A 57,529-nucleotide genomic window follows, 5' to 3' on the forward strand; every position below is an offset into this window, starting at 1 on the left:
CATCTTCGCCGGCACCAGCGGCCGCCAGCCGCTCGGCCGGGCCGAGGTCAGCCTCACCATCGACAACTCCGACGGCGCGCTGCCGATCGACTACGCCGAGGTGACCATCACCCGGACGATGTTCCGCAACGGTGGCAGCGAGTACGCGCTGAACGGCGACACCTGCCGGCTGCTCGACATCCAGGAGCTGCTCTCCGACTCCGGCATCGGCCGGGAGATGCACGTGATCGTCGGGCAGGGCCAGCTCGACTCCGTGCTGCACGCCGACCCGATGGGCCGCCGGGCCTTCATCGAGGAGGCGGCCGGGGTGCTCAAGCACCGCAAGCGCAAGGAGAAGGCGCTCCGGAAGCTGGACTCGATGGCCGCCAATCTCAACCGGGTGCAGGACCTGGTGGCCGAACTGCGCCGCCAGCTGGGCCCGTTGGGCCGGCAGGCGAAGATCGCCCGGCGGGCCGCCCGGATCCAGGCCGAGCTGCGGGACGCCCGGCTGCGGCTGCTCGCCGACGACCTGCTCACCCTGCGCAAGGCGGTCGAGGCGGAGATCGCGGACGAGCTGGCGCTCCGGCTCCGCCGCTCCACCGTCGAGCAGGAGCTGAGCCGGGCGCAGCAGCGCGAGGCGGTCCTGGAGGCCCAGGTCCAGCAGCTGGGGCCGCAGTTGGAGGAGGCCAGGCAGACCTGGTACCGGCTCTCCGCGCTGGCCGAGCGGACCAGGGGGACGGTCGGGCTGGCCGAGGCCCGGGTACGGCACGCGGCCGGCGGCGCGCAGGGCGAGGAGCGGCGCGGGCGGGACCCGGAGGAGCTGGAGCGGGAGGCCGAGCGGGTCCGGGAGGAGGAGGCCGCGCTGACCGAGGCGCTGGAGGAGGCGCGGTACGCGCTGGCCGAGGCGGTCGAGCGGCGGGGTGAGCTGGAGCGTGAACTGGCCGCCGAGGAAGGCCGGTTGAAGGTCGCGGCGCGGGCCATCGCGGACCGCAGGGAGGGCCTGGCCAGGATGCAGGGCCAGGTCGCCGCCGCCCGCTCCAAGGTGGCCGGGGCGCAGGCCGAGATCGGTCGGCTGGCCGAGGCCGGTGCGGAGGCGGTGCTGCGGGCCGAGGCGGCGCAGGCGGAGTTCGACGAGTTGCAGGCACAGGTGGACGAACAGGCCACCGGGGACGAGGAGTTGGACGCGGCGTACGAGCGGGCCCGGGCCGGGCTGGCCGGGGCGGAGTCCGGCGTCGGCGCGGTCCGGGACGCGCTCGGGTTGGCCGAGCGCGAGCGGGCCGGCCTGCTGGCCAGGCACGAGGCGCTCTCGCTCGGGCTGCGCCGCAAGGACGGCAGCGGGGCGCTGCTGGCGGCGGGGGAGCGGCTGCCCGGCCTGCTCGGCCCGGCCGCCGAACTGCTCGCGGTCGAGCCCGGGTACGAGACGGCGGTGGCGGCGGCGCTCGGTGCGGTGGCGGAGGCCGTCGCGGTGGACGGGCCGGCCGCGGCGGTGGCCGCGCTGCGGCTGCTGCGCGGTGAGGACGCCGGTCGGGCGGCGCTGTTGATCGGCGGGGCGCCCGCCGGGGCGGTCGGCGCTGAGCGGGACGGGGCGGCCGGGCTGGTGAGCGGGCCGGCCGAGCTGATGCCCGCGGTGGCCGCGCTGCTGGCCCGCACGGTGGTGGTGGACGGGCTGGACGAGGCGCGCCAACTGGTCCAGTCACGACCTGAGGTGACCGCTGTCACCCGGGACGGCGACGTGCTGGCCGCCGGGTACGCGCAGGGCGGGGCGGCCGGGGCGCCGAGCCTGCTGGAGACCCGGGCCGCGGTGGCCGAGACGGCCGGGCGGATCGAGCAGCTGGCCGAGCGGTGCGAGCGGCTGGCCGGCGAGCTGGCCTCGCTGACCGCCGGGAAGCGCGAACTGGCGACCGAGCTGGAGGAGTTGGCGGCCCGTCGGCGGGCCGCCGAGAAGGAGCGGGCCGGGGTCGCCGGGGCACTCGGCCGACTCGGCGGGCAGGCCAGGGCCGCGGCGGGGGAGGCCGAACGGCTGGCCACCTCGGTGCGGCGCGCCGAGGAGGGGCTGGCCCAGGCCCTGGCGGCGGCCGAGGAGTCGGCCGAACGCCTGGCGGCCGCCGAGGAGTCGGCCGACTCGGGTGAGGACGAGCCGGACGGCGCCCGCCGGGACGAGCTGGCCGGGGGCGCCGCCGAGGCCCGGCAGGCCGAGCTGGAGGCCAGGCTCGCGGTCCGCACCCACGAGGAGCGGGTCCGGGGCCTGACCGGTCGGGCCGACCAGCTGGACCGGGCGGCCCGGGCCGAGCGGGAGACCAGGGCCAGGGCGGCCGAGCGGCGCGAGCGGGCCCGGTACGAGGCCGCGGTGGCGGGCGCGGTGGCGGCCGGGGCACGGCAGCTGCTGGCCCGGCTGGAGGTCTCGCTGGCCCGGGCCGAGGCCGAGCGGGCCGAGGTGGAGCGGGCCAGGGCCGAGCGGGAGACCGAGCTGCGCAGCGGCCGCGAGCACGGCCGGGAACTCAAGGGGGAGTTGGACAAGCTGGTCGACGCGGGGCACCGGGACGAGGTGCTCCGGGCGGAGAAGCGGCTGCGGATCGAGCAGTTGGAGGCCAAGGCGCTGGAGGAGTTCGGCATCGAGGGCGAGGAGCTGCTGGCCGCGTACGGCCCGGCCCAGCCGGTGCCGCCGCAGCTGCCGGAGGAGGGGCAGGAGGCGGGCGAGCCGCGTCCGTACGTCCGGGCCGAGCAGGAGAAGCGGCTGCGGGCCGCCGAGCGGGCGTACCAGCAGCTGGGCAAGGTGAACCCGCTGGCGCTGGAGGAGTTCGCGGCGCTGGAGGAGCGGCACCAGTTCCTCGGCGAGCAGCTGGACGACCTGAAGCGGAGCCGGCGGGACCTGCTGGAGATCGTCAAGGACGTGGACGTCCGGGTGGAGCAGCTGTTCACCGCCGCGTACCACGACACGGCGGCGCAGTTCGAGGGCGTGTTCTCCCGGTTGTTCCCCGGTGGGGAGGGGCGCCTGGTGCTGACCGACCCTTCGAGCATGCTGACCACCGGGGTGGAGGTGGAGGCCAGGCCGCCGGGGAAGAAGGTGAAGCGGCTCTCGCTGCTCTCCGGCGGTGAGCGATCGCTGACGGCGGTGGCGCTGCTGGTGTCGATCTTCAAGGCCCGCCCCAGCCCGTTCTACGTGATGGACGAGGTGGAGGCGGCACTGGACGAGACCAACCTGCGGCGGCTGATCGCGATCATGGAGGAGCTGCGGGAGAGTTCGCAGCTGATCGTGATCACCCATCAGAAGCTCACCATGGAGTCGGCCGACGCGCTCTACGGCGTCACCATGAAGGGCGACGGGATCTCCCAGGTGATCAGCCAGCGGCTGCGCGAGGAGCACCGCGAGCGTCCGGTGCGTGCGGTGCCCCGGCAGCAGGAGGCCCCGGTCGGTGCGGAGCCCGGCCCGGAGTGAGCCCGCCGGGCGCCGTGGGCATGGGGCGAAATGGTGCAAATTCCAGCTGATACGTCATAAGGGACGAATGTCCCCGTTCTCGGGGACGGGTCTGTCGCGGATACTGGGTCCGTTATGGAATATCTGATCCTTGCCGTAGTCATCGCCGTGGTCGCCGTCGGTGCGATCGCTGGCCTCGTCGTCAGCGGCAGACGACGTAAGCAACTGCCTCCCAAGGCCGAGGCGCCCGTCATCACGCCCCCGCGCGAGCCCGGGGTCGGTGAGGAGTCGGCGGTCCCGACGCCCGAGCCGGTCAAGACCGTCGAGGAGGTGACGCTCCCGCCGGAGGCACCCGCTGCACCCGCCCTCGACGTACCGGAGCCCACCGCCGGCCGACTGGTCAGGCTGCGCGGCCGACTGTCCCGCTCGCAGAACTCGCTCGGCAAGGGGCTGCTCACGCTGCTCTCGCGCGAGCGGCTGGACGAGGACACCTGGGAGGAGATCGAGGAGATCCTGCTCACCGCCGACGTCGGCGTGGCGCCCACCCAGGAGCTGGTGGACAACCTGCGGACCCGGGTCAAGGTGCTCGGCACCCGTACGCCCGACCAGCTGCGGTCCCTGCTGCACGAGGAACTGGTCGGCCTGATCGAGACCGGGGCGGACCGTTCGCTGCGGACCGCCAAGCACGAGGACGGCCGTCCGGCCGTGGTGCTGGTGGTCGGTGTGAACGGCGTGGGCAAGACCACCACCTCGGGCAAGCTCGGCCGGGTGCTGGTCGCGGACGGACGCAAGGTGGTGCTCGGCGCGGCCGACACCTTCCGCGCGGCGGCCGCCGACCAGCTGCAGACCTGGGGCGAGCGGGTCGGCGCCCGGACCGTCCGCGGGCCCGAGGGCGGTGACCCCGCCTCGGTCGCGTTCGACGCGGTCAAGGAGGGCATCGCCGAGGGCGCGGACACCGTGCTGGTCGACACCGCGGGCCGGCTGCACACCAAGACCGGTCTGATGGACGAGCTCGGCAAGGTCAAGCGGGTGGTCGAGAAGCACGGTCCGGTGGACGAGGTGCTGCTGGTGCTGGATGCCACCACCGGTCAGAACGGGCTGGTGCAGGCGCGGGTGTTCGCCGAGGTGGTGGACATCACCGGGATCGTGCTCACCAAGCTGGACGGGACCGCGAAGGGCGGGATCGTGATCGCGGTGCAGCGGGAGCTGGGCGTGCCGGTCAAGTTGATCGGGCTCGGCGAAGGTGCGGACGACCTGGCGCCGTTCGAGGCGGCGGCGTTCGTGGACGCGCTCATCGGCGAGTAACGCCGGGCCTCGCTTTTGGCAGGCGCTCCACTGCTACGGCCCAGGGGCTCGGGGAACTGCGAGGAGGTCCGGCGTGCGGGCAGCTGCGAAAGTGCCTGACCACCTACGCACGCGTGACCTTTTCCGAGGTCGGCGTCGCCCACGCGGCGGAGCCGCACATCAGCAGAGTCCCGAGCCCCTGACCGTAGATGCCGGAGCGCCTGCCCAAAAGGATGATTCAGGCCGTCCAGGCCGGTTCGGCGGTGCGTTCGCGGGTGCGGTGGCAGGCGTAGGCGATGGTGCCGAGGAGGAGGCGGGCCTCGGGGGGGCAGGCGGCGCTGTCGCGACAGGGGCGGCGGAGCCAGCGGGTGGGGCCGAGGGGGCCGAGGGTGGTGGGCGGGGCGGCCACGTAGTCGCCCTCGCCGTGGCAGGCCAGGTCGAGGGTGGTGTCGTCCCAGCCCATCCGGTACAGGAGTTCGGGCAGCCGCTGGGCGGCGCCGGGGGCGACGAAGAAGAGCAGCCGGCCGGTCGGCAGGCCGAGCACGGGGCCGACCTGGGTGCCCATCCGTTCCAGTCGGACCAGGGCCTGCAGGCCGGGCTGGGCCGGGACGTCCAGGACGTCGAACGCGCGGCCGGTCGGCAGCAGCAGGGCGGTCTCACCGCCGCGCAGCCGGTTCAGGTCGGCGGCGCCCGCGCCGGTGGCCGGGTCGACGGTGTGGGCGGGGCCGAGCCCCTGGTGCAGGCCGGGTGCGGCGCAGTGGGCGGCCTGGCAGGTGCACCGGCCGTCGGCGCGGGTGGTGCCGGTGCCGACGGTCACCGCCCAGCCCCAGCGGCCGGTGTACTCCGCGGCCGCCTCGAACGCGGTGCCGCGCAGCCGGCGGCGGGAGCCGAAGCGCAGCTCGCCGAAGAGGTTGTCCATGCCTCCCCCAACAGGTTCGGATTGCCGGTGGTTACGGGAATGTGACGGTCCGTCGATTGTCCGGCGTGAAGTGGGTCGCGCGTCGGCGGCGCGCAGCAGCCGAAGTGCTCCGATTCGCGCGGTGCGGGCCAGGAGGCTCCTTGCGTCGGTGTCGCGGATACCGGACCGTCGGTGCTGCACGGGAGTTCCCTTCCTGGCCAACCGGCCTGTCGGGCCGTCAAGATCCCTGCGTCATGGGTGAGTTGGGCCACTGCTTCGTCGACTACCAGTGAAGCGCGCGGTGCCCTTGCGTAGTTCACTCGTGGGGGTGGCGAAAGGTGGCGATTCTCGGGTGACGCTCCCCCGGATGGCGGTTGTCGCGTTACGTTCAGCACACGGAACGCAGCGGACCGTCCACATCGGGCGGGTATGAGGCGGTCAAGAGCGGGCGAGACGAGCGGGGCCTCTGTGCGGGGGCCGGGCGGGATGGGGACGTTCCCATGGCAGAGAAGCAACCGAACGAGAAGCTGACCTCGTGGTTCGGCCGGAGCGGCTGGTCCAAGGGTGAGTTGGCCCGTCAGGTGAACCGCCGGGCCCGGCAGATCGGGGCGCACCACGTCAGCACCGACACCTCCCGGGTGCGCCGCTGGCTGGACGGTGAGCAGCCCAGGGAGCCGATTCCGAAGATCATGTCCCAGCTGTTCTCCGAGCGGTTCGGCTCGGTGGTCTCGATCGAGGACCTCGGGCTGCGCACCGCCGTCCCGGTGAGCACCGTGGAGAGCGGCGTCGACCTGCCGTGGAGCGCGCCGCAGACGGTCCAGCTGATCAGCGAGTACTCGCGCAGCGACCTGATGCTCAACCGCCGGGGTTTCCTGGGCACTTCGCTGGCGCTGACGGCGGGCACCGCGCTGATCGAGCCGATGCAGCGCTGGCTGGCCCCGAACCAGGCCGGCACCCCGACCCCGATCCTGGCGGCGGCCGGCGGCGGCGAGCAGTTCAGCGGGCGGCTCTCCGAGCCCGAGCTCCAACTGCTGGAGCAGACCACGGTGATGTTCCGCCAGTGGGACGCGCAGAACGGCGGTGGCCTGCGCCGCAAGGCCGTGGTCGGCCAGCTGCACGAGGTCACCGACCTGCTGCAGGAGAGTTACCCCGAGCAGACCACCAAGCGGCTGTTCCGGCTCACCGCCGAACTCGCCCACCTGGCGGGCTGGATGTCGTACGACGTCGGCATGCACCCGAGCGCGCAGAAGTACTACGTGCTGGCGCTGCACGCGGCCAAGGAGGCGGGGGACCGGCCGTTCGGCGCGCAGATCCTGACCGACATGAGCCGCCAGATGATCCACCTGAACCGGGGCGAGGACGCCCTGGAGCTGATCCACCTGGCCCAGTACGGCAGCCGGGACAGCGCCAGCCCGCGCCAGCAGTCGCTGCTGTTCGCGATGGAGGCCCGGGCCTACTCCACCATCGGCGAGGTCAACCGCTGCGCCCGGGCGGCCCGGCTGGCCGAGGACACCTTCAGCGACTGCGGCCGGGGCGACAACGACCCGGACTGGCTGAAGTTCTTCTCGCTGGCCGAGCTGAACGCGGAGAACGCCCACTCCTACCGGGACTTGGCGTACCACACCACCCGCAGCCCGCTGTACGCCTCGATGTCCGCGCCGGTGATGGAGCGCGCGGTGGACCTGTTCCGGGAGGACCCGGACCACGTCCGCAGCTACGCCTTCAACCTGATCGGCATGTCCAGCGTGCACCTGCTGCAGAACGAGCCGGAGCAGGCCGTGGTGATGGCCAAGAAGGCCGTGGACATCGCCACCCGGGTCCGCTCCGAGCGGCTGAACACCCGGATCAGGAAGACCTCCGCCGCCGCCACTCGGAACTTCAAGGACGTCGCCGAGGTGGGCCAGCTGGCCGACCTGGTGGTGCAGGACATCCCGGAGTTCGTCCCGACCGGCTGACCGCCGGGCCGGCCCCGGCACCGTCCGGTTCCGGCCAACTCCGCCCCCGTACCCCGGCCGTGGGGCCACCACAGGTTCGCACGCGATTGGGCTCCCCCGGCCCCGCAGCCCCGGTGGCCCCACGGCCGGTGACCGTCCGGGCCCCGGCGTCCGACGGGGCCGTACGGTAACCCAGTTCTGTCATGGCACGGCCGGAGTTCATCTCCTCGTAACGCTGCCGTCCGCCCCGTCACGGCTGCGAAACACCTGGCCGCATCGGCCGAAATCAGCCTTCGACACTCTCCTCTTCATCGCCGACACCCCGGGTGGCACGGGACAGGGATCCTGCGGGTGGAGCGGCATTCATTCACGAGGAGACGCCGATGCCGGACGGCTTCAGCGCGGGCGATACCGCCTTTGTATTCATCTGTGCGGCCCTGGTCATGGTGATGACGCCTGGCCTGGCCTTCTTCTACGGCGGAATGGTCAGGGTCAAGAGCACGCTCAACATGCTGGCCATGAGCTTCATCTCGCTCGCGATCGTCAGCGTGCTCTGGGTGCTCTACGGCTACTCGCTCGCCTTCGGCCCCGACGCGGGTGCCGGTCTGATCGGCAACCTCGACTACCTGGGCATGCACGGCATCGGCCTGAACGACATCACCGGCACCATCCCGGTCACCGCGTTCTCCGCCTTCCAGCTGATGTTCGCCATCATCACCCCGGCGCTGATCAGCGGTGCGGTCGCGGACCGGGCCAAGTTCGCCGCCTGGGGCCTGTTCATCGCGCTCTGGGTGACGGTGGTCTACTTCCCGGTCGCGCACTGGGTGTTCTTCTTCGACGGCGGCAACGGTGGCTGGCTCGGGGACCGGAACGGCGTGATCGACTTCGCCGGCGGTACCGCGGTGCACATCAACGCCGGTGCGGCGGGCCTGGCGCTCTGCCTGGTGCTCGGCAAGCGGATCGGCTTCAAGAGGGACCCGATGCGTCCGCACAGCCTCCCGCTGGTGATGCTCGGCTCCGGCCTGCTCTGGTTCGGCTGGTTCGGCTTCAACGCCGGCTCGGCGCTGGCCGCCAACGGGGTCGCGGGGATGGCCTTCATCAACACCCAGGTGGCCACCGCCGCCGCGGTGCTCGGCTGGCTCGCCTACGAGAAGATCAGGCACGGCGCGTTCACCACGCTGGGCGCCGCCTCCGGCGCGGTCGCCGGTCTGGTCGCGATCACCCCGGCCTGCGGTTCGGTCAGCCCGCTCGGCGCCATCGCGATCGGCCTGATCGCCGGTGCGGCCTGCGCCGCGGCGATCAGCCTGAAGTACCGCTGGGGCTTCGACGACTCGCTCGACGTGGTCGGCGTGCACCTGGTCGGCGGGGTGATCGGCTCGCTGCTGATCGGCCTGTTCGCCACCGGCAAGGTCGGCCAGACCGCGCAGGGCCTGTTCTACGGCGGCGGGGTCGGGCAGCTCGGCAAGCAGGCGCTGGGTGTCGCCGTGGTCGGCGTCTACTCCTTCGTCCTGTCCTGGCTGCTGGGCCAGGCGATCGACAAGACGATCGGCTTCCGGGTCTCCGAGGACGTCGAGGTGGCCGGCATCGACCAGGCCGAACACGCCGAGTCCGCCTACGACTTCAGCGCCGTCGGGGCCAGCCTGGGCCGCGCCTCGGTCGCCGCTCCCGCCGCCGTCGGCACCGCCGTCACCGCTGAGAAGAAGGCCGAGGTCGACGCCTGATGAAGCTCATCACCGCAGTCATCAAGCCGCACCGTCTGGACGAGGTCAAGAACGCACTGCAGGCGCACGGGGTGCACGGACTGACCGTCACCGAGGCCAGCGGCTACGGCCGGCAGCGCGGTCACACCGAGGTCTACCGGGGCGCGGAGTACACCGTCGACCTGGTGCCCAAGGTCCGGATCGAGGTCCTGGTCGAGGACGAGGCGGCCGACGAGGTCATCGAGGTCCTGGTGAAGGCCGCCCGCACCGGCAAGATCGGTGACGGCAAGGTCTGGAGCGTCCCGGTCGACACCGCCGTCCGGGTGCGGACCGGCGAGCGCGGCCCGGACGCGATCTAGCATTCGAACCGAGGTCCTTGGCGGGCCGGTCTCCCCTCGGGGCGGCCGGTCCGCCGGACGCGTATGTCCCGCAGCACCGACGGACGGGGAACTCGCCGTGACCAGCACCGACCAGCCCTCCGACTACGCCGCCGCCCGGACCCGGCTGCTGGCCGAACCGGGCCTGGGCGGGGTGGCCCGCCGCACCGCGCTCGCCCGGCTGGCCGACGGCTGGCTCGCGGGCCTGTACGCGGCGGCCGGCGCCCCGGCCGGCACCGCCCTGGTGGCGGTCGGCGGCTACGGCCGCGGCGAGCTCTCCCCGCGCAGCGACCTGGACGTGCTGCTGCTGCACACCGGCCCGATCGACCCGACGCTGCCGGAGCGGATCTGGTACCCCGTCTGGGACGGCGGCGCCGCGCTGGACCACGCCGTCCGCACCCCGGCCGAGGCCCGCGCGGTGGCGGCCGAGGACCTCAAGGCCCAGCTGGGCCTGCTGGACGCCCGGCACCTGGCCGGGGACCCGGAGCTCACCGCCGGGCTGCGCTCCGACGTCCTGGCGGACTGGCGGGCCACCGCACCGAAGCGGCTTCCCGAACTGCGCCAGTCCTGCCTCGAACGGGCGGAGCGGCACGGCGAGTTGTCGTTCCTGCTGGAGCCGGACCTGAAGGAGGCCAGGGGCGGCCTGCGGGACGTGGTGGCGCTGAACGCGATCGCCGCCAGCTGGCTGGCCGACGCCCCCCGGGACGGTCTGGACGCGGCCGCCGCCCGGCTGGCCGACGTCCGGGACGCGCTGCACCTGACCACCGGCCGGGCCACCGAACGGCTCGCCCTGCAGGAGCAGGACCAGGTGGCCGCCCGGCTCGGCGTGCTGGACGCCGACATCCTGCTCCGGCAGGTCTACGAGGCGGCCCGCACCATCAGCTACGCCGGGGACGTCACCTGGCGCTCCGTCGAGCGGATACTGGCCGCCCGCACCGGCCGGGGCCGCCGGGTCTCCCGGCTGGCTTTCCCGTTCACCGGCGTCGGCCGGGCCAGTGGTGCGGTGGCCCGCGGCGCGGTGGAGCGGCGCCCGCTGGCCGAGGGCGTGGTCGAGCAGGACGGCGAGGCGGTGCTGGCCCAGGGTGCCCGGCCCGGGCAGGACCCGGTGCTGGCGCTGCGCGCGGCCGCCGCCGCCGCGCAGGCCGGTCTGACGGTCGGTTACGCCACCGTGCGCCGGCTGGCCACCGAGACCAGGCCGCTGCCGGTGCCCTGGCCGGACGAGGCGCGCGAGCAGCTGATCACCCTGCTGGGCGCGGGCGAGGCGGCCATCCCGGTCTGGGAGGCGTACGAGGCGGAGGGGCTGATCACCCGTCTGCTGCCGGACTGGGAGCGGGTCCGCTGCCGTCCGCAGCGCAACGCGGTGCACCGCTGGACGGTGGACCGGCACCTGATCGAGACGGCGGTGAAGGCGGCCGCGATGACCCGTCGGGTGGCCCGGCCCGACCTGCTGCTGGTGGCCGCGCTGCTGCACGACATCGGCAAGGGCTGGCCGGGCGACCACTCCGAGGCGGGCGAGGTGATCGTCCGGGACGTGGCGGCCCGGATGGGCTTCGACAAGGCCGACACCGACACCCTGGCGCTGCTGGTCCGGCACCACCTGACCCTGGTGGACACCGCGACCCGGCGGGACCCGGACGACCCGGCCACCGTCGACCTGATCACCAAGGTGGTCGGCACCCTCCCGCACCTGGAGCTGCTGCACGCGCTGACCGAGGCGGACGCCACCGCCACCGGCCCGGCCGCCTGGAGCGGCTGGCGGGCCTCGCTGGTGCGCGGGCTGGCCGAGCGGGCGGCCGAGCAACTGGCGGGCGGCAGCTGGTACCCGGCGGACGCCGAGCCGACCGCCGAGGAGGAGCGGCTCGCGGTGGAGGCCGGCCGCACCGGCGGACCGGCGCTGACCCTGCTCGCGCAGACCCAGCAGGACTCGTTCGCCACCGAGCCGATGGGCGTGGAGCTGACCCTGGCGCTGCCCGACCAGCCGGGCCTGCTCGGCACGGTGGCCGGGGTGCTGGCGCTGCACCGGCTGACGGTCCGTTCGGCCGGGCTGCGCGAGCTCGACCCGGTCGGGGCGGGGCCGGTGCTGCTGCTGTCCTGGACGGTGGCGGCGGAGTACGGCGAACTCCCCGAGGGTGCCAGGCTGCGGGCCGACCTGCGCCGGGCGCTGGACGGCTCGCTGGACGTGGCCCGCAAGCTGGCCGAGCGGGACGCCGCCGCCCCGCGCCGCCGGGGGATCGCCACCCCGCCGCCGGTGGTCTCGGTCGCGCCGGGCGGCGCGTCCAGCACCGCCACCGTGCTGGAGGTCCGGGCGCACGACGCCCCCGGCCTGCTGCACCGGATCGGCCGGGCGCTGGACGCGGCGGGCGTCCGGGTCCGTACCGCGCACGTCTCCACGCTGGGCGCGGACGCGGTGGACGCCTTCTACGTGACCGATCCGGCGGGCCGTCCGCTGACCGCCGCGCGGGCCCGCGAGGTGGCCTCGGCGGTGCAGGCGGCGCTGGGCTGACCGGGGATTCGACCGCGGTGGGGAACGTTCCCGGAGCGGCCCGATACCCTGGGGGCGACGACCGTACCCGTACCGATGCCGCAAGGGACCCGCGACCGACGTGTTCGACACTCTTTCCGATCGCCTCGCAGCGACGTTCAAGAACCTCCGGGGCAAGGGCCGCCTCAGTGAGGCGGACATCGACGCCACCGCCCGTGAGATCCGGATCGCGCTGCTGGAGGCGGATGTCGCCCTCCCGGTGGTCCGGGCCTTCATCAAGCAGGTCAAGGACCGTGCGCTCGGCGTCGAGGTCACCGGCGCGCTGAACCCGGCCCAGCAGGTCGTCAAGATCGTCAACGAGGAGCTCGTCAACATCCTCGGTGGCGAGACCCGGCGCCTCCGCTACGCCAAGACCGGCCCGACCGTCATCATGCTGGCCGGTCTGCAGGGCGCGGGCAAGACCACCCTGGCGGGCAAGCTCGGCCACTGGCTGAAGAGCCAGAAGCACACCCCGCTGCTGGTCGCCTGCGACCTCCAGCGCCCGAACGCGGTGACCCAGCTCGGCGTGGTGGCCGAGCGCGCGGGCGTCGCCTTCTACGGCCCGCAGCCGGGCAACGGCGTCGGCGACCCGGTGCAGGTCGCCCGCGACTCGATCGAGTACGCCAAGCAGAAGCAGTACGACGTGGTGATCGTCGACACCGCCGGCCGCCTGGGCATCGACGCCGAGCTGATGCAGCAGGCCGCGGACATCCGCGCCGCGGTCGACCCGGACGAGGTCCTGTTCGTGGTCGACGCGATGGTCGGCCAGGACGCGGTGGTCACCGCGCAGGCCTTCCTCGAGGGCGTTGACTTCACCGGTGTGGTGCTGTCCAAGCTGGACGGTGACGCCCGCGGTGGTGCCGCGCTGTCGGTCGCGCACGTGACCGGCCGTCAGATCATGTTCGCCTCCAACGGCGAGAAGGTCGACGACTTCGACGCCTTCCACCCGGACCGGATGGCCTCCCGGATCCTCGGCATGGGCGACATGCTGTCGCTGATCGAGAAGGCCGAGCAGACCTTCTCGCAGGCCGAGGCCGAGAAGATGGCCTCCAAGCTGCAGGGCGGCGGCAAGGACTTCACGCTGGACGACTTCCTGTCCCAGCTGGAGCAGGTCCAGAAGATGGGCTCGATCTCCAAGCTGCTCGGCATGCTGCCCGGGATGGGGCAGATCCGGGAGCAGATCAACAACATCGACGACAAGGACGTCAACCGGGTCGGCGCGATCATCAAGTCGATGACGCCCGCCGAGCGGACCGAACCGAAGATCATCAACGGCTCACGCCGACTGCGGATCGCCAAGGGTTCGGGCGTCCAGGTCGGCGAGGTCAGCAACCTGGTCGAGCGGTTCTTCGAGGCCCGCAAGATGATGTCCGCGATGGCCTCCGGCAAGGGCATCCCCGGGATGCCCGGCATCCCCGGCATGGGTGGCGGCGGCAAGAAGGCGCTGAAGAAGGCCCAGCCCGCCAAGGGTCGGAAGAAGTCCGGCAACCCGCTGAAGCGGGCCCAGGAGGAGGCGGCCGCCGCCGAGCGCAAGGCGCTCGGCCCCGGTGCCCCGGCCGCGCCCGCCGAGGGCGGCGCGTTCGGTCTCGGCGCGGGCAAGGGCCCGGCCGACTTCCAGCTGCCCAAGGAGTTCAAGGACCTGCTCTGAGCGGTCCACGGCCGACGGCCCGTCACCCCGACCGGGGTGACGGGCCGTCGTGCTGTTCGGGGTGGCGGGTCTTCGCGCTGTTCCCGGCATGTTCGATGATGGAGGGGTGCGAGTGACGATTCGACCCCCGATGACAGCCGACGCCGGTCCGTACGCCGAGGCGGTGCGCCGCTCCGCCGAGCACGTCGGGCGGTGGAACCCCGTCGAACCGGACGGCCTGCCCGAACTGCTGGAGCGTCAGGGCCCCGGGCTGCGCACCTTCCTGATCACCGACCTGGCCTCCGGCGACCTGGTCGGCAAGTGCAACGTGGCCAACATCGTGATGGGCCGGTTCTGCAACGCCGCCCTCGGCTACGACTCCTACCTGCCGTACGCGGGCACCGGGCGGATGACCGAGGGCATGCGCCTGGTGGTGGACCGCTGCTTCGGGCCGCAGACCGCCGGCGGGCTCGGGCTGCACCGGCTGGAGATCAACGTCCAGCCCTCCAACGAGCGCTCGATCGCGCTGGCCCGCCGACTGGGCTTCCGGCACGAGGGCTTCACCCCCCGGATGCTGTTCCTGGACGGCGCCTGGCGCGACCACGAGCGGTTCGCCCTGACGGCGGAGGAGTGGCCGGCGGTCACCACGGGCCGTTGAGCAGCGCGGTCGGCGGCGGCCCGCCGGACCCGGCCGACCGGCGTTGCGGTTTGGTCGACCTGGTCATATGTCCGTATTGTCCGATGGGTGAGTAATCCCGTACCGCCTCGTCAGACCCCCGACCAGCCCTGGCGGTCCGAGGGGGCGCCACCTCCGCCGCCGCCGCGCCGGAAGATGCCCGGCGGCTGGATCGGGCTGGTGCTGACCGCACTGGCCGTGTTCCTGATCGCCGAGGCGCTGCTGAACTACTTCGGCGGCGGGGCCAGTACGACGGTCTCCTACACCGAGTTCAACAGCCAGCTCGGCAGGGGCAACGTCACCAAGATCTACTCCAAGGGCGACGCGATCGAGGGCACCCTGAAGGCCGCCGCCCCCAAACCGGACGGCGGCCGCGGGAACTACACCGAGTTCACCACCCAGCGCCCGGCCTTCGCCGACGACCAGCTCTGGAGCACCCTCCAACAGCAGAACGTCACCGTCACCGCCGAGCCGGTGGTCCAGCAGCGCAGCTTCCTGGCCAACCTGCTGCTCTCGCTTGCCCCGATGCTGCTGCTGGTGCTGATCTGGGTGCTGGTGGCCCGGAAGATGGCCGGCGGGATGGGCGGGGCGGGCTTCGGCCGGAAGGCCCCGCCGAAGCCGGTCACCCCCGAGGACGGCAAGCGCACCACCTTCGCCGACGTGGCCGGCATCGACGAGGTCGAGGCCGAACTCACCGAGGTGGTCGACTTCCTGAAGAACCCGGGGGAGTACCGGAAGCTCGGCGCCAAGATGCCGCGCGGCGTGCTGCTGTCCGGACCGCCCGGCACCGGCAAGACGCTGCTGGCCCGCGCCGTGGCGGGCGAGGCGAACGTGCCGTTCTTCTCCGCCTCGGCCTCCGAGTTCATCGAGATGATCGTCGGCGTCGGCGCCAGCCGGGTCCGCGAACTCTTCGCCGAGGCCCGGAAGGTGGCGCCCGCGATCATCTTCATCGACGAGATCGACACCATCGGCCGCCAGCGCGGGGGCGGCGGCGGGATGGGCGGGCACGACGAGCGGGAGCAGACGCTCAATCAGATCCTCACCGAGATGGACGGCTTCTCCGGCTCCGAGGGCGTGATCGTGATCGCGGCCACCAACCGGGCCGAGGTGCTCGACCAGGCGCTGCTGCGCCCGGGCCGCTTCGACCGCCGGATCACCGTCAGCCCGCCGGACCGGGAAGGCCGGGCCGCCATCCTGGCGATCCACAGCCGGTCCGTGCCGCTCACCCCGGCGGTGGACCTGCGCCAGGTCGCCAAGGTCACCCCCGGGATGACCGGCGCCGACCTGGCCAACCTGGTCAACGAGGCCGCCCTGCTGGCGGTCAAGCGCAAGCAGGACGCGGTCGAGCCGGCCGACCTCTCGGACGCCCTGGAGAAGGTCCAACTGGGGGCTGTCCGCCCACTGGTGATGCCGCAGGAGGAGCGCGAGCGGACCGCCTACCACGAGAGCGGGCACGCGCTGCTGGGCATGCTGCAGCCGGGCGCCGACCCGGTCCGCAAGATCACCATCGTGCCGCGCGGCCGGGCCCTCGGCGTCACGCTCTCCACCCCCGACACCGACCGGTACTCCTACACCGAGCCCTACCTGCGCGGCCGGATCATCGGCGCGCTGGGCGGGATGGCCGCCGAGCAGGTGGTCTACGGCGTGATCACCACCGGCGCGGAGAGCGACCTGGAGCAGGTCACCAACATCGCCCGCGGCATGGCCGGCCGCTGGGGCATGAGCGAACGGGTCGGCCGGCTCACCGCCGTACCCAACGACACCCAGGGCGCGTACGGGCTGTCGGCCGCCCCGACCACGCTGGACGCGGTGGACGAGGAGGCCCGGCGGATCGTCGCCGAGTGCTACGACGACGCCGTCCGGCTGCTGACGGAGCACCGGCCGCAGCTGGACGAGCTGGCCGCCGCGCTGCTGGAGGCGGAGACGCTGGACGAGGAGGCGGCCTACCGGGCGGCGGGGGTCGACCGGAAGGTGCTCGACCTGGCCTGACCCGACCTGGCCTGACCCGACCTGGCCTGACCCGACCTGGCCTGACCCGGCCCGGCCGGACCTGGCCCGGCCTGACGGACCGTGGGGCGCGCCGACCGCCGGGCGCGCCCCTTCGGCGTCGGGCGCGCTCAGTTCACCCGTTCACCGACCACGTAGCGGAACACGTTGACCATCCGGACGGAGGCGTCCGGACGGACGAACGGGTGCAGCGCCTCCTCCAGCTCCTTCACCACCAGGGCCGGACCGGCCGCCGCCAGCGCCGGGTCGAACAGCCCGGTGGAGAGCATCCCGCGGACCGCGCTGTCCAGATCGGCATAGGCGAACGGGCAGCTCACCCGCCCGCCACCGGCCGGCCGCAGACCGGCGGAGCAGAGCAGCTCCTCCAGCCGCCCGGGCGCGCCGAGCGCGAACGGGTCGCGGCCCGGCGTGCGCCCCGCCTGCCGCTGGGCGACCTCCAGCACGGCGGCGCTCTCGCACCGCTCGGGCGGCCCCCAGGAGGCCAGCACCAGATGACCGCCCGTCAGGGTCCGCCGGGCGGCGGCGGCCACCAGCCGGGTGGGGGAGGGGGCGGTCTGTAGCTGCTCGAAAACCGTGACCAGGGAGTGGGCCGAGTGGGCGACGGACTCCGCCGTTCGGGGAGCCTCCTGCACCTGGAGCCGGCGGCCCTGCGCCAGCTCCCGCAGCTCGGTGTCGGACTCCAGCCCGGACACCTGGGCACCGCGTTCGGCGGCCAGCAGCAGTGCCAGCCCCGACCGGCAGCCGAGGCCCAGTACGGAGGTCGCCGGGCCGACCTCCAACCGCTCGTGGACGGCCTGGTAGAGCGGGACGAGCATCCGCTCCTGGATCTCCGCCCAGTCCCTGGCCCGACTGTGCGGGCCGGTGCACGTGGGTGTGCGGGATCGTTCCGAGATCGTGCCGGTCACCTGCGCCGAAGCCATCGCGGCCTCCATCCGGTCCTTGGGTGCTCGTTGCCAATGTGCCCCCCGAAGCCCCGCCCCGAGACCAGCGAACAGCCCCCGGGCTCCGGCGTCCAGAGGTGTACCGGGTGGTGTCCGCGCGCCGGGTGGGTGCGCCCCCGGTGCTCCCCCACCGAATCCGATTCACAGTCAGGGCCTTCGGCCCCGTACGATCTGCCCCATGGCTAAGGCACCCGTTCTCACTCCTCAGGCGGACGACTTCCCGCGCTGGTACCAGGACCTCATCAACAAGGCCGAGCTGGCCGACAACGGTCCGGTGCGCGGCACCATGGTCATCCGACCGTACGGCTACGGCCTGTGGGAGCGGATGCAGCAGGAGATGGACGCGCGCATCAAGAAGGCGGGCGCGCAGAACGCCTACTTCCCGATGTTCATCCCGCAGTCCTACCTGACCAAGGAGGCGGAGCACGTCGAGGGTTTCGCCCCCGAACTCGCCGTGGTCACCCACGGCGGCGGCAAGGAGCTCGACGAGCCGGTCGTGGTCCGGCCGACCTCCGAGACGATCATCAACGAGTACTTCTCCAAGTGGGTGCAGAGCCACCGCGACCTGCCCCTGCTGATCAACCAGTGGGCCAACGTGGTCCGCTGGGAGCTGCGCCCCCGGATCTTCCTCCGCACCACCGAGTTCCTCTGGCAGGAGGGCCACACGGCCCACGCCACCTACGAGGACGCCCGGGCGTACGCCTCGATGATCCACACCGCCGTGTACGGCGACTTCATGACCAACGTGCTCGGCATCGACGTGGTGCTCGGCCGGAAGACCGCGAAGGAGCGCTTCGCGGGCGCCATCAACACCCTCACCCTCGAAGGCATGATGGGTGACGGCAAGGCGCTGCAGATGGGCACCAGCCACGAGCTGGGCCAGAACTTCGCCAAGGCGTTCAACACCACGTACCAGCTACAGGGCGCCGAGCGCGAGTACGTCTGGCAGACCTCCTGGGGCGTCTCCACCCGGATGGTCGGCGGCCTGATCATGTCGCACGGCGACGACAACGGTCTGCGGGTGCCGCCGCGACTGGCCGCCGTGCAGGCCGTGGTGCTCGCCATCAAGGGCGACGACGCGGTGCTGGCCAAGGTCCGCGAGATCGGTGCCCAGCTGGAGGCGGCCGGCATCCGGGTCGTGGTCGACGACAAGACCGACACCCCGTTCGGCCGCCGCGCCGTGGACTGGGAGCTCAAGGGCGTCCCGCTGCGGATCGAGGTCGGTCCGCGCGACCTGGAGAACGGCACCGCGATGCTGGCCCGCCGGATTCCCGGTGGCAAGGAGCCGGTCTCGATCGACGGCCTGGCCGCGCTGCTGCCCGGCATCCTCGAGGAGGACCAGGAGCTGCTGCTCCGTCAGTCCCGCGAGCGCCGGATCTCCCGCACCGTCGAGGTCGCGAACCTGGAGGAGGCCGTCGAGGCCGCCGCCACCGGCTGGGGCCGGATCTCCTGGGCCGAGCTCGGCCCGGCCGGCGAGGCCAAGCTGGCCGAGCAGGGCGTGTCGGTCCGTTGCATCGTCGCCGCCGACGGTTCGGTGCCGCTGACGGACGATCAGGAAGGCAACGTCGCGATCGTGGCGCGCGCCTACTGATCGGACGTATGAATCGGGCTCTTTGCTTACCGATTGCGATCGGTCCGGTCTTTGTGCGTCATCGGGTACGACTAATGCGGTGTGATTGTTGTACCGCTGACTGACTGTCTGGTGAGACTACTGACCGGTCAACTCCCGGTCGTGCTGAACTAGCGGTACGGTGTACGGCCCGTGGCCCTGTCAATTTCGACACCGCCACGGGCCGTTCGCCATAGGGGGGCAACCGTCCCCCGAGGCGATAGCCGAGAGCCTGGCGAGGTTCGCCGGGCCCAAAGTTGCAGGGGGTTGGTCTTGCGTCAGATACGGGCAGCGCAATTCACGCGCGACAGCGCATTCCTGGGAGTTCGCTGGGAATTTCCGGAGAACGGGAACTCGCGGAACATCGGCGCTCACTGCATCGTTGGTCTAGCGTGAGCACGACACAGCCTCTCGTCCTCGCGGCCGAACTGGCCGCCGCCTGGAGTGACATCCAGGCCCACCACCAGGACCTCCCCGACCTCGCCTCGCCAGAGGCCCTGATCGGCGAGTCCTCCTCCGCCTGCGGCAGCCAGCTCGGCTTCGAGCGACTGCTGCACGAAGCCGCCCACGGCCTGGCCGCGGCCCGCGACATCCGTGACACCTCACGGGCGGGGCGCTACCACAACCGGCGCTTCCTGCTGCTCGCCTCCGAGCTCGGGCTTGCCCACCCGGTCGAACCGCACGCCAGTAGCGGCTTCTCCCAGGTGACCATGCTGACGGAGACTCAGGAGCGGTACTCGGGAACGATCGAGCGGCTCGACCGCGCGCTCGGCGCACACCAGCTCGCCGTCAACGGCGAGGGTGGGCACCGCGCGTTCCGCGGCCCGGCGGCCCGGCACGGCTCCTCCGGTGGCGGGGTCCGGGTCAAGGCGATCTGCGGCTGCGGCCGCAACGTCCGGGTGGTGCCGTCGGTGCTGGCCCAGGCGTCGATCGTCTGCGGTGCCTGCCAGCAGCCGTTCCGGATCGCGTGACCCCAGGTCCGTCCCGCGTTCCCTTCGGTGTTCGTGTCAGTGTCCCGTTCTGTTCCTGCCGTCCGTTGCCAGCGGGCTGTGTCGCACGTTCTGCAACACCTGTAGTGCTGAGACTCGGCTCAACCGGGGGCGGGGGCCCTCGGTCGGGCCGACCGGCGCGGTGTGGCAGAATGGACAGCTGAGTACTCGGCAGCCGAGCAGGACCCCTCTCTCCTACGGCTGGCGTGTCCCTTGAACGGCCGCCCTCGCAACCCCACGCGGTGGCAGCGGCTGTTCACCCACGTCAACACCAGGAGAACCCACTCCCGTGGCAGTCAAGATCAAGCTCAAGCGTCTCGGCAAGATTCGCGCTCCGCACTACCGCATCGTCGTCGCGGACTCGCGCACCAAGCGTGACGGTCGCGCCATCGAGGAGATCGGCATCTACCAGCCGACCTACAACCCCTCGAAGATCGAGGTCGACACCGACCGCGCGCAGTACTGGCTGTCCGTCGGCGCCCAGCCGACCGAGCCCGTCCTCGCCATCCTGAAGCTCACCGGCGACTGGCAGAAGTTCAAGGGCCTGCCCGCCCCGGCCCCGCTGCTGGTGGCCGAGCCCAAGGTCGAGGACTTCTCGCACCTCTTCGCGAAGGCCGTCGCCGGCTTCGAGGACAGCACCACCGGTGTTGCCATCACCCCGAAGGCCAAGAAGGCGGACAAGGCCGAGGCTGAGGCCGACGCCGCTTCCACCGAGGCCTGAGCGTGATCGAGGACGCCCTCGACCACTTGGTCAAGGGCATCGTCGAGCACCCCGACGAGGTGCAGGTGCGTTCGCGCAACCTGCGTCGGGGCAACACCATCGAGGTGCGCGTGCACCCCGATGACCTCGGCAAGGTGATCGGCCGGGGCGGCCGCACGGCCCGCGCGCTGCGCACCGTGGTCGGCGCCCTCGGCGGTCGCAACGTCCGGGTCGACCTGGTCGACGTGGACAGCATTCGCTGACGCTCGACCGTCAGGTTTGTGGGACCGGCCGGGACGCATGGCGTCCTGGCCGGTCCTTCTGCATTTCCGGGTCGGCCCGGGGGACGCGGGTTCTGCGGGACTGCGGTTCTGTGGGATCTGCGGTTCTGCGGTTCTGTGGGTTTCCTTGGGTTCGCCGGGGCGTTGCCTGCGGTTCGTCGTCCCGTCCGGCTCAGCTTTCCCACCAGCCACTGCTTTTCGGCTCACCGTCATTCGGCACTCCGTCCTCAGGCCCACCGGACCCAGCGGATCGCCGGTACAGATTCAGGAGAACGATCACCGTGCAGCTCGTCGTCGGCAAGATCGGCCGTGCCCACGGCATCAGGGGGGACGTCAGCGTCGAGGTCCGTACCGACGAGCCCGAGCTGCGGCTCGGGCCCGGCGCGGTCCTGTCCACCGACCCGGCCACGGTCGGCCCGCTGACCATCGAGTCGGGCAAGGTGCACAGCGGCCGACTGCTGCTGCGCTTCGCGGGGGTGAACGACCGCAATGCCGCCGAGGCGCTGCGCGGCACCATGCTGATCGCGGAGATCGACCCGGAGGACCGGCCGGAGGATCCCGAGGAGTTCTACGACCACCAGCTGATCGGGCTGGACGTGGTGCTGCTCGACGGGACGCTGGTCGGCGAGCTGAGCGAGGTCGTCCACCTGCCGTACCAGGACCTGCTGACCGTCACCCGGCCGGACGGGACCGAGGTGCTGGTGCCGTTCGTCACCCGGATCGTGCCGACCATCGACCTGGAGAACCAGCGGGCCGTCATCGACCCGCCGCCCGGGCTGATCGACCCGGCGGAGGCGGTGGTGGTCCGTTCGGACGATGCCTCCGGGGCGGAGGAAGCGTCCGAGGAGGAGGGTTCCGAGGAAGACGGTTCCGTGGGCGACGGTTTCGAGGGCGCGGGCGACAGTGGTGCGCGGGGTGAGTGAGATGCGGATCGACGTCGTCACGATCTTCCCGGAGTACCTGGAGCCGCTGAACGTCTCGCTGGTCGGCAAGGCCCGGGCCCGCGGTCAGCTCGACGTGCACCTGCACGACCTGCGCTCGTGGACCACGGACATTCACCGCACGGTCGACGACACCCCGTACGGCGGGGGGCCCGGCATGGTGATGAAGCCGGAGCCGTGGGGCGCGGCGCTGGACGCGGTGCTCGCCGAGGGGCCGGAGGGCGAGGTCCCGACCCTGGTGGTGCCGACGCCGAGCGGACGGCCGTTCACGCAGGAGCTGGCCCAGGAGCTCGCCGGGCGGCCGTGGCTGGCGTTCGCGCCGGCCCGGTACGAGGGCATCGACCGTCGGGTGATCGAGGAGGCCGCCACCCGGATGCCGGTGGTCGAGGCCTCGATCGGTGACTACGTGCTGGCGGGTGGTGAGGTCGCGGTACTGGTGATGGTCGAGGCGATCGCCCGGCTGCTGCCCGGGGTGCTCGGCAATGCCGAGTCGCACCGGGACGACTCCTTCGCCCCGGGCGCCATGGCGGACCTGCTGGAGGGGCCCGTCTACACCAAGCCGGCCGAGTGGCGTGGGCGCGAGGTGCCGGACGTGCTGCTGAGCGGGCACCACGGCAAGATCGCCCGTTGGCGGCGGGAGCAGGCGTTCGCCCGGACCTTGGCGAACCGGCCGGATCTGGTCGAGCGCTGGGAGCTCGGTGCCTTCGACAAGAAGGAGCGCGAGGCGCTCAGCATCCTGGGGCTCGCCTGGGACCAGGAGCTCGGCCGATTTCGGTCTCTGGCGGAAGCTGTGGAAGAATAGGCGACTGTTGTCTGCCGTCGGGCTTCCCTCGTGGAGGTCGGTGGAGCGTTGCCCCCGCCACGGGGGGACCATCGCGAACCGAAGCGGCCCGCAACACACCCCATTGTGACGAACTTCCGTGGGCGGCCCGTGGCGCCTGCGATGGAGAGCAACATGAGCAACAAGCTCGCTGCTGTCGACGTGGCTTCGCTGCGCGACGACATCCCGGCCTTCCGCGCCGGTGACACCCTGAAGGTCCACGTCCGGGTCATCGAGGGCACCCGCTCCCGTGTCCAGGTCTTCCAGGGCGTCGTCATCCGTCGCCACGGCGCCGGCATCGGTGAGACCTTCACCGTTCGCAAGGTGTCGTTCAACGTCGGCGTGGAGCGCACCTTCCCGGTGCACACCCCGGTCGTCGAGAAGATCGAGGTCGTGACCCGCGGTGCGGTTCGCCGCGCCAAGCTGTACTACCTGCGTGACCTCCGCGGCAAGGCCGCGAAGATCAAGGAGAAGCGCGACCGCTGATCCGCTGACCCCGGCTCCGGCCAGGGGTTCAGTACGCTCGGGTTGGGTGGAGTCCCTTCGGGATAGGCTCTGCCCCGATGAGCACGCAAGAACCAGTCGCGGACCGCGACGGCAGTGCCGCACCTCCGGGTGCGGACTCGCCGTCGCGGTCCGCGGCCGTTTCCGGTCCGGGTGTTGGTGGGGTGCACACCGGCGCGGATGTGGCTCCGGGAGCTGGCGTCGGGGCCGCGGGCGTGGGTGCGGGGGTGGGCAGCGGCGTGGCTCCAGACGGTGATGGTGCGGCGTCTGCTGAGCTCGGCAGCCCAGGGCCGGTCGCCGAGGGGGCCGGCGAAGCCGCGGAGGCTGACGAGAGCGACTCCGAGCTTCCGAGACGGTGGTCGGCACGTGACCTCCTGCGGATCGTCGCGGTCTGCGTCCTGACGCTGATGTTGGTCAACGCGTTCGTCGCCCGGCCGTTCGCGGTGCCGTCCGCCTCGATGGAGAACACGCTGCGGCCGGGAGACCGGCTGGTGGTGAACGAGCTGGCCTACTCGTTCGGCGGTCACGTCCGCCGGGGCGACGTCGTGGTCTTCGACGGAACGGGCTCCTTCCTGCCTTACGCGGAGGAGACGCCGGCTGTGCGACGCTTCCTGTCAGCCGTGGGGCTGGGCTCCGGGAACGGTTCCGTGTACGTGAAGCGTGTGGTCGGCGTCGGGGGTGACCGGGTGACGTGCTGTGAGGCGGACGGGCGGCTCAGGGTCAACGGGGTGCCGTTGGACGAGTCGGCCTACCTCTATCCCGGTGATGCTCCCTCGTCGGTGCGGTTCGACGTGGTGGTCCCGGCTGGGAAGCTCTGGGTGATGGGGGATCACCGGAGCGACTCCCGGGACTCGCGCGATCATCTGGGGGAGCCGGGCGGTGGGTTCGTCCCCGAGAAGCGGGTGATCGGTCGAGCCGACTGGATCGTCTTCCCGATCGGTCGCTGGACGTCGTTGGACCGGCCCGCGAGCTTCGCTGCCGTGGAGGGGACGGGTGGCCATGGGGGCCAGAAGTAGGGTCAGGACCGCCACCGCCCAGGTGGCGGTCGATGGCCGATCCGCCCTCCAGACAGCACCGGTCGCAGCGGCGGGGCCAGGCGCGACGGCTTCGTCCACGCGCGGCCGCGCGGCGCGCCGCAGGTCCGCTCGTCGGGCCGCTCGGAGCAGGCGCCGGTCGCTGCTGCGCGAGATACCGCTGATCGCCGTGGCCGCGCTGCTGATCGCCCTGGGGCTCAAGACTTTCGCGGTCCAGGTCTTCGTGATTCCCTCGGGCTCGATGGAGCAGACCATCCTGATCGGCGACCGGGTACTCGTCGACAAGATGACACCGTGGTTCGGCAACCTGCCGAGCCGGGGCGAGATCGTGGTCTTCAAGGACCCGGGCGGCTGGCTCGAGCCCGCTCACCAGCCGGAGCAGGAGAACTTCGCGCTGCGCGGGGCCAAGCAGGCACTCTCCTACGTCGGGTTGTTGCCGTCGGACGACGAGCAGGACCTGATCAAGCGTGTGATCGGCGTGCCCGGTGACACCGTCGAATGCTGTGACGCCAGTGGCCGACTGATCGTCAACGGCACACCGGTGGACGAGTCTTACCTCGCAGCGGGGAACGTACCGTCGAAGCAGCCGTTCAAAATCACTGTCCCGGCAGGGCGGTTGTGGGTGATGGGGGATCACCGGGATCTCTCCGCAGACTCCCGCTACCACCTGAACGAGGCCGGCCAGGGCACCTTCCCGATCGACAACGTGATCGGCCGGGCCTTCGTGATCGCCTGGCCGGTTCAGCGGATGGGCCAACTCGGTGTTCCCGCCTCCCTGTCGGCGCTTCCCGTGCGGACCGAGGCGTTCGGGCGTAGCGTTCCCGGAGCGAGTCGGTACCCGAGCGAGCCTGATCGGGCTAAATTGCCTCGAACTCAACCGGATCTTGCGGAACCTCCGCTCGTTATGGGTGTGTTGGGCGTCACCCCGCTCCTCGTGCGGCCCAGGCGCGCGCGGGTGCGTCGCGCGCCGCCCGTCGGCTGATTCGTCCGTCCTGCCGTGTGGGAGCACGGGCGTCTTGGCCTGGAGTGGTAGAGAAGTGCTGGAGTGCTCGGTGTACGGTCCGATCGCCTCCGGCGGCTGTGCTGGTGTGCCGATGTCGGATCGCCCTGTGACGGGCGGAGCTGACGCGGCCTGACGGCCGGTCACAGAACGTGGTGCCCGCTGTGCGGCACTGTGAGCGCGGACGCGCGGGCGTCCGCACAGCAGGGAGGAGATGTTGTGGGGGATCTGGTGATCGGTGCCCGTTCCGGGGGCCCTGAGCCCGAGGGCGAAGGCGCTGAGCAGTTGGACGGCTCCGACCGGTCCGCGGAGACCGCGTCGGCTGCCCCGGCCGGCGACGAGGCAGGGAGCTCCAAGAAGAAGCAGCCGAAGCAGCGTTCCTTCTGGAAGGAACTTCCGATCCTGGTCGGAATCGCGTTGATTCTGGCTCTGGTGATCAAGACCTTCTTCGTCCAGGCGTTCTCCATCCCCTCCGGGTCGATGCAGAACACCCTGCAGATCGGCGACCGGGTGCTGGTCGACAAGCTGACACCGTGGTTCGGCGCCGAGCCGGAGCGCGGCGAGGTCGTGGTCTTCCACGACCCGGGCGGCTGGCTGAGCGACGAGCCGGCCCAGCAGAGCGACAACGCCTTTGTCCGTGGTGTGCAGGACGTACTCAGCTTTGTCGGGCTGATGCCTTCGGCGAACGAGAAGGACCTGATCAAGCGGGTCATCGCGGTCGGCGGGGACACGGTCGAATGCCAGGGCACCGGGCCGGTCAAGGTGAACGGGATCGCGCTCGACGAGCCCTACATCTTCCCCGGCAACACCCCGTGCGGTGACAAGCCGTTCGGGCCGGTCCAGGTGCCGGACAACCGGATCTGGGTGATGGGCGACCACCGGGCCGACTCGCTCGACTCGCGGTTCCACCAGGACCAGCCCGGTGGCGGCACCGTCCCCGTGGACAACGTGGTGGGACGGGCCTTCGTGGTGGCCTGGCCGATCGGCAACTGGGCGACGCTCCCGGTGCCTGACACCTTCGACCAGAAGGGGCTCGCGGCCGCTGCACTGCCCTACGCGCCGCCCGCGGCCGGTGCGGCGATCGCACTGCCTGCGGTCTGGTGGCTGCGGCGATACCGCCGCTGACCTCTCGGGCTGCTCCCCTCGAGGTGGAGCAGGGTCTTGCGCGGGCCGTGGTACTGGCGAGTAATCTGCTCGCACGTGCCACGGCCCGCCGGCTTTCCCGGACCCGCCGTGGCCCACCCGTGTGGGTTGCGGGTCGACCTGGAGGTGGCGGCGATGAGCGACGTGAAGACCCCGATGGCTGCCCCGCCGCGCCCGGCGAAGGCCCGGCGAAGCGCCGGGTCGCTGGTCCAGGGGCTGGTGATCGGGCTCGGCTTCGTGCTCCTGGTCGGTGCGTTCGGCGTGCTTGCGGTGCAGTATCGCCCCTACCGGATCCCGACCCAGTCGATGACTCCGGCCCTCACCATGGGCGACACGGTGCTGGCCCGGTCGGTCGGTGGAGAGTCGGTGGGCCGAGGGGACATCGTGGTCTTCCAGGACCAGCTCTGGGGCAATGTCCCGATGGTCAAGCGAGTGGTCGCGGTCGGCGGCGACACCGTGGTGTGCTGCGACGCGCAGCACCGGCTGACGGTGAACGACCACCCGATCGACGAGCTGTACCTGGCAAAGCAGCAACTCGACGACAAGCTGTTCAGCACCGTCGTGCCGCCGGGGCGGCTCTTCCTGATGGGGGACAACCGGGATTCCTCGCTCGACTCCCGGAGCCACCTCGACCTGGCGGGCGGCACGGTGGCGACCGACGAGGTGCTCGGCCGGGTCGAGGGGACGGCTTGGCCTGCCGACCGGGCCGGGGTGAGCGAGCGTACGGTGGCCTTCGACGGGCTGGCCGGCCCGTCGGCCGCCAAGCCCGGGCCGCTGGGGCCCGCCGCGCTCGCGATGGTGGCCGGTGCGGCGATGATCGTGTTGGCCTCGCTGGCGGGTGGACTTGCCTCGCTGGTGCGACGGTTTCGCCGGGCCTGACCCGCAACAGCGACAGCAGGCGCAGCAGGAACATCGAGGTGGCCCGGGCGGCTGAGCGGAGGAGTCGGCGATGGCGGCGGAGCGGCGCCGGGCGGCACGGGTCCTGCTGTTGGACGATGTGGACCGGTTGCTGCTCTTCCGGGGCACTGATCCGGCGGTGCCGGGTGTGTTCTGGTGGTTCACTCCCGGTGGTGGAGTGGAACCGGGCGAGGAACTGCGGGCTGCCGCGTTGCGTGAGCTGGCCGAGGAGACCGGCCTGACCGGGGTGGAGCTCGGGCCGGTGGTGGCGTACGACACGGTGTCCTTCTCCTATCTGGAACGGCAGTACGAGCAGGACCAGTGGTTCCATCTGGCTCGTACGCGTGAGACCGGGCTGAGCGTGCCGGCAGCCGCAGCGGCCGAGGAGCACGCCCAGCTGCTGACGGCACGGTGGTGGACGGTGGCGGAGCTCCGGGCGACCGAGGAGACGGTCTACCCGGTCGAGCTGGCCGACCTGGTCGAGCGGTTGCTGACGGACGGCCCGCCAGTCCGACCGGTACGGCTCTGCGGAAGGGCCGGGTGGTCCACAATGGGGTGGACGTATCGAGTTGAGGGGACACCTGGATGAGTGCCGAAGACCTCGAGAAGTACGAGACCGAGATGGAGCTCAAGCTCTATCGGGAGTACCGGGATGTCGTCGGCCTGTTCAAATACGTGATCGAGACCGAGCGGCGTTTCTACCTCACGAACGACTACGAGCTCCAGGTGCACTCGGTGCAGGGTGAGGTCTTCTTCGAGGTGTCGATGGCGGATGCGTGGGTCTGGGACATGTACCGGCCGGCCCGGTTCGTCCGCAAGGTGCGGGTGCTGACCTTCAAGGACGTCAACATCGAGGAACTGGCCAAGAGCGATCTGGAGCTGCCCTCGGACGACGCCTCCTTCGGCGGCTGAGCCTGCGGGACGGCGACGAGGTCGGCCTTGCGGGGAGACGCTCTACCAGCTGGTGCCGCGATGTCCAGAGGTCACCGAAAAAACCTCCCTCAGGGGTGATTCGGTTTTCCACAACCCCTGAGTTATCCACAGAAATCATGAACTCTGGCCCGTTTTCGGACTGATACGACAGCCTCCTGGCACGGAGGTGATTGCCGTGCAGAGTTCCAACAACGGTCTCGGCCGCTACGGCGAAGAAGTCGCGGCCCGCTGGCTCACCGAGGGCGGGCTGCGAATCCTGGAGCGCAACTGGCGTTGCGCCGAAGGAGAGCTGGACATCATCGCGCTGGACGGGGACACGATCGCCGTCTGCGAGGTGAAGACCCGCTCCGAGCGGGGGTTCCAGCAGCCGAGCGAGGGCATCGACCAGACCAAGGCCGTTCGACTGCGCCAGCTCGCCGAACGCTGGCTCGGTGAGCGTTGGCCCGAGCACTTCGCTCGCCTCGCCGACTCGATCCAGTCGTCGGCTGGGCTTCCCGTGCCGATGCCGCCGGAGCAGGCCGCCGAGGCCGGCCCGAAGAAGGCCCGTTCGGGCAAGGGCAGCCGAGGGGGCAAACAGGCCGCTGAGCCGGTCCCGCCGGTCCTCCCGGCACCCCTGCCGCCCGGCGGCGTGCGGATCGACCTGGTCGCCGTGGTCAACCGCCTCAAGGGCGCTGCCCTGGTGGAACACCTGCGCGGGGCGGTCTGAGATGGCATTCGCCCGTACCTGCTCGGTCGCCCTGGTCGGGGTGGACGGAGTTGTGGTGGAGGTGCAGGCCGATCTTGAGCCCGGCCTCGCGACCTTTGCCCTGGTCGGCCTTCCGGACAAGGCACTGTCCGAGGCCAAGGACCGCGTCCGGGCCGCTGTCGTCAACAGCGGAGAGCCCTGGCCTCAGCGGAAGCTGACGGTCGGTCTGAGTCCGGCTTCGGTCCCCAAGAGCGGCAGCGGCTTCGACCTCGCCGTCGCCTGTGCCGTCCTGGCGGCAGCCGAGCGGCTCGATCCGGCCGCGATCGCGGACCTGTTGATCATCGGGGAGCTGGGTCTTGACGGCAGGGTCCGGCCGGTCCGGGGCGTACTGCCCTCGGTGCTGGCGGCGGCCGACGCCGGCTATCGACAGGTCATCGTCGCCGAGCAGACGGCGCCCGAGGCCGCGTTGGTTCCGCACGTCTCGGTGCGGGGCGTCCGCAGCCTGCGCCAACTGATCGCGATCCTCACCGGCGCTCCGGAGCCCGAGGAGGAGGTCGGCCATAGTGTCGGCCGCAGGGATCCGGCACTGGCCGGGCTGGTGCTCCCCGGCGCCGGAGTCCGGGGGCTCTCCGCAGAACGCGCCGCCGAACTCGACCTGGCCGATGTGGCAGGTCAGCACCAGGCCCGCCGTGCCTTGGAGATCGCGGCCGCAGGTGGCCATCACCTGTTCCTGAAGGGCCCGCCCGGCGCGGGGAAGACGATGCTGGCCGAGCGGCTTCCGGGGCTGCTCCCACCGCTGACCCAGGCCGAGGCCCTGGAAGTGACGGCCGTTCACTCGGTCGCGGGGCTGTTGCCGGCCGACCGGCCGCTGATCGACAGTCCGCCGTACTACGCGCCGCACCACTCGACCACGATGCCCGCGATCGTCGGAGGCGGCAGCGGTCTGCCCCGACCGGGAGCGGTGTCGCTGGCGCACCGGGGCATCCTGTTCCTCGACGAGGCACCCGAGTTCCCGGTACGGGTCCTCGATGCCCTGCGCCAGCCCCTGGAATCGGGCGAGGTGACCATCGCGCGCTCGGCGGGTTCCGTGCGGCTGCCCGCCCGCTTCCAGCTCTGCCTGGCGGCCAATCCGTGCCCCTGCGGACGCCATTCCCGCCGGGGCGAGGGCTGCGAGTGCACGCCGACCATGGTGAGCCGGTATCAGAGCCGGCTCTCCGGGCCCCTGTTGGACCGGGTCGACCTCCAGGTCCAGGTGGATCCGGTGACCAGGGCGGAGCTGATGGGACAGGCGAGCCGGGCCGAGGGCACCCGGGCGGTGGGCGCCAGAGTGCTGGCGGCCCGTGAGCGAGCCGCCAAGCGGCTCGACGACACACCCTGGCGGACCAACGCGGAGGTCCCGGGCCACACCCTCCGTACCCGCTGGCGACTGGCCCCGGGCGCCCTGGCCGACGCCGAACGGGATCTGGAGCGCGGCCTGTTGACCGCGCGTGGCCTGGACCGGGTGCTCCGGGTGGCTTGGACGGTGGCCGACCTGGCGGGGCGTGAGCAACCCACCCGCATCGACGTCCGGACGGCCCTGGTGCTTCGCACCGGCGTGCAGCGGGGGCTGCCCGTCCGGGACCCGGCCGTCCACTCCGACGAGGAGTCGGACGCGGACATCGGCGGTGAGCCCTGACCGCGCTATCGGATGGCCGAGCAGGAGGCACCGGCCACGAGATCCGTCCGACTCGTCCGACCCGCCGTCACCGTGGAGGCGCAGGTGAACCGTAGCAACCAGTCCCCGACAGCCCCCGTCAACTCTCGGGCGGCGCCGAGGATGCGCCCGTCCACGCCATCGGAGGCGGAGCCGACGCCCCGCCCGGCCGTCGACGCCGAGCGCCGTGCCCGAGCCGCGCTCACCCGCCTGATCGAGCCCGGTGACGCGGTGATCGGCCGGTGGCTCGGCCAGGTCGGCGCATCCACCCTGATCGAGGCCATCCACCGCCGCACCGTTCCCGGGCACCTCGACCTGGACGCCGACCGTCTCGGCGCCTACCGCGCCAGACTCCCACTGGTCGACGTCGACGCGGACCTGGGACGAGTGGAAGCCGCCGGTGGCCGGTTCATCATTCCGGGCGACATCGAGTGGCCGTCCCAACTCGACGACCTGGGTGACGGCCGACCGATCGGCCTCTGGATCCGTGGCACCGGATCGCTGCGGATGCTGGCCCTGCGGTCGGTGGCCATGGTGGGCGCTCGAGCCTGTACGGCGTACGGCGCGCACGTCGCGGGTGAGCTCGCGGCCCAACTCGCCGAGCGAGGATGGGTGGTGGTCTCAGGTGCTGCCTACGGCATCGACGCGGCCGCGCACCGGGGTGCGCTCGCGGTCGGCGGCGTCACCCTCGGCGTACTCGCCTGCGGCGTGGACGTGGCCTACCCGGCGGGGAATTCGGAGCTGATCGCCCGGATCGCCGCCCAGGGTCTGCTGCTCAGCGAGCTGCCTCCGGGCGAGCACCCGAACAGGTTCCGGTTCGTGCTCCGTAACCGGGTGATAGCCGCACTGACCCGGGGCACCGTGGTGGTCGAGGCCGCCATGCGCAGCGGGGCGCTGAGCACCGCCCGGCGGGCCCGCGACCTGAACCGCCACACCATGGGGGTGGCCGGCCCGGTGACCTCCGAGCTGTCGGCCGGGGTCCACGCGCTGATCCGCAGCGGCGGCGCGACGCTGGTGACGGACGCGGCGGAGATCGGTGAGCTGGTCGGCGCGATCGGGGACGACCTGGCGCCACGCCGGTCCGGTCCGGTACTCCCCAGGGACCTGCTGCCCCCGCCGGTGGCCCGGGTGCTGGAGGCCGTCCCCGCCTCGGCGGAGGGTGCGCCGGTGGACCGGCTGGCCCGGGAGGCGGGGCTCTCGCCGGACGAAGTCCTGCAGCGGCTCTACGAGTTGGGCTCGCTCGGGTTCGTCGAGAGATGCGGGGCGCACTGGCGGCTGGTGCGCAGTGGCCGCGCCAGGAAGGAGTGACGCCGGGGTTCGATGAGGGGCACGCCACGCCGGGTGCACCACCGGTTCGAGCGACGACCGAGTGGCGGTAGCACTGTGCAGTGACTTGGTCACGCTACGCTCGCAGTGGCTTCCCTATCAGCACATGACTCGGCAGAACGGCGCAGACCAACGTATGCCCACACACATTCCCGGACACAGGGTGACCGGCGCCCTCCGGTCCTCGGGAGGGCCAGGGCCGGGGGCCGAGGCACGACCCGCCGCCGAGGCGCAGAGCAGAGCGCCAGGCGTGATGGGTGTGACCAGGCAAGCCGGTCGGGTGCGACCCCGCAGTACGACGGAGGAGACTCCGGTCCAAGCGCCGTCCCGGCCCCCGGCCGCCCGGCGCGAGGGCGGGGCCGCCAAGCCGTCGGCGTCAAGCATGGCAAAGCCCGCAGGTGACGACCGATCAGCTCTGGAGCTGCTATGGCGGTCGTACAAGGAGACCGGAGACGCCAGACTGCGGGAGCAACTGATCCTGCACTACTCGCCGCTGGTCAAATATGTGGCCGGCCGGGTCGGAGTCGGTCTGCCGGCCAACGTGGAGCAGGCCGACTTCGTCTCCTCCGGTGTGTTCGGTCTGATTGACGCGATCGAGAAGTTCGACATCGAGCGCGCGATCAAGTTCGAGACCTACGCCATCAGCCGGATCCGCGGCGCGATCATCGACGAGCTCCGGGCGCTGGACTGGATCCCGCGCTCCGTCCGGCAGAAGGCCAAGGCGGTGGAGCGCACCTACGCCACCCTCGAGGCCCGGCTGCGCCGGACGCCGCACGAGCCCGAGGTGGCGGCCGAGATGGGTATCGCGATCGAGGAGCTGCACGCGATCTTCAGTCAGCTCTCGCTCGCCAACGTGGTGGCCCTGGACGAGTTGCTGCACCCGGCCGGGGAGAGCGGCGACCGGCTCAGTCTGATGGACACCCTGGAGGACACCGGCGCGGACAACCCGGTCGAGGTCGCGGAGGACCGGGAGCTCCGCCGGTTGCTCGCCACCGCGGTCAACACCCTGCCGGAGCGCGAGAAGACCGTGGTCACCCTCTACTACTACGAGGGCCTCACACTCGCCGAGATCGGCCAGGTGCTCGGCGTGACCGAGAGCCGGGTCAGTCAGATCCACACCAAGTCGGTGATCCAGCTGCGCGCAAAGCTCTCCGAGGTCTGCTGAGCCCGGGCCGGCACACCCCGCCGGCACCCCGCCGACGCATCCAGCCGGAGGCCCGGAGGCCCGGAAACCGGAGCAGGGCGTACGGCGAGGCGAGCGCGCCGGGGTGCTGCATCACACGCCCGGCGATTCCCATGGCGCTGTCCCGGAACTTCGTCGGGCTCCGTACAGTAGGGGCGTGCCGAAAATCCGGGCGGCCACCGTGGCCGAGCATCGTCAGCTGCAGCGCGCAGCGCTCCTCGACGCTGCCCGCACGCTGCTCACCGAGGGGGGCACGGAGGCGATGACCTTCCCCGCGCTGGCTGCGCGGGCCGGCCTCGCGCGCTCCTCGGTGTACGAGTACTTCCGTTCGCGCGCGGCCGTCATCGAGGAGCTGTGCGCGGTCGACTTCCCGCTCTGGGCGGCGGAGATCGAGGCCGGCATGGCCGCCTGCGACACTCCGCACGCCAAGGTCGAGGCCTATGTGCGCGGCCAGCTCGTACTGGCCGCCGACCCTCGGCACCGCGCCGTCGTCGCGATCTCGGCGCTGGAACTCGACGAGGCCGCGCGCGGCCGGATCAGGGCGGCGCACCACGCCTTGGTCGACCTCGTGGTCCAGGCCCTGCAGGAGATCGGGCACGAGCAGCCCCGGGTGGCAGCCGCTCTGCTCCAAGGGGTGGTCGAGGCGGCCGTGCGCCAGGTCGAGCGGGCCGGCGAGGACGGGAGCGGTTCGGTCTCCGACTCCGCCGTCTCGATGGTGCTGCACGGCCTCTGCCCCGCCCACCAACTCGGCGCGGACGCGACGACCCCGAAGGGCGCCACTACCTGAGTCGGGCCTGAGCCTGAGTCACCTGGCCGTCCAACGGCAGCAGCCTCGCCTGGCCGGTCCCCAACAGGGCCAGCGGGTCCAGGTAGCGCTTGCCTCGTAGCAGCCCCCAGTGCAGACACCCCGTGGCGCAGTGTCCGACGCCGGTCGCCAGCACACCGATCGGTTCGCCGCCCGCGACGGCCGTGCCGACCGGCACGCTGCCGGTGACGGGCAGATAGGTGGTGCGCAACGGAGGGCTTCCCGAGGCGGGGTGAGTCACCGTCACCACCGGCCGGCCCGCGACCATCCCGGAGAACGAGACCACCCCGGGCGCGGCGGCCCGGACCGTCGCTCCCACCGAGGCCGCCAGGTCGACACCCCGGTGACCCGCCGCCCACCGCACCGGCGGCGGGTCGAACCGCTGGAGCAGACCGCCCGGCCCGCCCACCGGCCAGGCCCGCCCGGGCCCCGGCCCCACCGCCGGAGCCCCGGCCACCCCCGCCCCCACCACCTCGGCCACCCCCGACGCCGGACGCGGCGGCAGCCCGACGAACAGCAGCGCGGTGAGCAGCGCGACCAGCAGCACCACCATCCGCCGGTCCGGCGGATGCGGAGGTTGCGGCAGCGGGCCCGCGCCCGGAGCGGTGACGGCCAGTGGCAGCGGAGCGAGCGGACGGAAGAGAGGAGTGCCCATGCCGAGCAGGCTCCCGACCGCCGCCGTCAGCGACCAGCACCCCCACCCACCCTGTGGACAACCCGGCCCTGGGGACATCGGCATTCCCTCACAGGGGTGAATCCGCCGGAGGCCGCCCCGCCCACCGGTCAGCGGACGAACCGCCAGCCGAAGCCTCCGAAGCCCACCTCCGGCCCACCTCCAGCCCACCGAAGCCCACCGGGAAGCCCACCCCCGGACCCCCTCCCCAGCACCACCGACGACGCCCGCCCGACCCCGAAAAGCCGGAGTCGCTCCCGGCTCGGGGCTTCCCGTACACTTCACACGCGACCCGGTATGCCCGGGTCGACTTCGCACGCCCCGCCACCGGCGGCAGAGGCCACCCCGCAAGGGGAGCCGAGGCCCGCTCGGTGCGAGTGCCGCTCGGTCCGCCGAGCCTGGCGCGGTCAAGTCACCGCACAGGCGCAGGTGGCTCGGCACGTCGGGGCGTCAGGCGTGGCGGTCGCCCGACCGGCACGGAACAACCGAGAACACCTGGCACCCCGGGTCCGTGAGGACCAGGCGCGCCGGGCAGAACACCGAGGAGCACGGCCATGGCCGTCGTCACGATGCGGGAGCTGCTGGAGAGCGGCGTCCACTTCGGTCACCAGACCCGTCGTTGGAACCCGAAGATGAAGCGTTTCATCTTCACGGAGCGCAACGGCATCTACATCATCGACCTCCTGCAGTCGCTGAACTACATCGACCGCGCCTTCGAGTTCGTCAAGGAGACGGTTGCCCACGGCGGCAGCGTCCTCTTCGTCGGCACCAAGAAGCAGGCCCAGGAGGCCATCGCCGAGCAGGCCACCCGCGTGGGCATGCCCTACGTGAACCAGCGCTGGCTCGGCGGCATGCTGACCAACTTCCAGACCGTCTACAAGCGCCTTCAGCGGATGAAGGAGCTCGGCGAGATCGACTTCACGGATGTGGCCGGTTCCGGTCTCACCAAGAAGGAGCTCCTGGTCCTCGAGCGCGAGCACACCAAGCTCGAGAAGACCCTCGGCGGTATCCGTGACATGCAGCGCGTTCCCAGCGCCGTCTGGATCGTCGACACCAAGAAGGAGCACATCGCGGTTGGTGAGGCCCGCAAGCTTCACATCCCGGTCGTCGCGATCCTGGACACCAACTGCGACCCCGACGAGGTCGACTACAAGATCCCCGGCAACGACGACGCGATCCGCTCCGTCACGCTGCTGACCCGCGTCATCGCCGACGCCGTCGCCGAGGGCCTCAAGGCCCGTGCCGGTGTCGCCAAGGGTGACGTCAAGGCCGAGCCGGGCGCCGACCAGCCGCTGGCCGACTGGGAGAAGGACATCCTCGAGGGTGAGCCGAAGGCCGACGAGACCGTCGAGGCCCCCGCCGCCGCCGAGGCCACCGAGGCTGCTGCCGAGACCGTCGAGGCCCCGGCCGCCGAGGTCGAGGCCCCCGCCGCCGAGGCCGAGGTTCCGGCCGTCGAGGCCGAGCAGGCCTGACGTACCAAGGGTGAGGGGCACTCGCCGGTACGACACCGGTAAGTGCCCCTCTCTCCCGTGCCGGGGGCTGAACCCAGCCCGCCAGGCACCTCCCCACGCAGACACGCGAGACGCGAGAAGAGATTCACACCATGGCGAACATCTCCGCCGCGGACGTCAAGAAGCTCCGTGAGCTCACCGGCGCCGGCATGATGGACTGCAAGAAGGCGCTGGACGAGGCCGAGGGCGACGTCCAGAAGGCCGTCGAGCTGCTTCGTATCAAGGGCCAGAAGGGCGTTGCCAAGCGCGAGGGCCGTGACGCCTCCAACGGCGCCGTCGCCGCGCTCATCGCCGAGGGTGCCAAGTCCGGCGTCCTGGTCGAGCTGAACTGCGAGACCGACTTCGTCGCCAAGGGCGGCAAGTTCGTCGAGGTCGCCAACGCGATCGCCGCCCACGTGGCCGCCACCTCCCCGGCCGACCTGGAGGCCGCGCTGGCCTCCGAGATCGCCGCCGGCCAGACCGTCCAGCAGTTCGTGGACGAGGCCAACGCCACCCTGGGCGAGAAGATCGTGTTCCGCCGCTTCGCGCAGTTCGACGGTGACGGCTACGTCGGCGTCTACATGCACAAGTCGGACCCGGACCTCCCGCCGACCATCGGTGTCCTCGTCGAGCTCGACAAGGAGAACGCCGAGGTCGCCAAGGACGTCGCGCAGCACATCGCCGCCTTCGCGCCGAAGTACCTGTCCCGCGAGGACATCCCGGCCGAGGACATCGAGAACGAGCGTCGCGTCGCCGAGGCCACCGCGCGCGAGGAGGGTAAGCCCGAGGCTGCCCTGCCGAAGATCGTCGAGGGTCGCGTCACCGGCTTCGTCAAGGAGAACTCCGTCCTGGAGCAGGCCTTCGCGAAGGACAACAAGAAGTCCGTCGCCAAGGTGCTCGAGGAGAACGGCGTCGCGCTCAAGCGTTTCGCCCGCTTCCGCGTCGGCGCCTGACCCACGTTCCACCGTGCTTCCCGCCTAAGGTAGGAAGCGCCCGGCCGCTCATCAGGGCAGCCAGGAACGCGCCGATCGGGCTCGACCAGCGCCAGGAAGTCAACGGGCGGGCCACGTCGGCACCATGAACGACGAGGAGGCCATTGCCGTGCAGGACACCGTACCGGTTCCCGCGGCAGTGGCCTCCTTGCGTGTACGCGCAGGTCAGGGGCCCGGCAGTGCCCGCCGGAGGCCCCGCCTGTGAACCAGTAGGTGGAGAAGGAGAAGTCCATGACGGAGACGCAGGAGACCGTGCAGGAGAGCAACCGTCGGCGGGTTCTGCTCAAGCTGTCCGGTGAGGCGTTCGCCGGCGGTGGCGGCCTCGGCGTCGACCCGGACGTCGTGCACAAGATCGCCCGGGAGATCGCCACGGTGGTCCGCGGCGGTACCGAGGTGGCCGTGGTCATCGGCGGCGGCAACTTCTTCCGCGGCGCCGAGCTGCAGGTCCGCGGCATGGACCGGGCCCGTTCCGACTACATGGGCATGCTCGGCACCGTGATGAACTGCCTGGCGCTGCAGGACTTCCTGATCAAGGAAGGCATCGAGACCCGGGTCCAGACCGCCATCACGATGGGCCAGGTCGCCGAGCCGTACCTGCCGCTGCGGGCCGTCCGGCACCTGGAGAAGGGCCGCGTGGTCATCTTCGGCGCCGGTATGGGCATGCCCTACTTCTCCACCGACACCACCGCCGTGCAGCGCGCCCTGGAGATCCACGCCGAGGTGCTGCTGATGGGCAAGAACGGCGTCGACGGGGTGTACGACTCGGACCCGCGCACCAACCCCGAGGCGGTCAAGTTCGACTCCCTCGACTACAACGAGGTCATCGCGCGCGACCTCAAGGTGGCCGACCTGACCGCGATCACGCTGTGCAAGGACAACGACCTGCCGATGCTGGTCTTCGAGCTGCTGGCGGAGGGCAATATCGCCCGCGCGGTGAACAGTGAGAAGATCGGCACACTCATCAGCCAGGACTCCGCCCGGGCCTGAGCAGTCGTCACCTGAGCAGCAATCAGCCGACCGGGGCAATGCGCCGGCCGGGACCACAGCAGATGAACGGGACAGGGAGCAGACAGTGACCGACGAGATCCTCCTCGAGGCCGAGGAGAAGATGGAGAAGGCCGTCGCGGTCGCCAAGGACGACTTCGCGGCGATCCGCACCGGCCGGGCGCACCCGGCCATGTTCGCCAAGATCTTCGCGGACTACTACGGTGCGCTGACGCCGATCAACCAGCTCGCCTCGTTCTCGGTGCCGGAGCCCCGGATGGCGGTGGTCTCGCCGTTCGACAAGACCGCGCTGAAGACCATCGAGACCGCGATCCGCGACTCCGACCTGGGCGTCAACCCGTCCAACGACGGCTCGATCATCCGCGTGGTGCTGCCGGTCCTCACCGAGGAGCGCCGCCGCGAGTACATCAAGCAGGCCCGCGGCAAGGGCGAGGACGCCAAGATCTCGATCCGGGCGATCCGCCGCAAGGCCAAGGACGCGATCGACAAGCTGGTCAAGGACAGCGAGATCGGCGAGGACGACGGCCGTCGTGCCGAGAAGGAGCTCGACGACACCACGGCGAAGTACGTGGCGCAGATCGACGAGCTGCTGAAGCACAAGGAAGCCGAGCTGCTCGAGGTCTGATGCACGACGCTTCCGGGCGCCGGTCCCCGGCGCCCGACTCCTCTGCTGCGGGTGACCTTGGACCCCAAACGGGTCACTCGCAGCAGCTGCCGGTGTACCGACCCGGCCCCTCGGCACAGACTCCTGTCATGCCGCACCACCCGACACCGACGTCCGCCCCAGGGCAGGAGACAGCCGTGGCCCAGCCCGACCAGCAGCCCCGCAAGCAGCGCGGTGGCCGCAATCTGCAGGCCGCGATAGGGGTGGGGCTCGGTCTCGGCGCGGTGATCGTCGCCTCGTTGTTCGTGGTCAAGGTGCTCTTCCTCTTCGTGGTGGCCGCCGCGGTCCTGGTCGGCGTGTGGGAGCTGACCAGCCGGCTGGCCGAGCGCAAGGAGATCAGCACGCCGCTGGTCCCGCTGCTGGCGGGCAGCCTGGCGATGCTGGGCGCGGGCTACTGGGCCGGCCCGCAGTGGGCGGCCGCGGCGCTGGCGCTGACCGGTCTCGCGGTGATGATCTGGCGGATGAGCGAGCCGCCGGAGAACTACCTGCGCGACATAACGGCAGGCATCTTCACCGCGTTCTACGTGCCGTTCCTGGCCACCTTCGTGGTGATGATGCTGGCGGCCGACGACGGCCCGCGGCGGATCCTGCTGTTCCTGATCGTCACCATCTGCAGTGACACCGGGGCCTACGCGGTCGGCTACAAGTTCGGGAAGAACAAGCTGGCCCCGACCATCAGCCCTGGCAAGACCCGGGAGGGTCTGGCCGGCGGCATCGGGCTGTCGATGATCGCGGGCGCGCTGCTGATGCAGTACGTGATCGACGACGGCACCTGGTGGCAGGGCCTGATCCTCGGCGGCTGCGCGGCGGTCACCGCGACGCTGGGCGACCTGGCCGAGTCGATGATCAAGCGCGACCTGGGCATCAAGGACATGGGGACGCTGCTGCCCGGTCACGGCGGCATCATGGACCGGCTCGACTCGCTGCTGCCGACCGCCCCGGTGGTCTGGCTGCTGCTGGCCGCCTTCGTCGGCAGCTGACGGCCGGCAGCTGCCACCCGGTCGGTCCCGGAGCCCCGGAGCCCCGGATGCCACGGCATCCGGGGCTTTGTCGATCTGCGACACTTGTTGAACCATGCCTAAGCCCGGAGAACTGACCTTTGTCGCGCCGCGTGGCGCCAAGCCCCCGCGACACCTTGCCGACCTCGCCCCCGCCGACCGCAAGGCGGCCGTCGCCGAGCTGGGCGAGCAGCCGTTCCGCGCCAAGCAGCTGTCGAACCACTACTTCGGGCGGCTCTCGAACGACCCGGGTGAGTGGACGGACATCCCCGCGGCGAGCCGGGAGAAGCTGACGGACGCGCTGCTGCCCGAGCTGATGTCGGTGGTCCGGCACGTCTCCTGCGACGACGACACCACCCGCAAGACGCTGTGGAAGCTGTTCGACGGCACGCTGGTCGAGTCGGTGCTGATGCGCTACCCGGACCGGGTCACCATGTGCATCAGCTCGCAGGCCGGCTGCGGGATGAACTGCCCGTTCTGCGCCACCGGTCAGGCCGGGCTGACCCGGAACCTCTCCACCGCCGAGATCGTCGAGCAGATCGCGGCCGGGATGCGCTCGCTGAAGGCCGGCGAGATCCCCGGCGGCGAGGCCCGGCTGTCCAACGTGGTCTTCATGGGCATGGGCGAGCCGCTGGCCAACTACAACCGGGTGCTGGCCTCGATCCGCCGCCTGACCGACCCCGCGCCGGACGGCTTCGGCCTCTCCCAGCGCGGCATCACGGTCTCCACCGTCGGCCTGGTCCCGGCGATGAACCGGCTCGCGGACGAGGGCCTGTCCTGCCGTCTGGCGCTCTCCCTGCACGCCCCGGACGACGAGCTCCGCGACGAGCTGGTGCCGGTGAACACCCGGTGGAAGGTCGCCGAGGTGCTGGAGGCCGCGTGGAACTACGCGGAGCAGTCCGGCCGGCGGATCTCCATCGAGTACGCGCTGATCAAGGACATCAACGACCAGGCGTGGCGGGCCGACCTGCTCGGCCGGTTGATCAAGAACCACCGGGTGCACGTCAACCTGATCCCGCTGAACCCGACGCCGGGCTCGAAGTGGACCGCCTCCCGCCCCGAGGACGAGCGGGAGTTCGTCCGGCGGCTGCAGTCGCACGGGGTGCCGACCACGGTCCGGGACACCCGGGGCCAGGAGATCGACGGTGCCTGCGGCCAGCTGGCCGCAGCAGGGTGATCTGACGGTATGACAGTGGGGGCCCGGACATCGTCCGGGCCCCACTGTCATACCGTCAGCCGAGCGCGCCCGCCGCGAGCACCGCGGTCAGCCCGCCGGTGAGCAGCAACACCGTGCCGGCCGTGAGCGCCCGCAGGGCGGCCGCGCCGATCAGCAGCCCGGGGGCGGCGCCCAGCCGGAGCAGCGCGGCGCTGACGTCCCGTCGGGCGCTGCGCACCTCGGCGGCGCGGGCCACCAGGGCGGCCAGGGCGCAGCCGACCACCAGCAGGCCCTCGAGGCCGGTCAGCGTCTCGGAGCTGCCGGGGCGTCCGATCCAGTACCGGAAGGCGGCCAGCACGGCGGCCCCGGCCAGTCCGAGGACGGCCAGCGGGGTGCCGATCCGCCGGGCCTCGGCGGTCAGGCCGCGGCCGGCCAGCAGCCGGAGCGGGGCGGGCCGGCCGAGTGCGAGCAGCCGGCCCGCCAGCGCCAGCAGCGGGGCGGTGAGCAGGGCGAGGCCGAGCGCGGCGAGGCTCCAGCCGGCCAGGGCCGCCACGCCGGTGTCGCCGAGGCCGCCGGGCAGGCCGACCGGGCGGCCGTCCACCGAGCCGCCCGGCCGCAGGCCGTACAGCTCCAGGGCGAGGCCGGTCAGCAGCAGGCCGGCGGGCAGGGCGAGCCGGAGCGGGCCGAAGCCGGTCGGGCCGGTCTGCTCGCGGCCGGTCGGCAGCGGGTCGGCGAGCGGCACGGCGCAGCCGGCCGAGACCCCGGCCACCAGCGGGACGAGCGCCAGCAGGGTGACGGGGGCGGCGGCGGGCAGCGGACTGCCCATGCCGAGGTCGGCCGCCAGTGCCGGGTCGGCGATGTCGTTGCGCAGGACCAGGAAGAGCACCAGGGCGAGGGCGCTGCCGAGGGTGCAGGCCAGCGCGATCTCCCCGGCGATCAGCAGCCGGATCCGGACCGGGCCGGCCCCGGCGGCGGTCAGGCCGTTGATTCGTTCGGGGCGGGCGGCGGGAACGGCGCGGGCCGCGACGGCGGCGAACCAGCCGACCGCCGCCAGCGGTGGCAGGCACCAGAGCAGCCGGGGCAGCGAGTCGACGGTCGGTTCGCCGAGGGCGCGGCCGAGCGCGCGCAGCAGCAGGGCGGCGACCAGGGCAGCCGCGGTCGCGGTGAGCAGCCAGCGGCCGAGGTCGGCGGGCCGGTAGCCGCGGGCCAGGCGGAAGTACAGCACGGTCAGCGCCCCGCGGTGAGGGCGGCGGCGCCGCGCGGTACGGGGGTGACCGGGCCGGTCAGTCGCCCGTCCAGCAGGGCGACGGTGCGGTCCGCGTACTTGGCCAGTTCCGGGTCGTGGGTGGCGAGCACCAGGGTGAGCTGGTGCGAGCGGGCGGCGCTGGCCAGTATCCGCAGCACCTGGTCCTTGGCCTCGCGGTGCAGCGGAGCGGTCGGGTCGTCGGCGAACACCACCGCGGGCAGCGGGGCGAGCGCGCGGGCGACCGCGATCCGCTGGCGCTGACTCTGGATCAGCTCGGCGGGGCGGCATTTGGCCTGGTCAGCCACGTCGAGGCGCTCCAGCCACTCGGCGGCGGCGGTGTACGCGGCCTTGTGGCCGGCGCCGGAGAGCAGCAGGGGCAGGGCCACGTTCTCCCGGGCCGTCAGTTCCGGGACCAGGTGCGGCTCGGAGCCTACGAAGCCGAAGCGGTCCCGGCGCAGCCGCTCCCGTCCGGTCCGGCTCAGGGTGTGCACGGGGGCGCTGTTGAACCAGACCTCGCCCTCGTCCACCGGGAGCAGCGCGGAGAGGCAGCCGAGCAGGGTGCTCTTGCCGGAGCCGCGGGGACCGGTGACGGCGAGGACCTCGCCCTCCCGGACGCCGATCGAGATCCCGCGCAGGGCGGGGGTGCCGTGGTGGGACTTGACGATCCCTCGGGCCCACAGCACGTCGTTGTCGGGCGGGGCCGCTGACATGAGGTCCATCCTGGTGCCGACGGGGATATGACAGTCGTCAGATTAGAACGACCGGGGCGGGTCGAGGATGCGGCACACTGACCCAATCAGGTTCAAATGCTGGCGAATCCGGCGTGTTGGCGGCAAGAAAACCCCTCCGGTACCGCCGGGAACGCCCGAAGGCGGCCCCGGGGAGCGGGGCCGCCTTCGGCGGAGGGTGGGACGGAAAGTCGAAATCAGATCTTGGCCCACGCGTCGGTGAGACTGACCCGCAGGATCTGCTCGATCTCGTCGAAGGTCGACTGGTCGGAGATCAGCGGCGGGGCCAGCTGGATGACCGGGTCGCCACGGTCGTCGGCGCGGCAGTACAGGCCGTTGTCGTAGAGCGCCTTCGACAGGAAGCCGTAGAGCACGCGCTCGACCTCGTCGTCGTTGAACGACTCCTTGGTGACCTTGTCCTTCACGAGCTCGATGCCGTAGAAGAACCCGTTGCCGCGCACGTCGCCGACGATCGGGAGGTCGCGCAGCTTGTCCAGGGTGGCGAGGAAGTTCGCCTCGTTGTCCAGGACGTGCTGGTTCAGGCCCTCGCGCTCGAAGATGTCGAGGTTGGCCAGCGCCACTGCGGAGGAGACCGGGTGGCCGCCGAAGGTGTAGCCGTGCAGGAAGGTGTTGTCACCCTTGTAGAACGGCTCGGCCAGGCGGTCCGAGATGATCGTGGCGCCGATCGGGCTGTAGCCCGAGGTCATGCCCTTGGCGCAGGTGATCATGTCGGGCTGGTAGCCGAACTTGTCGGCGCCGAACATGGTGCCCAGCCGGCCGAAGGCGCAGATGACCTCGTCCGAGACGAGCAGCACGTCGTGCCGGTCGCAGATCTCGCGCAGGCGCTGGAAGTACCCGGGCGGCGGCGGGAAGCAGCCACCGGCGTTCTGCACCGGCTCGACGAAGACGGCGGCGACGGTGTCGGCGCCCTCGTTGAGGATCGCCACCTCGATCTCGTCGGCGGCCCAGCGGCCGTACGCCTCGGGGTCGATCTTGCCGTCGCGCTCCAGGAAGGCGGGGGCGCGGTAGATGTTGGTGTTCGGCGCCTTGTGGGTGCCCGGCACCAGCGGCTCGAACGGGGCCTTCAGGCCCGGCAGGCCGGTGATGGAGAGGGCGCCCTGCGGGGTGCCGTGGTAGGCGACGGCGCGCGAGATGACCTTGTGCTTGGTCGGCTTGCCGGTCAGCTTGAAGTACTGCTTCGCCAGCTTCCAGGCGGTCTCGACCGCCTCGCCGCCACCGGTGGAGAAGAAGACCTTGTTCAGGTCGCCCGGGGCGTAGTTCGCCAGCCGCTCGGCCAGCTCGATCGCCTTCGGGTGCGCGTAGCTCCACACCGGGAAGAACGCGAGCTCCTTGGCCTGCTTGGCGGCGGCCTCGGCGAGCTCCTCGCGGCCGTGACCGGCCTGCACGACGAACAGGCCGGCCAGGCCGTCCAGGTACTTCTTGCCCTTGTCGTCCCAGACGTAGGTGCCCTTGCCCTTGACGATCGTCGGCACGGGGGAGTTCTCGTACGACGACATGCGGGTGAAGTGCATCCACAGGTGGTCGTAGGCGGTCTTGGAAAGGTCCTTCTGCGCCGGGTCGGCAGTCATCTGGTGCCCCAGGTGTAGGTCTGTTTCCGGAGCTTCAGGTAAACGAAACTCTCGGTGCTCCGCACGCCGGGAAGCGCGCGGATGCGCTTGTTGATCAGTTCGAGCAGGTGCTCGTCGTCCTCGCAGACCAGTTCGGCCAGCAGGTCGAACGAGCCTGCGGTGCAGACCACGTAGTCGACCTCGTCGAGGGCGGCCAGCGCGTCGGCGACGGGTTCGATGTCGCCCTCCACGTTGATCCCCACCATCGCCTGCCGGGTGAAGCCGACGGTGAGGGGATCGGTGACGGCGACGATCTGCATCACGCCTTGGTCGAGCAGCTTCTGGACCCGCTGACGTACCGCCGCCTCGGACAGGCCGACGGCCTTGCCGATGGCGGCGTACGGGCGACGCCCGTCCTCCTGGAGCTGCTCGATGATCGCCTTGGAGGCGGCATCGAGGGGAACGCTCGCGTTCCGGTCGCGGTTGGCCACGTCGCCACTGTGCCTGATCGTTTCGTCGTACGCAACCGCGTCCGCTGCTGATTTCGTCGTCATTTCGAAAATTGCATGCGGATTACGTGGCACTTGTCCGGGAGTACTGCCGAGAAGCGAAGGCAACCGGTTAGGCTGGTCAGGTACACGCGGAGGCGTGCACGCCCCATCAGTGGACCGCGGCTCCCGCAGCCCGGCCACTCGGCGCCGGAGTACCCTGGCGCCGGTTCCTGCAACGTCGCAGGCCCCGACCGAGGAGAGACCCGTGAGCGAGCTTCGTACGCTGCGCAACTACGTCAACGGTGAGTTCGTCGATGCGGCGGACGGCCGCACGCTGGACGTGATCGACCCGACCACCGGCGAGGTGTACGCGACGTCGCCGCTGTCCGGTACGGCCGATGTGGACGCGGCGATGGCCTCGGCCGCCGCGGCGTTCCCCCTCTGGCGTGACTCCACGCCGTCTGTTCGGCAGAAGCTGCTGCTCAAGATCGCGGACGCGGTCGAGGTACGGGCCGACGAGATCGTGGACACCGAGTGTCGCAACACCGGCAAGCCCCGGTCGCTGACGCTGTCCGAGGAGATCGGTCCGATGGTGGACCAGCTCCGCTTCTTCGCCGGTGCCGCCCGCCTGCTGGAGGGCAAGGCCGCGGGCGAGTACATGGACGGCATGACCTCGATCGTCCGCCGCGAGCCGGTCGGCGTCTGCGCCCAGGTCGCGCCGTGGAACTACCCGATGATGATGGCCGTGTGGAAGTTCGCCCCGGCCATCGCGGCGGGCAACGCCGTCGTGCTCAAGCCCTCCGACACCACCCCGGCCTCCACCGTGCTGCTGGCCGAGATCATCGGCGGTGTGCTGAAGGACCTGGAGCTCCCGGCCGGCATCTTCAACGTGATCTGCGGTGACCGGGAGACCGGCCGCCTGATGGTCGAGCACTCCACCCCGGCGATGGCCTCGATCACCGGCTCGGTGCGCGCGGGCATCCAGGTCGCCGAGTCGGCGTCCAAGGACGTCAAGCGGGTGCACCTGGAGCTCGGCGGCAAGGCGCCGGTCGTGGTCTTCGAGGACGCCGACATCGCCGAGGCGGTCGAGGGCATCTCGGTGGCGGGCTTCTTCAACGCCGGCCAGGACTGCACCGCCGCCACCCGGGTGCTGGTGCACGAGTCCATCCACGACGACTTCGTGACCGCGCTGGCCAAGGCCGCCGCCGACACCAAGACCGGCGGGGTGGACGACGAGGACGTGCTCTACGGCCCGCTGAACAACGCCAACCAGCTCAAGCAGGTGGCCGGCTTCATCGAGCGCCTGCCCGCGCACGCCAAGGTCGAGGCCGGTGGCCACCGGGTCGGCGAGGTCGGCTACTTCTACGCCCCGACCGTGGTCTCCGGCCTGAACCAGGACGACGAGATCATCCAGAACGAGGTCTTCGGCCCGGTCATCACCGTGCAGAAGTTCACCGACGAGGAGCAGGCGGTGAACTACGCGAACGGCGTCGAGTTCGCGCTCGCCTCCTCGGTGTGGACCAAGGACCACGCGCGGGCGATGCGGATGTCGCGCCGGCTGGACTTCGGCTGCGTCTGGATCAACACCCACATCCCGCTGGTCGCCGAGATGCCGCACGGTGGCTTCAAGAAGTCCGGCTACGGCAAGGACCTCTCCTCGTACGGCTTCGAGGACTACACCCGGGTGAAGCACGTCATGACGGCGCTCTAGTCGCACAGGAGGGGCGCACCCGGCCGGGTGCGCCCCTCCTGCTTGTCAGGCTGTCGGGTGAGACGCGGACCGGCTGACAGGATGCAACTGCACCTGCGGCGGGTGGTTCCCTACGCTTACCGGCATGAGCACCCCCACTGCTGACTCGGCCGCCGGGCAGGCTGTCAAGGCCGCCGACCGCGCGCACGTCTTCCACTCGTGGTCCGCCCAGGCACTGATCGACCCCCTCGCGGTGGCCGGTGCCGAGGGTTCGTACTTCTGGGACTACGACGGCAACCGCTACCTCGACTTCTCCTCGCAGCTGGTGAACACCAACATCGGTCACCAGCACCCCAAGGTGGTCGCCGCGATCCAGGAGCAGGCCGCCAAGCTCTGCACCATCGCCCCGGGCTTCGCCCAGGAGTCGCGCAGCGAGGCGGCCCGGCTGATCGCCGAGCGCACGCCGGGGGACCTCGACAAGATCTTCTTCACCAACGGCGGCGCCGAGGCGAACGAGAACGCCATCCGGATGGCCCGGCTGCACACCGGCCGGCAGAAGGTCATGTCGACTTATCGCTCCTACCACGGCGCCACCGCCAACGCGATCGCGCTGACCGGTGACCCCCGTCGCTGGGCCAACGAGACCGGCGTCTCCGGCATCGTGCACTTCTGGGGCCCGTACGCCTACCGCTCCAACTTCCACGCCGAGAACGAGGCGCAGGAGTGCGAGCGCGCGCTGGAGCACCTGGAGCAGGTGCTCGCGTTCGAGGGCCCCGGCACGGTGGCCGCGATCATCCTGGAGACCGTGGTCGGCACGGCCGGCATCCTGATCCCGCCGGCCGGTTACCTGGCCGGGGTGCGGGAGATCTGCGACCGGTACGGCATCGTCTTCATCCTGGACGAGGTGATGGCGGGCTTCGGCCGGACCGGTGAGTGGTTCGCCGCCGACCACTGGGGCGTCGTCCCCGACCTGCTGACCTTCGCCAAGGGCGTCAACTCCGGCTACGTGCCGCTCGGCGGCGTGGCGATCTCGGCCGAGATCGCGGCCACCTTCGCGGAGCGGCCGTTCCCCGGCGGGCTCACCTACTCGGGCCACCCGCTGGCCTGCGCCTCGGCGGTGGCCACCATCAACGCGATGGCCGAGGAGGGCATCGTGGAGAACGCCAAGCACATCGGCGACACCGTGATCGGCCCCGGCCTGCGCGCGCTGGCCGAGCGGCACCCCTCGATCGGCGAGGTGCGCGGGCTCGGCGTGTTCTGGGCGCTCGACCTGGTGAAGAACCGGCAGACCCGGGAGCCGCTGGTCCCGTACAACGCCGCCGGTGCCGCCAACGCGCCGATGGCCGAGCTGGCCGCCGCCTGCAAGCAGCGCGGGCTCTGGCCGTTCGTCAACATGAACCGCTTCCACGTGGTCCCGCCGTGCACGGTCACCGAGGAGGAGGCCAAGACCGGCCTGGCGATCCTCGACGAGGTGCTCACCCTCACCGACGCGCACACCAGCTGACGTACCGTCCGTCGCGGCCCCGGGCTCATGCGGTCCGGGGCCGCCCCCTGTTCGGAGACCAGTCACCATGACCTTCACCCGTCGCGCCCTGTTCGGCGCCGCGAGCCTGCTCGGCCTCTCCGCCTGCGGGATCCCCGCCGCCTACGTGCCGGAGGAGCGGCGGGCCGCCACCGACCGCTCGGAGCGCGACAGGGCGCTGACCTTCTCCAACTGGACGCAGTACATCGACACCGACGACAAGGGCGGGCGGCCGACCCTGGACGCCTTCGCCCAGGACGCCGGGGTCGAGGTCGCGTACACCGAGGACATCAACGACAACGACGAGTTCTTCGGGAAGATCAGCCCGGTGCTGGCCCAGGGCGGCGACCCCGGGCGCGACCTGATGGTGGTCAGCGACTGGATGGCCGGCCGGTACGTGGCGCTCGGCTGGGTGCAGCAGTTCGACCCCGCGAACCTGCCGAACGTCGCCAAGTACCTCGACCCGCAGCTGGCCTCGCCGGCCTTCGACCCCGGGCGTCGGCACAGCGTGCCGTGGCAGTCCGGGATCACCGGCATCGCGTACGACCGGAAGGCGCTCGGGCGGGAGCTGCGCTCGACGGCCGACCTGTGGGCGCCCGACCTCAAGGGGCGGGTCACCCTGTTCGCCGGGATGGACGAGGCGCTCGGGCTGCTGATGCTGGCCCAGGGCGCGGACGTCTCGAAGTTCACCGCGGACGACGCGCACAAGGCGATGGCCCAGGTGCAGAAGCTGGTGGACACCCGGCACGTCCGGCGGTTCACCGGCAACGACTACACCAGCGACCTGGCCTCGGGCGCGGCGATCGCCTGCCAGGCGTACTCCGGCGACGCGATCCAGCTCAAGGCGGAGAACCCGGACATCGAGTTCGTGGTGCCCGAGGAGGGCGGCGAGCTGTGGGCGGAGAGCCTGATGGTGCCGAACCGGGCCGCCCACAAGACCAACGCCGAGCTGCTGATCGACTACTACTACCGGCCCGAGGTGGCCGCCGAGCTGGCGGCGGCGGTGCAGTACATCTGCCCGGTGCCGGCGGCGCGCGAGATCCTGGCGAACAGCGAGGACCCGGAGACCGCCGCGCTGGCGGAGGAGCCGTTGATGTTCCCGACGGACGAGATGCGGGCGCGGCTGCACACCATGCGGGACGTCACCGCGACGGAGCGGCCGGACTTCCACCGGATCTGGGGCAACGTCGCGGGGGTCTGACCTTTTGCAGAGCGTAGGTGGTCAGGCACTTTCGCAGTGATGCCCACCAGCCACGAACCGTCGCCGTTCCCCGAGCCCCTGGATGGTGCAGCTTCCCGATCAGCGACGTACGGCGTCCAGCGCCAGCAGGGCGACGTGCAGGGAGAGGCAGGACTCGACCTGGTCGAGGTCGACCGCGAGGATGCGTTCGACCTTGTGGAGGCGGTCGTAGAAGGACGGGCGGGACAGGTGGGCGGCGTCGGCGGCGGCCGACTTGTTGCGGCCCTGTTCGAGGTAGACCCGCAGCAGCTGCACCAACTGGCCGCCGTGCTCGGCGTCGTGGGCCAGCAGCGGACCCAGCTCGCGTTCGACGTAGGTCTGCAGGCGGGCGTCGTCGCGGAGCAGGTGGAGCAGGCCGCGCAGCCGGACGTCGGGCAGGCGGTAGTAGGAGGCGGCCCGGCCGCCGGGGGAGTCGTGCAGGGCGGCGTCGGCGACCTGGGTGGCCTCCAGCAGGGTGCGGCGGGCGTCGCGGACCGAGCCGACCGAGGAGCCGACCGCGATCACCGGCTCGAAGACCGGATGCCCGGTGACGCCGTCCCGGGCCCCGTCCGCGACCAGCTTGCGCAGCGCCGCGGCGAAGCCTTCGAGTGCGGAGTGCTCGTCCTGCTGCGAGCCGAGCGCGATCAGGACGCCGACGCCCTCGTCGTCCAGGGCACCGACCAGGGCGGAGAGCCGGCAGCCGCGGATCGCGGAGGCGGCCAGTTCGGTGAAGTCGCGCAGCCGGGCCTGCGCCTCCAGGGCGGCCGGGATCGGGCCCCGGCGCTGGCGGAGGACCACGCCGACCAGGCGGCGGCTGTCCAGCGGGACGCCCAGGGCGGCGGCCCGCAGCGCGACCTCACTGACCGTCAGGGCGTGGGTGAGGATGCCCGAGAGCAGGGTGCGGTGGGTCTGCCGCTCCAGCGACTCGCGGTCGCGGACCACCAGCCGGTTCAGGGCGAGGGTGGCGGCGCCGCGCTCCAGCAGCATGGCGTGCGGGTGCGGGACGCCGTCCGGCAGCGGGCGGGGGTCGTCGACCAGGATCAGCCGGCCCCAGTCCTGGCCGCGGGCGCCGACCGCGGTGACCAGCCAGCCGCTGCGCGGGTCGTAGCCCGTCCGGCCGGGCGGGCGGACCCCGCGCGAGCGGCGTTCCCAGCCCTCCAGCAGGTCGGTCTCCCGGCGGCCGGCCGTCTCGTGCGCGAGCACCTGGTGGGCGAGGTTCTCCAGCACCACCGGGGCGCCGGCCATCCGGGCCACCTGCCGGACCACCTCGGCCGGTTCGGCCCCCTCGACGGCGAGTTCGTTGAAGACCTGGTGGACGGCCTCGGAGATCCGCAGCTGCTCCAGCTGGGCGTTCACCACCAGCGCGTGCACGGCCTCGGTGACGGCGACGAAGCGCAGCTCGCGGCGGAGCGCGATCAGCGGCAGGCCGCGCTGCTCGGCGGCGTGCACCAGGGCGCGCGGCAGGCTGTCGAAGTAGCGGCGGCCGAACTCGACCACCAGCCCGGCGGCGCCGATCTCGGCCAGCTCGCGGACGTACCTGGCCAGCCCCTCGCGGTCCTCGGGCAGGGCGATCCCGGTGGTGAGCACCAGCTCGCCGCCCTGCAGCATGCCCGCCACGTCGGGGAGCTCGCTGACGTGCACCCAGCGGACCGGGCGCTCCAGGTGCTGGGCACCGGCCACCACCTCGGGCAGGCCGCGCCGCATCACGTCGAGGTCGAGCACGCGGGCGACGGTGGGGAGCACGGGAGGACCTTCCATGGGCAGCAGGGTGTCAGGTGAATCATGCATCGGCCAGACGACCTGTTGCCTTTCCACCCTGTAAGGCCCTTGTGGGCGAGGCTGTCGGAGTGGCCCTTGTCACCCTGACGAGTGAGGGGGCATCGTCAGCGGGTCGGCAGTACCGACCCGGACCCCGGGTCGTGGGATGAATACGGTGTTGCCCCCGAAATCCGTCGCGTAACGAGAACGCAACCGCGGAATCCCTTGTAGAGGCAACCCTCGGGTGTCAGGATCGCCGGACCCCGAGGATCCCTGGCCGACTCACCGGGCACCCTGGAGGAACCTGATGGACCTGACCGACTTCAGCGCAGGCGCGCAGTACATCGCGGGCCGGCTGACCGAGGGCACCGGAACGGAGCCCTTCCAGGTCGTCAACCCGGCCGACGGCAGCGTCGTCCAGCACGTCACGCTCGCCTCGACCGGCGACGTGGACACCGCCGTGGCCGCCGCGAAGGCCGCGCTGCCCGCCTGGTCCTCGGCCACCCCCGGGGCCCGCGCGGAGGCACTGCTCAAGCTGGCCGCGGTACTGGCGGAGCACGCCGAGGACTTCGCCCGGGTGGAGACCGCGCAGACCGGCAAGCCGATCAAGCTCTCCACCGAGTTCGACGTGCCCGGCACGGTCGACAACACCTCGTTCTTCGCCGGGGCGGCCCGCAACCTGGAGGGCAAGGCCGCGGGGGAGTACTCCGGCGACCACACCTCGTACGTCCGCCGCGAGGCGATCGGCGTGGTCGGCTCGATCTCGCCGTGGAACTACCCGCTGCAGATGGCCGCCTGGAAGATCCTGCCGGCCATCGCGGCGGGCAACACCATCGTGCTCAAGCCGGCCGAGCTGACCCCGCTCACCTCGCTGATGTTCGCCCGGGCCTGCTCCGCGGCGGGCATCCCGGACGGCGTGGTCAACGTGGTCACCGGCGCCGGTCGCGGCGCGGGCGAGCACCTGGTCTCGCACCCGGACGTCGCGATGGTCTCCTTCACCGGTTCCACCCCGGTCGGCAAGCGGGTCGCCGAACTGGCCACCGCCACCGTCAAGCGCACCCACCTGGAACTCGGCGGCAAGGCCCCGTTCGTGGTCTTCGACGACGCCGACCTGGACGCCGCCGTGCACGGTGCGGTCGCCGCCTCGCTGATCAACGGCGGCCAGGACTGCACCGCCGCCACCCGCGCCTACGTGCAGCGCCCGCTGTACGACGCCTTCGTGGCGGGGGTCGCCGAGCTGTACGGCCAGGTCCGGATCGGCCACCCGCTGAACCCCGCGACCGACCTCGGCCCGCTGGTCTCGTACACCCACCGGGACCGGGTGGCCGGCTTCGTCGAGCGGGCCCGCTCGTACGCCACCGTGGTGACGGGTGGTCAGGCCCAGGGCCTCGGCCACGACGGCACCGACCTCGCCCCCGGCGCGTTCTACCGTCCCACCCTGATCACCGGGGCCGCGCAGGACAGCGAGGTGGTGCAGGGCGAGATCTTCGGCCCGGTGCTGGTCGTGCTGCCCTTCGACTCCGACGAGGAGGGCCTGCGGCTGGCCAACGACACCCCCTACGGTCTGGCCGCCTCCGCCTGGACACAGAACGTGCACCGCTCGCTGCGCGCCACCCGGGAGATCCAGGCCGGCTGCGTCTGGGTCAACGACCACATCCCGATCATCAGCGAGATGCCGCACGGCGGCTACAAGTCCTCCGGCTACGGCAAGGACATGTCCCAGTACTCGCTGGACGAGTACACCCAGCTCAAGCACGTCATGTTCGACACCACCGCGGTCGCCCGCAAGGACTGGCACCGCACGGTCTTCGGAGACAGATAACCCCCGTCTGCTCCTTCACCTCTTCCCCCGGAGGGTGTCCCCGCATGGAGTTCAACGAGATCGCCGACGGTCTGCCGGACCCGGTCCGCAAGGCCTGGGAGCGCAGCCTGACGAACGGCCGGGCCGCGATGAGCCGGCGGGCCCTGATACGGGCCGCCGGCCTGGTGGCCGGTGCGGGCACCCTGGCAGCCTGCGGGATCCCGCCGGCCAAGAGCAGCGGCACCGGTGAGGCGACCGCCGGGCCGGACGACTCCGACAGCGACAAGGTCGTCGACTTCTCCAACTGGCCGCTCTACATCGACGTGGACCCGGCCGACGAGTCCAAGCGGCCGACCCTGGACGCGTTCACCGCGGCCACCGGTGTCAAGGTGAAGTACACCGAGGACATCAACGACAACGTCGAGTTCTTCGGCAAGGTCAAGCCGCAGCTGGCGGCGGGTCAGGAGACCGGCCGGGACCTGATGGTGCTGACCGACTGGATGGCCGGCCGGATGATCCGGCTCGGCTGGGCGCAGCGCCTCAACCCGGCCAACCTGACCCATGCGATCACCAACCTGGAGAACCGCTACCGCGCTCCGGACTGGGACCCGAACCGGCTGTACTCCTACCCCTGGTCCGGCATCCAGGTGGTGGTGGCCTACAACCGGAAGGCCACCCAGGGGAAGGCCGTCACCTCGGTCGCCCAACTGCTCGACGACCCCGAGCTGAAGGGCCGGGTCACCTTCCTCTCCGAGATGCGCGACACCATCGGCATGGTGCTGCTCTCGCTCGGCAAGGACCCGGCCAAGTTCACCGCCGCGGACTACGACGCCGCGATCGAGCGGGTGCAGAAGGCCGTCGACAACAAGCAGATCCGCAAGTTCACCGGCAACGACTACGGCCAGGAGCTCTCCTCCGGGGACATCGCGGCCTGCATCGCCTGGGGCGGGGACCTGATCCAGCTGAAGGCCGACAACCCCGACATCGAGTTCGTCATCCCGGCCGAGGGCTATGTCGCCTCCACCGACAACCTGCTGGTCCCGGCCCGGGCGAAGCACAAGAAGAACGCCGAGCTGCTGATCGACTTCTACTACCGGCAGTCCGTCGCGGCCCAGCTCACCGCAGGGATCAACTACGTCTCCCCGGTGGCCGGGATCAAGGACGAACTCGCCAAGCTGGCCCCCGAGGTGGCGGAGAACCCGCTGGTGCTCCCGACCCCGGAGATGGCCGCCCAGGTCCACGTCTTCCGCAGCCTGACCGAGGCCGAGGAGAGCGACTTCGAGGAGAAGTTCTCCAAGTTGATCGGCGCCTGACCCCCACCACTCGGCCCCTTCCCGACAGAGAGACACCATGACTGAGCAGCTGCGCGAGGCGGCGACGGCCGGTGGCGACGTACGCCTCACCGGTATCGGCAAGACCTATGGCGCCTTCACCGCCGTCCACCCGCTCGACCTGACCGTGCCCCAGGGCTCCTTCTTCGCCCTGCTCGGCGCCTCCGGGTGCGGCAAGACCACCACGCTGCGGATGATCGCCGGCCTGGAGGAGCCCACCAGCGGCACCGTCCTGATCGGGGGTCAGGACGTCACCGCACTGCCGCCGTACAAGCGGCCGGTGAACACGGTCTTCCAGAGCTACGCGCTCTTCCCGCATCTGGACATCTTCGAGAACGTCGCCTTCGGCCTGCGCCGCCGGGGGAAGAAGGACGTCAAGAAGCAGGTCGAGGAGATGCTCGAACTGGTCGAGCTCGGCCCGTACGCCCGGCGCAAGCCGCACCAGCTCTCCGGCGGCCAGCAGCAGCGGGTCGCGGTCGCCCGCGCGCTGATCAACCACCCGCAGGTGCTGCTGCTCGACGAGCCGCTCGGCGCCCTCGACCTCAAGCTGCGCCGGCAGATGCAGCTTGAGCTCAAGCGGATCCAGACCGAGGTCGGCATCACCTTCGTGCACGTCACCCACGACCAGGAGGAGGCCATGACGATGGCCGACACCATCGCGGTGATGAACGGCGGCCGGGTCGAGCAGCTCGGCGCGCCCGCGGAGCTGTACGAGAACCCGGGCAGCACCTTCGTGGCCAACTTCCTCGGCCAGTCCAACCTGATCCCGGCCGAGGTCACCGGCATCGCGGACGGCTCGCTGCTGCTCAGCGCGGGCGGCGTCCGGCTGGCGATGCCGAAGGCCCGCTGCGCCACCGAGGCCAGCAGCGTCTACCTGGGCGTCCGCCCGGAGAAGATCACCATCGCGCAGGCCGACGCCGAGGTGGCCGACGGCCGCAACCGGCTCACCGGCACCGTGGTGGACTCCAGCTTCATCGGCGTCTCCACCCAGTACGTGGTGCGCGCCGAGACCGGCCAAGAGATCGCGGTCTTCGAGCAGAACATGGACCGCGACGCCCGGCTCACCCCCGGCGCCCCGGTCGTCCTGCACTGGAACCCGGCGCACTCCTTCGGCCTGGACGCCGCGCAGGCGATCGACGCCGGCACCGGGGAGGCCGCCGCGTGACCGCGACCACCGAGGCCGCACCGACCCAGGTGATACCTCTCCAGGAGCGGCCCGCGCGCCGCAGGCTGACGCCGTACTGGCTGCTGCTGCCCGGCCTCGCCTGGCTGGTGGTCTTCTTCGTGGTGCCGATGGTCTACCAGGCCAGCACCTCGCTGCAGACCGGTTCGCTGGAGCAGGGCTTCCGGCTGACCTGGCACTTCTCGACCTACTGGGACGCGCTGAGCGAGTACAAGTGGCACTTCGTCCGCTCGTTCGGCTTCTCCGCGATCGCCACCCTGCTCTGCCTGGCGATCGGCTACCCGCTGGCCTACACGATCGCGTTCAAGGCGAGCAAGCGGTGGCGGAACGTCATCCTGATCCTGGTGATCGCGCCGTTCTTCACCAGCTTCCTGATCCGCACGCTGGCCTGGAAGACCATCCTGTCGGACGGCGGCCCGGTGGTGGAGACGCTGAACGCGCTGCACCTGCTGACCGTCACCGACGCGATCGGCCTGACCACCGGTCAGCGGCTGCTGGCCACCCCGCTCGCGGTGATCTGCGGTCTGACGTACAACTTCCTGCCGTTCATGATCCTGCCGCTCTACACCTCGCTGGAGCGGATCGACCCCCGGCTGCACGAGGCGGCGGGTGACCTGTACGCCCGGCCGTTCACCACCTTCCGCAAGGTCACCTTCCCGATCTCGCTGCCCGGTGTGGTGGCGGGCACGCTGCTCACCTTCATCCCGGCCTCGGGCGACTACATCAACGCCCAGCTGCTCGGCTCGCCGAGCGAGCAGATGATCGGCAACGCGATCCAGAAGCAGTTCCTGAACGTGCTCGACTACCCGACGGCCGCCGCGCTGAGCTTCATTCTGATGGCCCTGATCCTGGGCATGGTGACGGTCTACATGCGCAAGGCCGGGACGGAGGAACTGGTCTGATGAGCCGAATCGTGAAGTGGGTCCGGTCCCACCTGGTGGTGCTGGCCGGGGTGCTCGCCCTGGCCTACCTGGTGCTGCCCAACCTGGTGGTGCTGGCGTTCTCGTTCAACAAGCCCAGCGGCAAGTTCAACTACGAGTGGAACGAGTTCTCCACCGACGCCTGGACCGACCCGTGCGGCGTCGCCGACATGTGCGGCTCGCTCTCGCTCAGCCTGCAGATCGCGGTGCTGGCCACCGTCGGCGCCACCGTGCTCGGCACCATGGTCGCCTTCGCGCTGGCCCGCTACCGGTTCCGCGGCCGGGGCGGCGCGACCGGCCTGATCTTCCTGCCGATGGCGATGCCCGAGGTGGTGATGGCCGCCTCGCTCGGCACCCTGTTCCTCAACATGCGGATCCCGTTCGGGTTCACCACGATCCTGATCGCGCACATCATGTTCTGCCTGAGCTTCGTGGTGACGGCGGTCAAGGCCCGCGTGATGAGCATGGACCCGCGGCTGGAGCAGGCCGCCCAGGACCTCTACGCCACCCCCGTCCAGACCTTCCTGAAGGTGACCCTGCCGCTCGCCGCCCCCGGCATCGCGGCCGGCGCGCTGCTCAGCTTCGCGCTCTCCTTCGACGACTTCATCATCACCCAGTTCAACTCGGGACCGACCACGGTCACCTTCCCGATGTTCGTCTGGGGCGCCTCGCAGCGCGGCATCCCGGTGCAGGTCAACGTGATCGGCACCGCGATGTTCCTCGCCGCCGTGGTGCTGACGGTGGTCGGCCAGTGGGTCGGCAACCGTCGGAAGGCCAGCACCTGACATTCTGGTGCACATCCCCTCGAAACACCGTCAATCCGTAGAAAGTAGCTGATAGGCATGGACTCCGCCCGTGCGCTCAGTGATGCCCGACCGACCCCCTTCTGGCTGGAGGACCCGGGGCGCCCGGAGGCCCTGCCCGCCCTGGTGGGTGACACCAGGTGCGACCTGCTGGTGGTCGGCGGCGGCTACTCCGGTCTCTGGACCGCACTGATCGCCAAGGAGCGGGACCCGTCGCTGGACGTGGTCCTGATCGAGGGTCAGGAGATCGGCTGGGCGGCCTCCGGGCGCAACGGCGGATTCTGTGCCGCGAGCCTCACCCACGGCTTCGGCAACGGCCTCCAGCGCTGGCCCGGCGAGCTGGCCGAGCTGGAGCGCCAGGGTCTGGCCAACCTGAACGCGATCGAGAC

The 57,529-nt window shown here is 71.4% G+C and carries 50 protein-coding genes (2 of these 50 running past the window's edge); 42 read left to right on the plus strand and 8 right to left on the minus strand.

Annotated features, from left to right (window positions below; all coding sequences use genetic code 11):
• Both smc and ftsY read left to right on the plus strand, forming a co-directional pair.
• Positions 1-3,415: the 3' portion of a chromosome segregation protein SMC gene (smc, locus tag OHV05_RS23045; protein WP_405019333.1), read on the plus strand. The gene continues 191 nt to the left of window position 1, outside the view; the window shows 3,415 of its 3,606 coding nt (coding positions 192-3,606); its start codon lies beyond the left edge, outside the window; the stop codon is at positions 3,413-3,415.
• A 114-nt stretch (positions 3,416-3,529) separates the two neighbouring features.
• Positions 3,530-4,699 (plus strand): signal recognition particle-docking protein FtsY, encoded by a 1,170-nt coding sequence (gene ftsY / locus OHV05_RS23050; protein WP_405019334.1) that lies wholly within the window; start codon positions 3,530-3,532, stop codon positions 4,697-4,699.
• 217 nt (positions 4,700-4,916) lie between these two features.
• Here the strand turns inward: ftsY and OHV05_RS23055 are convergent, their stop codons facing one another.
• Positions 4,917-5,597, minus strand: coding sequence for a bifunctional DNA primase/polymerase (locus tag OHV05_RS23055; RefSeq protein WP_405019335.1), 681 nt, complete (start codon positions 5,595-5,597; stop codon positions 4,917-4,919).
• A 479-nt stretch (positions 5,598-6,076) separates the two neighbouring features.
• On the opposite strand from OHV05_RS23055, the gene OHV05_RS23060 reads away from it, so the two are divergent.
• The 7 genes from OHV05_RS23060 to ftsH all read left to right on the plus strand — a co-directional run bounded on the left by OHV05_RS23060 (position 6,077) and on the right by ftsH (position 16,400).
• Positions 6,077-7,531, plus strand: coding sequence for a hypothetical protein (locus OHV05_RS23060; RefSeq protein WP_405019336.1), 1,455 nt, complete (start codon positions 6,077-6,079; stop codon positions 7,529-7,531).
• Between the two features lie 362 nt (positions 7,532-7,893).
• Complete coding sequence (locus OHV05_RS23065; protein ID WP_405019337.1) at positions 7,894-9,231, plus strand: ammonium transporter; 1,338 nt, start codon at positions 7,894-7,896, stop codon at positions 9,229-9,231.
• Positions 9,231-9,569 carry a P-II family nitrogen regulator gene (locus OHV05_RS23070; RefSeq protein WP_403041999.1) on the plus strand — a complete coding sequence of 113 codons (339 nt, stop codon included), beginning with the start codon at positions 9,231-9,233 and terminating at the stop codon, positions 9,567-9,569. The genes OHV05_RS23065 and OHV05_RS23070 overlap by 1 nt, the downstream gene beginning before the upstream one ends.
• Positions 9,570-9,666: 97 nt before the next feature.
• Positions 9,667-12,090, plus strand: coding sequence for a [protein-PII] uridylyltransferase (locus OHV05_RS23075; protein WP_405019338.1), 2,424 nt, complete (start codon positions 9,667-9,669; stop codon positions 12,088-12,090).
• 100 nt (positions 12,091-12,190) lie between these two features.
• Positions 12,191-13,756, plus strand: a complete 1,566-nt coding sequence (gene ffh, locus OHV05_RS23080; RefSeq protein ID WP_405019339.1) for a signal recognition particle protein — start codon at positions 12,191-12,193, stop codon at positions 13,754-13,756.
• An 88-nt stretch (positions 13,757-13,844) separates the two neighbouring features.
• On the plus strand, positions 13,845-14,393 hold the full coding sequence (locus OHV05_RS23085; protein ID WP_405019340.1) for a GNAT family N-acetyltransferase: 549 nt from the start codon (positions 13,845-13,847) through the stop codon (positions 14,391-14,393).
• Between the two features lie 87 nt (positions 14,394-14,480).
• Complete coding sequence (ftsH, locus tag OHV05_RS23090) at positions 14,481-16,400, plus strand: ATP-dependent zinc metalloprotease FtsH (RefSeq protein ID WP_405019341.1); 1,920 nt, start codon at positions 14,481-14,483, stop codon at positions 16,398-16,400.
• A 128-nt stretch (positions 16,401-16,528) separates the two neighbouring features.
• Here the strand turns inward: ftsH and OHV05_RS23095 are convergent, their stop codons facing one another.
• Positions 16,529-17,338 (minus strand): class I SAM-dependent methyltransferase, encoded by an 810-nt coding sequence (locus tag OHV05_RS23095; protein WP_405019342.1) that lies wholly within the window; start codon positions 17,336-17,338, stop codon positions 16,529-16,531.
• 199 nt (positions 17,339-17,537) lie between these two features.
• Between OHV05_RS23095 and proS the strand changes: the two genes are divergently transcribed.
• The 18 genes from proS to OHV05_RS23185 all read left to right on the plus strand — a co-directional run bounded on the left by proS (position 17,538) and on the right by OHV05_RS23185 (position 33,884).
• Positions 17,538-18,950 carry a proline--tRNA ligase gene (proS, locus tag OHV05_RS23100; protein WP_405019343.1) on the plus strand — a complete coding sequence of 471 codons (1,413 nt, stop codon included), beginning with the start codon at positions 17,538-17,540 and terminating at the stop codon, positions 18,948-18,950.
• A 410-nt stretch (positions 18,951-19,360) separates the two neighbouring features.
• Positions 19,361-19,939 (plus strand): hypothetical protein, encoded by a 579-nt coding sequence (locus OHV05_RS23105; RefSeq protein WP_403041982.1) that lies wholly within the window; start codon positions 19,361-19,363, stop codon positions 19,937-19,939.
• A gap of 307 nt (positions 19,940-20,246) precedes the next feature.
• Complete coding sequence (rpsP, locus tag OHV05_RS23110; RefSeq protein WP_057232313.1) at positions 20,247-20,678, plus strand: 30S ribosomal protein S16; 432 nt, start codon at positions 20,247-20,249, stop codon at positions 20,676-20,678.
• 2 nt (positions 20,679-20,680) lie between these two features.
• Positions 20,681-20,920, plus strand: coding sequence for an RNA-binding protein (locus tag OHV05_RS23115; RefSeq protein WP_030306741.1), 240 nt, complete (start codon positions 20,681-20,683; stop codon positions 20,918-20,920).
• A 299-nt stretch (positions 20,921-21,219) separates the two neighbouring features.
• Positions 21,220-21,861 (plus strand): ribosome maturation factor RimM, encoded by a 642-nt coding sequence (gene rimM / locus OHV05_RS23120; RefSeq protein ID WP_405019344.1) that lies wholly within the window; start codon positions 21,220-21,222, stop codon positions 21,859-21,861.
• 1 nt (position 21,862) lies between these two features.
• Complete coding sequence (gene trmD, locus OHV05_RS23125) at positions 21,863-22,681, plus strand: tRNA (guanosine(37)-N1)-methyltransferase TrmD (RefSeq protein WP_403041976.1); 819 nt, start codon at positions 21,863-21,865, stop codon at positions 22,679-22,681.
• A gap of 153 nt (positions 22,682-22,834) precedes the next feature.
• Positions 22,835-23,185 carry a 50S ribosomal protein L19 gene (rplS, locus tag OHV05_RS23130; RefSeq protein ID WP_403041973.1) on the plus strand — a complete coding sequence of 117 codons (351 nt, stop codon included), beginning with the start codon at positions 22,835-22,837 and terminating at the stop codon, positions 23,183-23,185.
• Positions 23,186-23,430: 245 nt separating this feature from the next.
• Complete coding sequence (gene lepB / locus OHV05_RS23135; RefSeq protein WP_405019345.1) at positions 23,431-24,219, plus strand: signal peptidase I; 789 nt, start codon at positions 23,431-23,433, stop codon at positions 24,217-24,219.
• Positions 24,203-25,219: a signal peptidase I gene (gene lepB / locus OHV05_RS23140; protein ID WP_405021522.1), complete on the plus strand. Its 1,017-nt coding sequence runs from the start codon at positions 24,203-24,205 to the stop codon at positions 25,217-25,219. The genes lepB (OHV05_RS23135) and lepB (OHV05_RS23140) overlap by 17 nt, the downstream gene beginning before the upstream one ends.
• A gap of 237 nt (positions 25,220-25,456) precedes the next feature.
• Positions 25,457-26,362, plus strand: a complete 906-nt coding sequence (gene lepB, locus OHV05_RS23145) for a signal peptidase I (protein ID WP_405019346.1) — start codon at positions 25,457-25,459, stop codon at positions 26,360-26,362.
• A 153-nt stretch (positions 26,363-26,515) separates the two neighbouring features.
• Entirely contained in the window at positions 26,516-27,259 is a 744-nt protein-coding gene (gene lepB, locus OHV05_RS23150) for a signal peptidase I (RefSeq protein WP_405019347.1), read from the plus strand.
• Between the two features lie 70 nt (positions 27,260-27,329).
• Positions 27,330-27,866, plus strand: coding sequence for an NUDIX hydrolase (locus OHV05_RS23155; RefSeq protein ID WP_405019348.1), 537 nt, complete (start codon positions 27,330-27,332; stop codon positions 27,864-27,866).
• A complete protein-coding gene (locus tag OHV05_RS23160) occupies positions 27,863-28,189 on the plus strand; it encodes a DUF2469 domain-containing protein (RefSeq protein ID WP_405019349.1) in 327 nt (108 codons plus the stop codon). The genes OHV05_RS23155 and OHV05_RS23160 overlap by 4 nt, the downstream gene beginning before the upstream one ends.
• A gap of 196 nt (positions 28,190-28,385) precedes the next feature.
• Positions 28,386-28,916: a YraN family protein gene (locus OHV05_RS23165; RefSeq protein ID WP_405019350.1), complete on the plus strand. Its 531-nt coding sequence runs from the start codon at positions 28,386-28,388 to the stop codon at positions 28,914-28,916.
• Position 28,917: 1 nt separating this feature from the next.
• Positions 28,918-30,570: a YifB family Mg chelatase-like AAA ATPase gene (locus OHV05_RS23170; protein ID WP_405019351.1), complete on the plus strand. Its 1,653-nt coding sequence runs from the start codon at positions 28,918-28,920 to the stop codon at positions 30,568-30,570.
• 141 nt (positions 30,571-30,711) lie between these two features.
• Positions 30,712-31,896, plus strand: coding sequence for a DNA-processing protein DprA (dprA, locus tag OHV05_RS23175; RefSeq protein ID WP_405021523.1), 1,185 nt, complete (start codon positions 30,712-30,714; stop codon positions 31,894-31,896).
• A 400-nt stretch (positions 31,897-32,296) separates the two neighbouring features.
• Positions 32,297-33,079, plus strand: a complete 783-nt coding sequence (gene whiG / locus OHV05_RS23180) for an RNA polymerase sigma factor WhiG (protein ID WP_405019352.1) — start codon at positions 32,297-32,299, stop codon at positions 33,077-33,079.
• A gap of 175 nt (positions 33,080-33,254) precedes the next feature.
• Positions 33,255-33,884 (plus strand): TetR/AcrR family transcriptional regulator, encoded by a 630-nt coding sequence (locus OHV05_RS23185; protein ID WP_403041955.1) that lies wholly within the window; start codon positions 33,255-33,257, stop codon positions 33,882-33,884.
• On the opposite strand, the gene OHV05_RS23190 is transcribed toward OHV05_RS23185, so the two are convergent.
• Complete coding sequence (locus tag OHV05_RS23190) at positions 33,877-34,557, minus strand: murein hydrolase activator EnvC family protein (RefSeq protein ID WP_405019353.1); 681 nt, start codon at positions 34,555-34,557, stop codon at positions 33,877-33,879. The two genes, OHV05_RS23185 and OHV05_RS23190, sit on opposite strands and share 8 nt — an antisense overlap.
• A gap of 572 nt (positions 34,558-35,129) precedes the next feature.
• On the opposite strand from OHV05_RS23190, the gene rpsB reads away from it, so the two are divergent.
• The 6 genes from rpsB to rlmN all read left to right on the plus strand — a co-directional run bounded on the left by rpsB (position 35,130) and on the right by rlmN (position 40,901).
• On the plus strand, positions 35,130-36,047 hold the full coding sequence (gene rpsB / locus OHV05_RS23195) for a 30S ribosomal protein S2 (protein ID WP_405019354.1): 918 nt from the start codon (positions 35,130-35,132) through the stop codon (positions 36,045-36,047).
• A 131-nt stretch (positions 36,048-36,178) separates the two neighbouring features.
• Positions 36,179-37,018 (plus strand): translation elongation factor Ts, encoded by an 840-nt coding sequence (gene tsf / locus OHV05_RS23200; protein ID WP_403041951.1) that lies wholly within the window; start codon positions 36,179-36,181, stop codon positions 37,016-37,018.
• 270 nt (positions 37,019-37,288) lie between these two features.
• Entirely contained in the window at positions 37,289-38,044 is a 756-nt protein-coding gene (pyrH, locus tag OHV05_RS23205) for a UMP kinase (protein WP_403041950.1), read from the plus strand.
• 85 nt (positions 38,045-38,129) lie between these two features.
• Complete coding sequence (gene frr / locus OHV05_RS23210) at positions 38,130-38,687, plus strand: ribosome recycling factor (RefSeq protein WP_184913848.1); 558 nt, start codon at positions 38,130-38,132, stop codon at positions 38,685-38,687.
• Positions 38,687-39,706, plus strand: coding sequence for a phosphatidate cytidylyltransferase (locus OHV05_RS23215; RefSeq protein ID WP_405019355.1), 1,020 nt, complete (start codon positions 38,687-38,689; stop codon positions 39,704-39,706). The genes frr and OHV05_RS23215 overlap by 1 nt, the downstream gene beginning before the upstream one ends.
• A 94-nt stretch (positions 39,707-39,800) precedes the next feature.
• Positions 39,801-40,901, plus strand: coding sequence for a 23S rRNA (adenine(2503)-C(2))-methyltransferase RlmN (gene rlmN, locus OHV05_RS23220; protein WP_405019356.1), 1,101 nt, complete (start codon positions 39,801-39,803; stop codon positions 40,899-40,901).
• Positions 40,902-40,956: 55 nt separating this feature from the next.
• Here rlmN and OHV05_RS23225 read toward each other — a convergent pair whose 3' ends face one another.
• From OHV05_RS23225 to OHV05_RS23240, 4 genes are all read right to left on the minus strand, one after another.
• The gene (locus OHV05_RS23225; RefSeq protein ID WP_405019357.1) at positions 40,957-42,105 is read right to left on the minus strand and encodes a hypothetical protein; all 1,149 of its coding nucleotides are present in this window, start codon (positions 42,103-42,105) and stop codon (positions 40,957-40,959) included.
• Positions 42,106-42,107: 2 nt separating this feature from the next.
• Complete coding sequence (locus tag OHV05_RS23230) at positions 42,108-42,836, minus strand: ABC transporter ATP-binding protein (protein ID WP_405019358.1); 729 nt, start codon at positions 42,834-42,836, stop codon at positions 42,108-42,110.
• Positions 42,837-43,051: 215 nt separating this feature from the next.
• A complete protein-coding gene (locus OHV05_RS23235) occupies positions 43,052-44,443 on the minus strand; it encodes an aspartate aminotransferase family protein (protein WP_405019359.1) in 1,392 nt (463 codons plus the stop codon).
• The gene (locus OHV05_RS23240) at positions 44,440-44,913 is read right to left on the minus strand and encodes an Lrp/AsnC family transcriptional regulator (protein ID WP_057232352.1); all 474 of its coding nucleotides are present in this window, start codon (positions 44,911-44,913) and stop codon (positions 44,440-44,442) included. The genes OHV05_RS23235 and OHV05_RS23240 overlap by 4 nt, the downstream gene beginning before the upstream one ends.
• A gap of 265 nt (positions 44,914-45,178) precedes the next feature.
• Here OHV05_RS23240 and OHV05_RS23245 point away from each other — a divergent pair, with 265 nt between their 5' ends.
• The 3 genes from OHV05_RS23245 to OHV05_RS23255 all read left to right on the plus strand — a co-directional run bounded on the left by OHV05_RS23245 (position 45,179) and on the right by OHV05_RS23255 (position 49,326).
• Positions 45,179-46,624 carry a gamma-aminobutyraldehyde dehydrogenase gene (locus tag OHV05_RS23245; RefSeq protein WP_405019360.1) on the plus strand — a complete coding sequence of 482 codons (1,446 nt, stop codon included), beginning with the start codon at positions 45,179-45,181 and terminating at the stop codon, positions 46,622-46,624.
• A gap of 124 nt (positions 46,625-46,748) precedes the next feature.
• Positions 46,749-48,107 (plus strand): aspartate aminotransferase family protein, encoded by a 1,359-nt coding sequence (locus OHV05_RS23250; protein WP_405019361.1) that lies wholly within the window; start codon positions 46,749-46,751, stop codon positions 48,105-48,107.
• A gap of 67 nt (positions 48,108-48,174) precedes the next feature.
• On the plus strand, positions 48,175-49,326 hold the full coding sequence (locus OHV05_RS23255) for a spermidine/putrescine ABC transporter substrate-binding protein (RefSeq protein ID WP_405019362.1): 1,152 nt from the start codon (positions 48,175-48,177) through the stop codon (positions 49,324-49,326).
• A 99-nt stretch (positions 49,327-49,425) separates the two neighbouring features.
• Here the strand turns inward: OHV05_RS23255 and OHV05_RS23260 are convergent, their stop codons facing one another.
• Positions 49,426-51,102, minus strand: a complete 1,677-nt coding sequence (locus OHV05_RS23260) for a PucR family transcriptional regulator (RefSeq protein ID WP_405019363.1) — start codon at positions 51,100-51,102, stop codon at positions 49,426-49,428.
• A gap of 307 nt (positions 51,103-51,409) precedes the next feature.
• Between OHV05_RS23260 and OHV05_RS23265 the strand changes: the two genes are divergently transcribed.
• The 6 genes in view from OHV05_RS23265 to OHV05_RS23290 are tightly spaced (at most 57 nt apart) and all read left to right on the plus strand, a layout consistent with a single transcriptional unit that may run on beyond the window.
• Positions 51,410-52,924, plus strand: coding sequence for a gamma-aminobutyraldehyde dehydrogenase (locus OHV05_RS23265; RefSeq protein ID WP_405019364.1), 1,515 nt, complete (start codon positions 51,410-51,412; stop codon positions 52,922-52,924).
• Positions 52,925-52,968: 44 nt separating this feature from the next.
• Entirely contained in the window at positions 52,969-54,216 is a 1,248-nt protein-coding gene (locus tag OHV05_RS23270) for a spermidine/putrescine ABC transporter substrate-binding protein (RefSeq protein ID WP_405019365.1), read from the plus strand.
• 37 nt (positions 54,217-54,253) lie between these two features.
• On the plus strand, positions 54,254-55,399 hold the full coding sequence (locus OHV05_RS23275) for an ABC transporter ATP-binding protein (RefSeq protein WP_405019366.1): 1,146 nt from the start codon (positions 54,254-54,256) through the stop codon (positions 55,397-55,399).
• Positions 55,396-56,319 (plus strand): ABC transporter permease, encoded by a 924-nt coding sequence (locus OHV05_RS23280; protein WP_405019367.1) that lies wholly within the window; start codon positions 55,396-55,398, stop codon positions 56,317-56,319. The genes OHV05_RS23275 and OHV05_RS23280 overlap by 4 nt, the downstream gene beginning before the upstream one ends.
• Entirely contained in the window at positions 56,319-57,122 is an 804-nt protein-coding gene (locus OHV05_RS23285) for an ABC transporter permease (protein WP_403041916.1), read from the plus strand. The genes OHV05_RS23280 and OHV05_RS23285 overlap by 1 nt, the downstream gene beginning before the upstream one ends.
• A gap of 57 nt (positions 57,123-57,179) precedes the next feature.
• Positions 57,180-57,529, plus strand: partial view of an NAD(P)/FAD-dependent oxidoreductase gene (locus OHV05_RS23290; RefSeq protein WP_405019368.1) — the 5' portion only. 1,045 nt of this gene lie beyond the right edge of the window; 350 of the gene's 1,395 nt are visible here — the first part of the coding sequence; its start codon is at positions 57,180-57,182; its stop codon lies beyond the right edge, outside the window.

This window comes from Kitasatospora sp. NBC_00070 (assembly GCF_045041205.1).
GTDB lineage: Bacteria > Actinomycetota > Actinomycetes > Streptomycetales > Streptomycetaceae > Kitasatospora.

Bases quoted from the DNA above. Each gene is read 5' to 3' on its own strand.
- ftsY (WP_405019334.1), top strand. From the start codon at position 3,530: ATGGAATATCTGATCCTTGCCGTAGTCATCGCCGTGGTCGCCGTCGGT.
- OHV05_RS23055 (WP_405019335.1), bottom strand. From the start codon at position 5,597: ATGGACAACCTCTTCGGCGAGCTGCGCTTCGGCTCCCGCCGCCGGCTG.
- OHV05_RS23060 (WP_405019336.1), top strand. From the start codon at position 6,077: ATGGCAGAGAAGCAACCGAACGAGAAGCTGACCTCGTGGTTCGGCCGG.
- OHV05_RS23065 (WP_405019337.1), top strand. From the start codon at position 7,894: ATGCCGGACGGCTTCAGCGCGGGCGATACCGCCTTTGTATTCATCTGT.
- OHV05_RS23070 (WP_403041999.1), top strand. From the start codon at position 9,231: ATGAAGCTCATCACCGCAGTCATCAAGCCGCACCGTCTGGACGAGGTC.
- OHV05_RS23085 (WP_405019340.1), top strand. From the start codon at position 13,845: ATGTTCGATGATGGAGGGGTGCGAGTGACGATTCGACCCCCGATGACA.
- OHV05_RS23095 (WP_405019342.1), bottom strand. From the start codon at position 17,338: ATGGCTTCGGCGCAGGTGACCGGCACGATCTCGGAACGATCCCGCACA.
- proS (WP_405019343.1), top strand. From the start codon at position 17,538: ATGGCTAAGGCACCCGTTCTCACTCCTCAGGCGGACGACTTCCCGCGC.
- trmD (WP_403041976.1), top strand. From the start codon at position 21,863: ATGCGGATCGACGTCGTCACGATCTTCCCGGAGTACCTGGAGCCGCTG.
- rplS (WP_403041973.1), top strand. From the start codon at position 22,835: ATGAGCAACAAGCTCGCTGCTGTCGACGTGGCTTCGCTGCGCGACGAC.
- lepB (WP_405021522.1), top strand. From the start codon at position 24,203: ATGGGGGCCAGAAGTAGGGTCAGGACCGCCACCGCCCAGGTGGCGGTC.
- lepB (WP_405019347.1), top strand. From the start codon at position 26,516: ATGAGCGACGTGAAGACCCCGATGGCTGCCCCGCCGCGCCCGGCGAAG.
- OHV05_RS23155 (WP_405019348.1), top strand. From the start codon at position 27,330: ATGGCGGCGGAGCGGCGCCGGGCGGCACGGGTCCTGCTGTTGGACGAT.
- OHV05_RS23160 (WP_405019349.1), top strand. From the start codon at position 27,863: ATGAGTGCCGAAGACCTCGAGAAGTACGAGACCGAGATGGAGCTCAAG.
- OHV05_RS23170 (WP_405019351.1), top strand. From the start codon at position 28,918: ATGGCATTCGCCCGTACCTGCTCGGTCGCCCTGGTCGGGGTGGACGGA.
- dprA (WP_405021523.1), top strand. From the start codon at position 30,712: ATGCGCCCGTCCACGCCATCGGAGGCGGAGCCGACGCCCCGCCCGGCC.
- whiG (WP_405019352.1), top strand. From the start codon at position 32,297: ATGGCAAAGCCCGCAGGTGACGACCGATCAGCTCTGGAGCTGCTATGG.
- OHV05_RS23190 (WP_405019353.1), bottom strand. From the start codon at position 34,557: ATGGGCACTCCTCTCTTCCGTCCGCTCGCTCCGCTGCCACTGGCCGTC.
- rpsB (WP_405019354.1), top strand. From the start codon at position 35,130: ATGGCCGTCGTCACGATGCGGGAGCTGCTGGAGAGCGGCGTCCACTTC.
- tsf (WP_403041951.1), top strand. From the start codon at position 36,179: ATGGCGAACATCTCCGCCGCGGACGTCAAGAAGCTCCGTGAGCTCACC.
- pyrH (WP_403041950.1), top strand. From the start codon at position 37,289: ATGACGGAGACGCAGGAGACCGTGCAGGAGAGCAACCGTCGGCGGGTT.
- OHV05_RS23215 (WP_405019355.1), top strand. From the start codon at position 38,687: ATGCACGACGCTTCCGGGCGCCGGTCCCCGGCGCCCGACTCCTCTGCT.
- rlmN (WP_405019356.1), top strand. From the start codon at position 39,801: ATGCCTAAGCCCGGAGAACTGACCTTTGTCGCGCCGCGTGGCGCCAAG.
- OHV05_RS23230 (WP_405019358.1), bottom strand. From the start codon at position 42,836: ATGTCAGCGGCCCCGCCCGACAACGACGTGCTGTGGGCCCGAGGGATC.
- OHV05_RS23235 (WP_405019359.1), bottom strand. From the start codon at position 44,443: ATGACTGCCGACCCGGCGCAGAAGGACCTTTCCAAGACCGCCTACGAC.
- OHV05_RS23250 (WP_405019361.1), top strand. From the start codon at position 46,749: ATGAGCACCCCCACTGCTGACTCGGCCGCCGGGCAGGCTGTCAAGGCC.
- OHV05_RS23255 (WP_405019362.1), top strand. From the start codon at position 48,175: ATGACCTTCACCCGTCGCGCCCTGTTCGGCGCCGCGAGCCTGCTCGGC.
- OHV05_RS23260 (WP_405019363.1), bottom strand. From the start codon at position 51,102: ATGGAAGGTCCTCCCGTGCTCCCCACCGTCGCCCGCGTGCTCGACCTC.
- OHV05_RS23265 (WP_405019364.1), top strand. From the start codon at position 51,410: ATGGACCTGACCGACTTCAGCGCAGGCGCGCAGTACATCGCGGGCCGG.
- OHV05_RS23270 (WP_405019365.1), top strand. From the start codon at position 52,969: ATGGAGTTCAACGAGATCGCCGACGGTCTGCCGGACCCGGTCCGCAAG.
- OHV05_RS23275 (WP_405019366.1), top strand. From the start codon at position 54,254: ATGACTGAGCAGCTGCGCGAGGCGGCGACGGCCGGTGGCGACGTACGC.
- OHV05_RS23285 (WP_403041916.1), top strand. From the start codon at position 56,319: ATGAGCCGAATCGTGAAGTGGGTCCGGTCCCACCTGGTGGTGCTGGCC.